At 67.1% G+C, this 57,254-nt stretch carries 51 protein-coding genes and 1 tRNA gene (1 of these 52 running past the window's edge); 25 read left to right on the top strand and 27 right to left on the bottom strand.

The window, feature by feature from the left end; all coding sequences use genetic code 11:
- Positions 1 to 156 carry the beginning of an aminotransferase family protein gene (locus tag FO470_RS18475; RefSeq protein WP_144344467.1) on the bottom strand. 1,224 nt of this gene lie to the left of the window's left edge, so 156 of the gene's 1,380 nt are visible here — the first part of the coding sequence; it begins with the start codon at positions 154 to 156; its stop codon lies beyond the left edge, outside the window.
- Positions 157 to 484: 328 nt separating this feature from the next.
- Here FO470_RS18475 and FO470_RS18470 point away from each other — a divergent pair, with 328 nt between their 5' ends.
- Positions 485 to 1,201, top strand: a complete 717-nt coding sequence (locus tag FO470_RS18470; protein WP_186292025.1) for a GntR family transcriptional regulator — start codon at positions 485 to 487, stop codon at positions 1,199 to 1,201.
- 532 nt (positions 1,202 to 1,733) lie between these two features.
- On the opposite strand, the gene FO470_RS18465 is transcribed toward FO470_RS18470, so the two are convergent.
- Genes FO470_RS18465 through FO470_RS18445 form a run of 5 tightly spaced genes read right to left on the bottom strand, consistent with a single transcriptional unit; the run spans position 1,734 to position 6,574 of the window.
- Positions 1,734 to 3,134, bottom strand: a complete 1,401-nt coding sequence (locus FO470_RS18465; RefSeq protein WP_144344465.1) for an MmgE/PrpD family protein — start codon at positions 3,132 to 3,134, stop codon at positions 1,734 to 1,736.
- 6 nt (positions 3,135 to 3,140) lie between these two features.
- A complete protein-coding gene (locus FO470_RS18460; RefSeq protein WP_144344464.1) occupies positions 3,141 to 3,896 on the bottom strand; it encodes an ABC transporter ATP-binding protein in 756 nt (251 codons plus the stop codon).
- A gap of 1 nt (position 3,897) precedes the next feature.
- Entirely contained in the window at positions 3,898 to 4,971 is a 1,074-nt protein-coding gene (locus FO470_RS18455; RefSeq protein WP_144344463.1) for an ABC transporter substrate-binding protein, read from the bottom strand.
- A gap of 35 nt (positions 4,972 to 5,006) precedes the next feature.
- Entirely contained in the window at positions 5,007 to 5,765 is a 759-nt protein-coding gene (locus FO470_RS18450; RefSeq protein WP_144344462.1) for an ABC transporter permease, read from the bottom strand.
- A complete protein-coding gene (locus FO470_RS18445; protein WP_144344461.1) occupies positions 5,762 to 6,574 on the bottom strand; it encodes an ABC transporter permease in 813 nt (270 codons plus the stop codon). Before FO470_RS18445 ends, FO470_RS18450 begins: the two co-directional genes overlap by 4 nt.
- A gap of 117 nt (positions 6,575 to 6,691) precedes the next feature.
- Between FO470_RS18445 and FO470_RS18440 the strand changes: the two genes are divergently transcribed.
- Positions 6,692 to 7,429, top strand: coding sequence for a GntR family transcriptional regulator (locus tag FO470_RS18440; RefSeq protein ID WP_246659644.1), 738 nt, complete (start codon positions 6,692 to 6,694; stop codon positions 7,427 to 7,429).
- 61 nt (positions 7,430 to 7,490) lie between these two features.
- A complete protein-coding gene (locus FO470_RS18435; protein WP_159599397.1) occupies positions 7,491 to 8,222 on the top strand; it encodes a GntR family transcriptional regulator in 732 nt (243 codons plus the stop codon).
- A gap of 214 nt (positions 8,223 to 8,436) precedes the next feature.
- Here FO470_RS18435 and FO470_RS18430 read toward each other — a convergent pair whose 3' ends face one another.
- From FO470_RS18430 to FO470_RS18405, 6 genes are all read right to left on the bottom strand, one after another.
- Complete coding sequence (locus FO470_RS18430) at positions 8,437 to 9,612, bottom strand: alanine racemase (protein WP_144344458.1); 1,176 nt, start codon at positions 9,610 to 9,612, stop codon at positions 8,437 to 8,439.
- A complete protein-coding gene (locus FO470_RS18425) occupies positions 9,609 to 11,312 on the bottom strand; it encodes a hydantoinase B/oxoprolinase family protein (RefSeq protein ID WP_144344457.1) in 1,704 nt (567 codons plus the stop codon). Before FO470_RS18425 ends, FO470_RS18430 begins: the two co-directional genes overlap by 4 nt.
- A gap of 11 nt (positions 11,313 to 11,323) precedes the next feature.
- Complete coding sequence (locus FO470_RS18420) at positions 11,324 to 13,465, bottom strand: hydantoinase/oxoprolinase family protein (protein WP_144344456.1); 2,142 nt, start codon at positions 13,463 to 13,465, stop codon at positions 11,324 to 11,326.
- A gap of 521 nt (positions 13,466 to 13,986) precedes the next feature.
- Complete coding sequence (locus tag FO470_RS18415) at positions 13,987 to 15,261, bottom strand: TRAP transporter large permease (RefSeq protein WP_144344455.1); 1,275 nt, start codon at positions 15,259 to 15,261, stop codon at positions 13,987 to 13,989.
- 8 nt (positions 15,262 to 15,269) lie between these two features.
- A complete protein-coding gene (locus FO470_RS18410; protein ID WP_144344454.1) occupies positions 15,270 to 15,797 on the bottom strand; it encodes a TRAP transporter small permease in 528 nt (175 codons plus the stop codon).
- A gap of 69 nt (positions 15,798 to 15,866) precedes the next feature.
- Complete coding sequence (locus FO470_RS18405; protein WP_144344453.1) at positions 15,867 to 16,859, bottom strand: TRAP transporter substrate-binding protein; 993 nt, start codon at positions 16,857 to 16,859, stop codon at positions 15,867 to 15,869.
- A 378-nt stretch (positions 16,860 to 17,237) separates the two neighbouring features.
- On the opposite strand from FO470_RS18405, the gene FO470_RS18400 reads away from it, so the two are divergent.
- Together FO470_RS18400 and FO470_RS18395 are read left to right on the top strand one after the other, a co-directional pair.
- Positions 17,238 to 17,528: a putative quinol monooxygenase gene (locus tag FO470_RS18400; protein WP_244616913.1), complete on the top strand. Its 291-nt coding sequence runs from the start codon at positions 17,238 to 17,240 to the stop codon at positions 17,526 to 17,528.
- A 10-nt stretch (positions 17,529 to 17,538) separates the two neighbouring features.
- Complete coding sequence (locus FO470_RS18395; RefSeq protein ID WP_200837798.1) at positions 17,539 to 18,354, top strand: HpcH/HpaI aldolase family protein; 816 nt, start codon at positions 17,539 to 17,541, stop codon at positions 18,352 to 18,354.
- 115 nt (positions 18,355 to 18,469) lie between these two features.
- Here the strand turns inward: FO470_RS18395 and FO470_RS18390 are convergent, their stop codons facing one another.
- Positions 18,470 to 19,627, bottom strand: a complete 1,158-nt coding sequence (locus FO470_RS18390; protein WP_144344451.1) for an alpha-hydroxy acid oxidase — start codon at positions 19,625 to 19,627, stop codon at positions 18,470 to 18,472.
- A 216-nt stretch (positions 19,628 to 19,843) separates the two neighbouring features.
- On the opposite strand from FO470_RS18390, the gene FO470_RS18385 reads away from it, so the two are divergent.
- Positions 19,844 to 20,560, top strand: a complete 717-nt coding sequence (locus FO470_RS18385) for an FCD domain-containing protein (RefSeq protein ID WP_246659638.1) — start codon at positions 19,844 to 19,846, stop codon at positions 20,558 to 20,560.
- Positions 20,561 to 20,566: 6 nt separating this feature from the next.
- Here the strand turns inward: FO470_RS18385 and FO470_RS18380 are convergent, their stop codons facing one another.
- Positions 20,567 to 21,418: an amidohydrolase family protein gene (locus FO470_RS18380; protein ID WP_186292024.1), complete on the bottom strand. Its 852-nt coding sequence runs from the start codon at positions 21,416 to 21,418 to the stop codon at positions 20,567 to 20,569.
- Positions 21,419 to 21,681: 263 nt separating this feature from the next.
- Here FO470_RS18380 and FO470_RS18375 point away from each other — a divergent pair, with 263 nt between their 5' ends.
- The 13 genes from FO470_RS18375 to FO470_RS18315 all read left to right on the top strand — a co-directional run bounded on the left by FO470_RS18375 (position 21,682) and on the right by FO470_RS18315 (position 36,164).
- The gene (locus FO470_RS18375; RefSeq protein WP_144344448.1) at positions 21,682 to 22,785 is read left to right on the top strand and encodes a substrate-binding domain-containing protein; all 1,104 of its coding nucleotides are present in this window, start codon (positions 21,682 to 21,684) and stop codon (positions 22,783 to 22,785) included.
- The gene (locus FO470_RS18370) at positions 22,782 to 24,335 is read left to right on the top strand and encodes a sugar ABC transporter ATP-binding protein (protein WP_335881018.1); all 1,554 of its coding nucleotides are present in this window, start codon (positions 22,782 to 22,784) and stop codon (positions 24,333 to 24,335) included. Before FO470_RS18375 ends, FO470_RS18370 begins: the two co-directional genes overlap by 4 nt.
- 9 nt (positions 24,336 to 24,344) lie before the next feature.
- Entirely contained in the window at positions 24,345 to 25,334 is a 990-nt protein-coding gene (locus tag FO470_RS18365; protein WP_144344447.1) for an ABC transporter permease, read from the top strand.
- Between the two features lie 39 nt (positions 25,335 to 25,373).
- The gene (gene otnK / locus FO470_RS18360; RefSeq protein ID WP_144344446.1) at positions 25,374 to 26,660 is read left to right on the top strand and encodes a 3-oxo-tetronate kinase; all 1,287 of its coding nucleotides are present in this window, start codon (positions 25,374 to 25,376) and stop codon (positions 26,658 to 26,660) included.
- A complete protein-coding gene (gene otnC / locus FO470_RS18355; RefSeq protein ID WP_144344445.1) occupies positions 26,657 to 27,322 on the top strand; it encodes a 3-oxo-tetronate 4-phosphate decarboxylase in 666 nt (221 codons plus the stop codon). The genes otnK and otnC overlap by 4 nt, the downstream gene beginning before the upstream one ends.
- A 229-nt stretch (positions 27,323 to 27,551) precedes the next feature.
- A complete protein-coding gene (locus FO470_RS18350) occupies positions 27,552 to 29,000 on the top strand; it encodes an aldehyde dehydrogenase family protein (protein WP_210244934.1) in 1,449 nt (482 codons plus the stop codon).
- Positions 29,001 to 29,060: 60 nt separating this feature from the next.
- Positions 29,061 to 30,065 carry a TRAP transporter substrate-binding protein gene (locus FO470_RS18345; RefSeq protein WP_144344444.1) on the top strand — a complete coding sequence of 335 codons (1,005 nt, stop codon included), beginning with the start codon at positions 29,061 to 29,063 and terminating at the stop codon, positions 30,063 to 30,065.
- A 7-nt stretch (positions 30,066 to 30,072) separates the two neighbouring features.
- A complete protein-coding gene (locus tag FO470_RS18340) occupies positions 30,073 to 30,651 on the top strand; it encodes a TRAP transporter small permease (RefSeq protein WP_144344443.1) in 579 nt (192 codons plus the stop codon).
- Positions 30,642 to 31,925 carry a TRAP transporter large permease gene (locus tag FO470_RS18335; RefSeq protein WP_144344442.1) on the top strand — a complete coding sequence of 428 codons (1,284 nt, stop codon included), beginning with the start codon at positions 30,642 to 30,644 and terminating at the stop codon, positions 31,923 to 31,925. The genes FO470_RS18340 and FO470_RS18335 overlap by 10 nt, the downstream gene beginning before the upstream one ends.
- A 20-nt stretch (positions 31,926 to 31,945) precedes the next feature.
- The gene (locus FO470_RS18330) at positions 31,946 to 33,067 is read left to right on the top strand and encodes a zinc-binding dehydrogenase (RefSeq protein ID WP_244616763.1); all 1,122 of its coding nucleotides are present in this window, start codon (positions 31,946 to 31,948) and stop codon (positions 33,065 to 33,067) included.
- A gap of 14 nt (positions 33,068 to 33,081) precedes the next feature.
- A complete protein-coding gene (locus FO470_RS18325; protein ID WP_144344440.1) occupies positions 33,082 to 34,284 on the top strand; it encodes a CaiB/BaiF CoA transferase family protein in 1,203 nt (400 codons plus the stop codon).
- Positions 34,284 to 35,189, top strand: coding sequence for an HpcH/HpaI aldolase/citrate lyase family protein (locus tag FO470_RS18320; protein WP_144344439.1), 906 nt, complete (start codon positions 34,284 to 34,286; stop codon positions 35,187 to 35,189). The genes FO470_RS18325 and FO470_RS18320 overlap by 1 nt, the downstream gene beginning before the upstream one ends.
- A gap of 15 nt (positions 35,190 to 35,204) precedes the next feature.
- Entirely contained in the window at positions 35,205 to 36,164 is a 960-nt protein-coding gene (locus FO470_RS18315; RefSeq protein WP_144344438.1) for a LysR family transcriptional regulator, read from the top strand.
- Positions 36,165 to 36,276: 112 nt separating this feature from the next.
- Here FO470_RS18315 and FO470_RS18310 read toward each other — a convergent pair whose 3' ends face one another.
- The 10 genes from FO470_RS18310 to FO470_RS18265 form a co-directional block, all read right to left on the bottom strand.
- Positions 36,277 to 37,395, bottom strand: coding sequence for a PLP-dependent cysteine synthase family protein (locus tag FO470_RS18310; protein WP_186292023.1), 1,119 nt, complete (start codon positions 37,393 to 37,395; stop codon positions 36,277 to 36,279).
- Between the two features lie 220 nt (positions 37,396 to 37,615).
- Complete coding sequence (locus tag FO470_RS18305) at positions 37,616 to 39,316, bottom strand: amidohydrolase (protein ID WP_144344437.1); 1,701 nt, start codon at positions 39,314 to 39,316, stop codon at positions 37,616 to 37,618.
- A 104-nt stretch (positions 39,317 to 39,420) separates the two neighbouring features.
- Positions 39,421 to 40,248 (bottom strand): ABC transporter permease, encoded by an 828-nt coding sequence (locus FO470_RS18300; protein WP_144344436.1) that lies wholly within the window; start codon positions 40,246 to 40,248, stop codon positions 39,421 to 39,423.
- Positions 40,245 to 41,108, bottom strand: coding sequence for an ABC transporter permease (locus FO470_RS18295; protein ID WP_144344435.1), 864 nt, complete (start codon positions 41,106 to 41,108; stop codon positions 40,245 to 40,247). The genes FO470_RS18300 and FO470_RS18295 overlap by 4 nt, the downstream gene beginning before the upstream one ends.
- Positions 41,105 to 42,181, bottom strand: coding sequence for an ABC transporter ATP-binding protein (locus tag FO470_RS18290; RefSeq protein ID WP_144344434.1), 1,077 nt, complete (start codon positions 42,179 to 42,181; stop codon positions 41,105 to 41,107). The genes FO470_RS18295 and FO470_RS18290 overlap by 4 nt, the downstream gene beginning before the upstream one ends.
- A 133-nt stretch (positions 42,182 to 42,314) precedes the next feature.
- Positions 42,315 to 43,445, bottom strand: coding sequence for an ABC transporter substrate-binding protein (locus tag FO470_RS18285; RefSeq protein WP_144344433.1), 1,131 nt, complete (start codon positions 43,443 to 43,445; stop codon positions 42,315 to 42,317).
- A 42-nt stretch (positions 43,446 to 43,487) separates the two neighbouring features.
- A complete protein-coding gene (locus tag FO470_RS18280; protein ID WP_144344432.1) occupies positions 43,488 to 43,865 on the bottom strand; it encodes a cupin domain-containing protein in 378 nt (125 codons plus the stop codon).
- A 53-nt stretch (positions 43,866 to 43,918) separates the two neighbouring features.
- Positions 43,919 to 45,571 carry a phytoene desaturase family protein gene (locus FO470_RS18275; protein WP_246659637.1) on the bottom strand — a complete coding sequence of 551 codons (1,653 nt, stop codon included), beginning with the start codon at positions 45,569 to 45,571 and terminating at the stop codon, positions 43,919 to 43,921.
- 12 nt (positions 45,572 to 45,583) lie between these two features.
- Complete coding sequence (locus tag FO470_RS18270; RefSeq protein WP_144344431.1) at positions 45,584 to 45,961, bottom strand: nuclear transport factor 2 family protein; 378 nt, start codon at positions 45,959 to 45,961, stop codon at positions 45,584 to 45,586.
- Between the two features lie 13 nt (positions 45,962 to 45,974).
- On the bottom strand, positions 45,975 to 46,763 hold the full coding sequence (locus FO470_RS18265) for an IclR family transcriptional regulator (RefSeq protein WP_186292022.1): 789 nt from the start codon (positions 46,761 to 46,763) through the stop codon (positions 45,975 to 45,977).
- Positions 46,764 to 46,886: 123 nt separating this feature from the next.
- Here FO470_RS18265 and FO470_RS18260 point away from each other — a divergent pair, with 123 nt between their 5' ends.
- Positions 46,887 to 48,326, top strand: a complete 1,440-nt coding sequence (locus FO470_RS18260; RefSeq protein ID WP_144344429.1) for an NAD-dependent succinate-semialdehyde dehydrogenase — start codon at positions 46,887 to 46,889, stop codon at positions 48,324 to 48,326.
- 78 nt (positions 48,327 to 48,404) lie between these two features.
- On the opposite strand, the gene FO470_RS18255 is transcribed toward FO470_RS18260, so the two are convergent.
- On the bottom strand, positions 48,405 to 48,830 hold the full coding sequence (locus tag FO470_RS18255; RefSeq protein ID WP_144344428.1) for a GFA family protein: 426 nt from the start codon (positions 48,828 to 48,830) through the stop codon (positions 48,405 to 48,407).
- A 58-nt stretch (positions 48,831 to 48,888) separates the two neighbouring features.
- Positions 48,889 to 50,076 carry an MFS transporter gene (locus FO470_RS18250; RefSeq protein WP_144344614.1) on the bottom strand — a complete coding sequence of 396 codons (1,188 nt, stop codon included), beginning with the start codon at positions 50,074 to 50,076 and terminating at the stop codon, positions 48,889 to 48,891.
- Positions 50,077 to 50,167: 91 nt separating this feature from the next.
- Here FO470_RS18250 and FO470_RS18245 point away from each other — a divergent pair, with 91 nt between their 5' ends.
- Positions 50,168 to 51,097, top strand: coding sequence for a LysR substrate-binding domain-containing protein (locus FO470_RS18245; protein WP_144344427.1), 930 nt, complete (start codon positions 50,168 to 50,170; stop codon positions 51,095 to 51,097).
- A gap of 416 nt (positions 51,098 to 51,513) precedes the next feature.
- On the opposite strand, the gene FO470_RS18240 is transcribed toward FO470_RS18245, so the two are convergent.
- Positions 51,514 to 51,590 (bottom strand) — tRNA-Met (locus FO470_RS18240).
- A 157-nt stretch (positions 51,591 to 51,747) separates the two neighbouring features.
- On the opposite strand from FO470_RS18240, the gene FO470_RS18235 reads away from it, so the two are divergent.
- The 4 genes from FO470_RS18235 to FO470_RS18220 all read left to right on the top strand — a co-directional run bounded on the left by FO470_RS18235 (position 51,748) and on the right by FO470_RS18220 (position 57,130).
- A complete protein-coding gene (locus tag FO470_RS18235) occupies positions 51,748 to 52,683 on the top strand; it encodes a CHAD domain-containing protein (RefSeq protein WP_144344426.1) in 936 nt (311 codons plus the stop codon).
- Positions 52,684 to 52,766: 83 nt separating this feature from the next.
- A complete protein-coding gene (locus FO470_RS18230; RefSeq protein WP_144344425.1) occupies positions 52,767 to 53,678 on the top strand; it encodes a LysR family transcriptional regulator in 912 nt (303 codons plus the stop codon).
- A gap of 277 nt (positions 53,679 to 53,955) precedes the next feature.
- Positions 53,956 to 55,161 (top strand): NAD-dependent formate dehydrogenase, encoded by a 1,206-nt coding sequence (locus FO470_RS18225; RefSeq protein ID WP_144344424.1) that lies wholly within the window; start codon positions 53,956 to 53,958, stop codon positions 55,159 to 55,161.
- Positions 55,162 to 55,354: 193 nt separating this feature from the next.
- Positions 55,355 to 57,130, top strand: coding sequence for a bifunctional protein-serine/threonine kinase/phosphatase (locus FO470_RS18220; RefSeq protein WP_186292021.1), 1,776 nt, complete (start codon positions 55,355 to 55,357; stop codon positions 57,128 to 57,130).
- The last annotated feature ends 124 nt before the right edge of the window (positions 57,131 to 57,254 follow it).

Genomic DNA, 57,254 nt, shown 5'->3' with positions numbered 1-57,254 from the left:
CGCCTCGATGTAGTCCCGGCCATGCTCGTCGAAGGTGTAGATGCCCTTGCCCTTCACGAACATCAGCGGGCGCTCCTCGCGCAGCCGCCGAAGGTTGGAGAAGGGCAGCATGACCATGTTGCCGGGGTGGTTGGCACCCCGCGCCTGGACGTTCATCGACGCGCTCCCAATATGTGATCACAGTTGATGGAAAAAGCTACATTCACTTCCTCGGCAGCGTCAAGGCTTTACGCATTTGCGCGCATTCCGACCTAAGTCTGAGCCTTTCGACCCCCAAACCATGGTAGCAATATCCGTAGCACCGCCGATTGTGATCACACTACGCATGCTACTCGGCCGGCGGAAGGCCGGCTCACCGGCCACCGGCTATGGACGCCGTGGCGGGACTGGGCCAAAGGAAGGAAGGGGACCGCCCGCGCGGGGCCGGGCCGCCGCGTCCGGCCGGCAGCCTCCGGACGCCGGCGTCGTGGAAAACGAGGGACGCGTGACACAGCAGAACGGCAATGGCGGCAGCACGCTGTCGGACCAGGTCTACTCCGCCATCCGGCAGGACATGCTCGACGGGAAGATGCTACCGGGCGCCAAGGTATCGCTGCGCTCGCTGGCGACCACCTACGGCACCAGCATGCAGCCCGTGCGCGAGGCGGTGGCGCGCCTCGTCGCCGACGACGCGCTGGAGGTAACGCCCGCGCGCACCATTCAGGTACCGCTGCTGGAGCGGGCGCAATGCGACGAGGTGTGGTCGCTGCGCGCGCTGCTGGAAGGCGAGGCCGCCGCGCTGTTCACGCTCCGCGCGACCGAGCCGGATTTCGACCGGCTGCAGGAACTGACGCGGGCCTCCCACCACGCGCAGTTCCACGGCACCCCGGCGGAGCACATGCGCAGCATCCACAACTGGGCCTTCTTCGTTTCCGAGCATTGCGGCTCGCCGCTTCTCGCCTCGCTGATCCGCACGATGCGGCTGCGCGGCGCGCCGATGATGGCGCGGGCGCTGCACGCGCCGATGGTGCAGGATCCCGCCTTCCTCGAATTCACCAACCAGATCATGCAGGAAATCGTACTGGCGCTGCGTACCCGCGACGGCGCGCGCGTGCGCGACCTGCGCCGGGTCGATATCCTCAGCTACCAGCGCTACCTCTACAGCCGGCTGGGCTGGACGCTGGACAAGACACCCCAGACCGGCGCCTCCTCCTCCTCATAGGCGTCCGGCGGCAAGGGAGGACAGTGTCGCCGTCCCCGCCCTCTCCACGGCGGCGCCCTGCCCCACCGGCGTCCTCCGCCCCTCGCGATAGACCCGGACTCCGGCGCGGGCGGCTCCACAAGCGTCCCCGCGCCGCCCCTCCCCGCCTGAGCAAGGAGCCCGCCGGCGACACCGTCCGGAATCCATCCGGATGGGACGAAATCCGGCTTACCCTGAAGCCGGAGCCGTACGGAGACAGGAACGCCGGAGCTGCGCGCCATGCGGAACGCGGCCGCATGGTGCAGAGGGCCGGGCATGGCGAAGCGGAGGCCCGAAAACGTCCATCCCCGACGGCGCCCATGGGCAGCCGCGGTCACGATCGACGACAAGATCGCGGGCGCGAGGCTTCCGGCTCATGCAATCACTGGCCGTCTTCCGCGCGCGTTTGGAAATCCCGACGCGCTCCGTGCGGCGTGAGCGTCGCGACCAGCCGAAGAGCGGACAGCCGAAGAGTGGAATTGCGATTCCGGCCTGAATGCCGGGACGCGCCAGATCAGCGCCGGCAGGCGAGGAAGTCCGTCACCAGCTCACGCGCATCTTCCAGCGTATCGAGCGCCATGACCTTCTTTTGCAAGCGCAGGACAGCATCCGCCGGCGCATCGAATCCCCATCCGAGGCACGCGCGGAACTTGGCGAACACTTCCTCTTCGCTCATCGGCTCGTCCGGCGCGCCCTTCATCGTCCAGCGCTCCGCGATCAGTGTCCGGCCATCCTTGAGCCGCAGCGACACGCGGGCCGGCGCGATGGCGGTCGGCTCGATGTCGGAGGCGGCGATGGTGGTGAAGCGGCCGGCAAAGGCGACGTCGTCGGCGCGGATGCGGTCCGGCGCGTAGCTGGCGATCTCCACCTTGCCGTCGGTCAGAGCGGCGGCGAAGCCATAGGCGGCATTGAACTGGGCATGCACCACCGGATTGGCATGAGCGCGGTCGAACGGCGCCCCCACGATCTTGCGATTGACTTCGCCGAGCTCGATGGTGCCGCTGTCGATCTCCTCGCCGCGCAGGCCCTGCGCGCGCAGTTCGAGCGCCAGCTGGATCGTGGTGTGGACGCAGCGGCAGCACGGATAGGGCTTCATGCTGAGATCGCGCACATGCCAGGTCTCGCCGAGCCCCCCGGTGAGGATTTCGGGCTTCACCTCGCCACGCTCATAGAGTTTGAAGAGGCCAGCCTCGCCTTCGAGGAACCGCCACGGGCCGGTAAGGCCATACGCGGCGAGATGCGCCGCGAGCACGCCGGAACGCGCGGCGAAGCCGGGGCCGATCCGCTTGGCGAGCGCGCCGTCGGCGATGAACTGCGTGGTGCCGCTGAGCTGGACGAAAGCCAGCGCCAGAGCGTGCAGCGTGCGTTCCGCGTCGAGGCCGAAGATCTTCGCCGCCGCCGCCGCGGCGGAAATCGAGCCGAGCGCCGTGGTCGGATGCCATCCCTTGCCGAGGGAATTGTAGCAGGCGAGGCCAAGCCGGCAGAACAGCTCCACGCCCGTGGCCACCGCGGTGATGAAGTCCCGGCCGCTGGTCGGCCCATCCTTCGCCTCCACCGCCGCCAGGACGGCCGGCAGCACGACGCAGAACACGTGCACCCGCGCGGGATCGTGCTGATCGTCGAAATCGAGGCTGTGCGCGGCGGCGCCGTTGGCGAGCGCCGCGCTTGCCGGGTTCACCCGCCGGCCGTCGAGCAGCAGCGTCGCCTTGCCGTCCCCCTCCCACGCGGTCAGCGCCGCGAGGAGATCGGCCATGCCCGGCGCCTTCGCGGCGCCGCCGATGACGCCCAGCGTGTCGAGCGTGAACAGCTTGACGATCCGCGCCACATCCGGCGGCAAGTCGTCATAGGTGAGCCGGGAGAGGGTGGCGGCGATGGAGCGGCCGATTCCGGCGCCGGTGGCGGTCAGGTCGTTCATGAGGGCCTATGCGTGTATGTCGTGGCGCAGCAGATCGGAGATCTCGCGCCGTAGTTCCAGGAAGGTGCTGTCGAGCTTCATCTCCTCGCGGCGCGGCCGCTCGAAGGGCACGACGATTTCGCGCAGCACATGGGCGGGGCGCTTCGAGAAGACGAGGATGCGGTCCGCGAGATACAGCGCTTCCTCGATACCGTGCGTGACGAACAGCACCATCTTGCGCTCGGCCTCCCAGATGCGCACCAGCTCGTCCTGCAAGATGTCGCGCGTCTGCACGTCGAGGGCGCCGAAGGGCTCGTCCATCAGCAGGAGGCTCGGACGGATGCAGAAGGCGCGGGCGATGCCGACACGCTGCTGCATGCCGCCGGACAGCTGGTGCGGCCAGGCTTCCTCGAAGCCGCGCAGCCCGACGAGATGCAGATAATGCCGCGCCTGCTCGAGCCGCTCGGCCTTGCCGACACCCATCACTTCGAGGCCGAAGGCGACGTTCTCCAGCGCGGTACGCCAGGGGAAGAGGTCGGCGCCCTGGAACACCATGCCCCGGCCGGCACCGGTCCGGCCGGTGATGTCCTTGCCGTCGAGCAGGATGGTGCCGCGATCGGCCGGCACGAGGCCGTTGATGATCTGCAGCAGGGTGGACTTGCCGCAGCCGGACGGGCCGAGGAGAGCGACGAACTCGCCCTCCTCCACGTCCAGCGACTGGTCGACCAGCACCGGCACGCTGCCGAACGACTTGCAGACATTCGATACGGACAGATGCGTCATGTCAGCCGAGCTCTTTCACGGCCTGGTCGACATAGGTCCGGTCGATGATGCCGTCGAGCTTCAGCGTGCCCTTGAGCGCGCCCGCCTCCTTGTAGACCGGCAATACCTTGGCGAACTCGTCCGGCGTCATCGTCTGCATGTCGGCCGGGAACGCCTTGATGTCGGTGGTGAGCGTCTGCCAGACCGGCTTGAGGAAGGCGTCGTCCGCCTCCTTCAGCGATTTCGAGGAGGCGTAGAGGCCCACCTGCTCCTTGTACCAGCCATAGTCGCCATTGGCCTTGCGGAAGGAGGTGAGCACCGCCTTCAGCACGGCGACCGCCGCCGTCTTGTTGGCGTCCGGCTCCAGCCATTTGCCGGTGGTCATGACGACGGCGCTGAGCCAGTTGCCGAACTCCTCCCACGGGCGCACCAGGATCTGGTAGTTGCCCTTGGTGGCGAGCTCGGCCGCCTGCTCGATATGCATCGGCACGGCGTCGACGCGGCCGGCCATCAGCGCGCGGGCGCGGTCGCCGGAAGACCCCATCTCGATGAAGTTGACCTTCTTGGGATCGATCTGGCGCTTGATCAGCGCGCCGATCAGCATGACGTACATGAAGTCGCCGATGCTGTTGACGGCGATGGTGCCGCCCTCCTGGGCGATCCCCTCGAGGCTCTTCGTCTTGTCGGCGTTGACGACCACGACCTGCGACGTGTTGTTGTAGGACAGGCCGATGATCTTGATGTCGGCGCCCGCCTCCGCCGCCGCGAGGCTGGAGGCGACATCCGCGTCGCCGAGATCGGCCGCCCCGGCGATCACCTCCGAGGCGATCTGCGGGATCTTGGCGGTCGGGCGCACCTCCGGCGCAGCAAAGCCGGCGATCCTGGCGAGCTCCGCCTTCAGCGCCGCCTGCATCGGCACGTTGATGGCGGCGGTCGCGGCAAGCGTGTTCACCTTGAGCACCCGGCCGGTCTCGGCCACCGCCTCGGCGACCGGGCCGAGCGTGATCAGCCCCGTGGCGCCCATGCCGATCATCAGGCCGGTTCCGGCGCCGGCACGCAGCAGGTCGCGCCGGCTCAAAGGCTCGAACGTGGTCATCTCATCTGTCCCCTTCTGGTTTCTTGGATGAACGTTCACCGATCCCGCGTCCGGCTCGCATACCAGGGAGCCGCGCGGTCGGCGGCCCAGCGCAGGAGCGTGGTCGCCGAAAGGCTGATCACCATCAGCATGACGATCAGCGCGAAGAGAGGAGCGGTCGACAGGTCGAGGCCGGCATTGTTCAGCAGCCCGCCATAGCCGGCGCTGATGAACATCTCGGCGGTGACCATGGCGCGCAGCGCATGGACGAAGCCGACGCGGGCGGCGATCATCACATAGGGATGGAGCGCCGGCAGGATGACATGGCGGAAGCGCTGGGCATCGCTGGCGGCGAAGGAGCGCGCCACGTCGATCAGCTTCGGCGATACGGCGCGCGCCGCCTCGGTGACGGAGACCACCACGTACCAGACCGTCACCACGAACACGATGGCGGTCGAGAACAGGAGGCCCCGCCCCATCAGGATGATGAAGAGCGGGACCACCGCCGCCGCCGACACGACGATGAACATCGACGCCCACGGCTTGACGATGGCGTCGACCACCGGCACGCGGCCCATGGCGATGCCGAGCGGGACGCCGATGCCGAGGGCCAGCAGATAGCCGATCGTCATCTGCCACATCATCTGCCACAGGGCGGCCCAGAAGCCCGGCTCCCGCAGCGTGGCCACGAGGGCGCGCGCGGCCTCGACCGGCGTCGCCAGCAGGGCGTCGCCGAGATTCTGTCCCGCGAGCTGCCACAGCAGCAGCATGAGGGCGATGCCGAGAAGATTGGTGAGGCGGGAACGCAGTTTCATGCCTTGGTCCTCGGACGCCAGACGCAGATGCGGCGCTCGATCACCAGCAGGGCTTCCTGCAAGGCGAGGCCGAGGAGGCACAGGACGGCGAGGACGCCGAGCACCGCCGCGCTGTCGAGCCGGACGGCGGCCTGTTTCATGATCGCGCCGAGATTGACGGCGGCGAGGAACAGCTCGGCGGTGATCATCGCGTTGACCGCCCGCACCACGCCGATCCGCAGGGCCGTGAACAGGAAGGGAAGGCTTTCCGGCAGCAGTACCAGGCGGGTGCGCTGCCAGGCGCCGGCGCCGAAGGAGCGGCCGACGTCGAGCAGCCGGCGATCGGCGTTGCGCGCGCCGGTGGAGACGACGATGATCATGTCGAACACGCACATGATGACGACGAGCGCGACACGGGCCTCGAAATAGAGCCCGCACCAGATCATGATGAACGGCACCCAGGCGACGCTCGGCACCGCATAGACGAGGTTGACGATGGGATCGACGAGATCGTTGATGAAACGGTTGCGGCCCATCAGCATGCCGAGCGGGATGGCAATGGCGCAGGCGATGAGATAGCCGAGCATCATGTGCTGGAGCGCTCCGGCGAGCGCCAGCGGCAGCTCGCCCGAAGCGGTCAGGCTCCACAGGCGCTTCAGCACGTCGAGCGGTGACGCCAGCACGAAGCTCGAATAGCCCTGCGCCACGAGTTGCCAGATGAGCAGGCCGCCAGCGATCGACGCGGTGTAGAGCAGCGCGAAGGAGCGTTGGCCGGGCGAGAGGCGGGCGCTGCGGGCGGGACGCGCCGGCACGTCCATGGAAGTCGTCATGGCCTGTCTGTCCTGGAAGTTCGGGGCTTACGCCCTCTCGTGCCATGGATTACACTAGCCACATAGCTGACTAGCTGTCTAGTCAACTTCTGGGATGTGGGGAACATAAACGTGTCCATGGCCGATTTCACGCCGATCTATGCCCGCATCCAGACCTTCATCCGCGACGAGATCGCTTCCGGCCGACTGAAGGAAGGCGCGCGGACGCCGTCCGAACCGGAACTGGCGCGGCTCTTCGGCACCACGCGCGCGACCGTCGCCCGCGCGCTGCAGCAGTTGGTCTTCGAAGGGGTGGTCATTCGCCGTTCGGGGAGCGGCACCTTCGTGGCGCCGGCCTCGCTCAGCGCGCCGATCGACCTCACCCGCGTGCGCTCCTTCGAGGAGCAGGTCGCCGCCAAGGGGGCGGAGATCGCCTATGAGACTCTGCACTTCCTGCGCCGCCCCGTGAGCGCCGGCGAAAGCACGACCTTGCATCTTGCTCCCGACGGCCATGTGTACGAGCTCGATCGCCTGCGCCTCGTCAACGGCAAGCGGATGAGCATCGAGCACCGCGTCATCCCCGACGAGCTGGGCCGGCACATCACCCCGGCAATGCTGGAGGCGAAGTCGCTGCACCGGATCCTCGACGAGGAATTCGACCTCCAGGTCCAGCGCGTCGAGGGACGCATCCGCGCCGGCCTCGCCCGCGGCCAGACCGCCGACCGGCTGGGCGTGCGGCGCGGCTCGCCGGTGCTCATCCGCGACTATGTGCTGTTCAGCGCCGACCGCCGCCCGCTTGTCGGCGGCGAATCCTGCTACCGCGACGAGTTCCACATCGACTATGTCGTCCAGCAGCCGCGCGGCGCCTCGGTTTGACGGGGTCGCCGGTGCGTCGCTATGGTCCGGCGACCCTTGTATAGTCAGCCAGGCGTTATTGATGATCATCGAGCGGCAGGAGCCTGCCTATCTGCAGATCCGGCGCTATCTCCTGGCCGAGATCGAGGCGGGCACCTTCGGGCCGGGCGACCGCCTGCCGTCCGAGACCGAGCTGGCGGAACGCTTCCGCGTCACCCGCAACACGGTCGTCCACGGCCTCTCCTCCCTCGTCTCGTCGGGACAGATCACCCGCATCGCCGGTAAGGGCACCTTCGTCGCCCGGCGCGAGGTGCGCGTCACCCAGCACACCACCCTCGTGCGCTCCTTCGACGAAGAGGTGCTCGAACGCGGTTCGAAGATCGAGTTCCGGCTGCTTGGCTTCACCCGCATGGCTCCGACCGAGGAGACGGCGCGGCGGCTGCGGCTGGAGCCCGGCGAGGATGTTTTTCGCCTGGAACGAATCCGCATCCTCGACAGCACGCCGACGGTGCAGGAAATCCGCTTCATGCGCATCGAGCTCGGGCAAAAGCTCAGCATCGACGCCCTCTCGCGGCTGCCCATGTTCACCATCCTCGCCGAGATGGGGCGGCCCGTCGCGCATATTGAGGGGGTGATCCGCGCCGACGCGGCCTCCGCCGATACCGCTTCCAAGCTGGCGATCGCGCCGGCGACGCCGGTGCTGGTGCGGGACTATGTGCTCAGCGACGCCGAGCCGGTGCCGCTGGTCGCCGGCACCGCGATCTTCACCCGAGAGGTGCAGATCGCCTATTCGGTCGACGGCCCCGCCCCTTGAGCCGGATCACCATCCGGGCGGGGATTTCGGCCCGCCGCCGTGCTGACGGGCGACAGTTCCGGTGTCGCCTCGATTGCCGGGCGGCCCCGGCACGATGCCCGGCATTCCCGATGCTGCATGTGAGCAAGTGCCGGCGCGGCGAACCGGCAAGGCCCAGTATAGTCAATTATGCATTTGAGCCGAAGGCCAGTCGCTCCCCGCAGTTCCGGCGGGACTACGCCCCGCGGGCGTCCACCGACCAGATCGCGACCAGCTTGTCGCCCTGCATGACATGGATGAAATCGTAAAGGTTCACCGTCGGGTCGCAGTGCGGCACTTCGAGCTCGATCAGGTCGCCCGGCGACAGGCGCGCCCCTTCCGGCAGCGTCACCGTGCCGTGCTCATCGCTCGAGGGCCGGTAGGAGGCGCCGGCCGGCGCGCCGCGCATGATGCGTGGCGCGGTGCCGTGCTTGGCGGCAAAACGCTTCTCGCCGCCATCGGTGGTGGCGAGGCCCGGCGCATTGGCGCTGGTCACCCGCACGGCGACGGACAGGCTGGCGGGGAAGGCCGGCCGCCCCGAGCCGTCGGGATCGACGAGGTCGTATTCGACATCCATCAGCGCGTAGCTGCCGCACTGGAACTCGGTATAGACGCCGGTCGCCAGCTCCTGCACGAAGGCGCCGGTGCTGCCGCCCGTCACCGCCGGCCTGATGTCGCCCATGAACGGGCTCAGCGCCTCGCGGGCGGCATGGATACGCGCGGCGGCTTCCTGCGCGCCGAGGCTGCGCTGCCGGGCGTCCGCCTGATGCGACAGGTGCCCCGCATAGGCCTGAAGGCCGCCAAGGACGAGGCTCTCCTCCTCCGCGATCACTCCCGCCAGCGCCGCGACCGCCTGCCGCCCCTCCGCCCCGGCGCGGTGGCGGCCCATGTCGAGATCGACGAGCACGGGAATGCGGATGCCACGAGCGCGGGCCGCCGCCGCCAGCGCCCGCGCGGTCTGCGGCGCGTCGAGCACCAGCGTCAGCCGGCACAGCGTCGCCGCGTCGGCCAGCTGCTCCAGCGCCGGCCCCGGCGCGAAGGTGGAGGTGAGCAGCAGATCCGGCAGCCCGGCACGGGCGAAGACCTCCGCCTCGCCGGGCGTCGCCACGCACAGCCCGGCCGCGCCTGCCGACAACTGGCGGCGGGCGATCTCCACGCATTTATGCGCCTTGGCATGGGGGCGCAGCGCCACGCCGGCGCGGTCGCAGCGCGCCTGCATCGCGGCGATGTTGGCGTCGAGCACGTCCTGCTCGACCAGCAGCGCCGGGGTGAGCAGGCGCGCGCGCGCATCGGCGGCGCCGACCAGCCGGGCATTGGCGGCGTGCGCCACGCGCGTCACCGGCGCGCCGGGGAACTCCCCCCGGCCGGTCATGCCGCCTGTTCCGGATCGGACGCCTCGGCCCGGTAGCCATAGACGCGCGCGGCATGGGCCGGCGTCATCTTGCCCTGGCGGATGTCCGCCTCGATCGCCGCCCGGTCGCGCTGCTCGGCCGGGCCATAGCCGCCGGCCGCCGCCATGGTGACGCTCAGCACGTCGCCGGCGCCGAAGCCGCGGATGAACTTCGAGGACAGCGCCTCCTCCCGCGCGGTGCCCGGATTGGCGACGAGGCGCCCGCCGGCGCCGGGGCCACCGCCGAAGATGCCCCAGGGCCGCGAGGTGTAGCGGTCGGAGCGGACCTGCACGCGCACGCCGTCGGTGAGGAAACGGTAGTCGCGCCGCAACCCCAGAGCACCACGATACTGGCCGTCGCCGCCGGAATCCGGGATGAACGCGTAGCGCTCGACGCGGATCGGATTCTCGCTCTCGATGAGCTCGACCGGCACATTGGCGAGGTTGCCAATGCAGTAGGGGCCGGCATCCTGCCCGTCGGCGTCGGGGCCGCCGCCGAGGCCGGTATTGTTGTGGAACTCGAGATGCAGGAAGCGCCGGCTGGCGCCCTCGGCCGTCTTCTGCACGCCGGAGGCGACGATGGCGAACTCCGAGCCGCCGGCGCAGGCCGGCATGCGCCCCGGCAGCAGCCTCGCCAACGCGCCGAGCACGATGGAGCGCAGCCGGAAGCCGATCTGACCGCGCGAGCCGACGGCGGCGGGATATTGCACGCTCACGAAGCTGCCGGGCCGGCCGATCACCTTGATCGGGCGATAGAGGCCGGCATTGTTCGGCACCTCTTCGGGCAGCACGGTGCGCAGGGCCGCATAGGTGCAGGAGACGGCGAATTCCCAGTTGCAGTGCACGGCGCCGCCGGTGTCGTCCTGGGTGCCGGAATAGTCGACCTCCACCTCGTCGCCGCGCTTGGTGAGGCGGCAATGCAGGCGGATCGGCCCGTGGCCGGCGCCGTCATCGTCGTTCCATTCCTCGAATTCGACGCTGCCGTCCGGCAGGGCGGCGATGGCGCCGCGCGTCAGCTCCTCCGCATGGCGGATGAGGTCGGCGAGATAGGCGTCGAAGGCGTCCGCCCCCATCCGGCGGGCGATGGCCTCCACCTCGCGGCCGGCCTCGTCGAGCGCGGCCAATTGGGCGCGCAGGTCGCCGATCACCCGGTCCGGCACGCGCGAATTGGAGGCGATGATGCCGAACACCGCCGCGTTCTCGCGGCCGGCGTCGCGCAGCTTCACCGGCGGGATGCGCAGCCCCTCCTCCCAGATCTCCTGGCTGTCGGCGGCGTTGCCGCCGGCGACGCGGCCGCCGAGATCGGTGTGGTGCAGCACCAGCGAGACGAAGGCGACCCGCCGGCCGTCCACATGGATCGGCTTGAAGGTGAAGATGTCGTTGAGGTGGGAGCAGCCGGAATAGGGATCGTTGGAGGCCAGCACGTCGCCTTCGGCGATGTCGGCGCCGAAATGATCCATGCAGCCCTTGAGCGCGGGCATCACCACGCCGAGATGCACTGGCACCGCCATGCCCTGCGCGGCCAGCGCCCCCGCCGCCGTGCAGATGGCGGAAGAGAAGTCCATCGAGTTCTTCACATTGGCGGTGCGCGCGGTGCGCGTCACCATCACCAGCGCGTTGTCGGCGATGGTGACGAGCGCGTTCTTCAGGAGCTCGCGGCGGATCGGGTTGATCTCGGTCATTCTCGCCTCCCTCAGCCCACGCGCCGGGCGTGGATGTTGTTCCAGCCGTCACGGCGCGCTTCCCAGCCGGGCGGGATCACGCAGGTCGTGTCGTATTCCTCGACGATGATCGGGCCGGGGCGCCAGTCCCCCGCCGCATCCGGCAGCGCGGCGCGGCCCAGCACCTGGGCGCGGTGCCAGCCATGGCCGGCGAAATGCGCCTCGCGGTCGATCGCCGGCGGCACCTTCTCGTTGCCGCGCAGGCACTGGCCGGGCATGCGCGGCGCCTCCGGCACGCCGCGGCAGATCGCGCGCAGGGCGACGAACTGCAGCGGCTCCTGCGGCGAGGCATAGCCGAAGGTCTGGTCGTGCAGCGCGTGGAACTTCTCCGCGATCTCGGCGAAGACCGGATCGGCGGCGACCGCGGGCGTGGCGCCTTCGAAGGCGGCCGGGCCGGCGTCGAGCTCGACGGTGAGCGGCGCGGTCTGGCCGGCATATTTCACGTCGACCAGCACCCTTATGTCCTGTGCCGCGCCGGCGAAGCCCTGGGTGGCCAGCAGGTCGCGGCCGCGCGCCACCAGCCCTGCCGTCGCCTCGGCGAGGTCGCTGCCGCGCGTTTCGTCGAAGCGGCGATAGAAGGAGGCGACGAGCTGGTGCTCGACATCGGCGAACAGCATGCCGAGCGCCGAGAACAGGCCGGCCACCGGAGGAATGACCACCTTGTCCATGCCGGCGTCCTCGGCGAGCGAGCAGGCGTGCACCGGCCCGTTGCCGCCGATCGCCAGCAGGGTGAACTGCGAGGGGTCCCGCCCCTTTTCCGAGCTGACGCTGCGGATGGCGCGCAGCATGGTGGCATTCGCAATGCGATGCACGCCTTCCGCCGTCTCGGTCGCCTCCAGCCGCAGGCTCGCGGCGAGGTCGCCGAAGGCCCGTCGTGCCGCGTCGGTGTCGAGGGTGAGCTCGCCGCCGACCAGAACGCCGGGATTGAGATAGCCGAGCACCAGATTGGCGTCGGTCACGGTCGGCTGGGTGCCGCCGCGCCGGTAGGCGATCGGGCCGGGCGTCGAGCCGGCGCTGCGCGGGCCGACGAGCAGGCCGCCGGCGCCGTCATTGGCGGCGAGGCTGCCGCCGCCGGCGCCGACCTCGGCGATGTCGATGGTGGGCACCTGAACCGGATAGCCGGCGCCGCGCACCATGCGCGCGCCCAGCATCGGGCCGCCGCCCACTTCGGTCTCCGGCGAGACGGTGTAGTCGCCGGCCTCCGTCAGCGTCGCCTTGGCCGTGGTGCCGCCCATGTCGAACACCAGCACGTCGCCGAGATCGAGATGCCGGGACAGCCGCGCGCTGCCCAGCACGCCCGCCGCCGGGCCGCTCTCGATGATGGTGATCGGCTGGTCCGCCACCAGCGCCGCCGGGGCGATGCCGCCGGAAGACTGCATGATCATCAGCGGCGCGGTGATGCCCATATGGTCCAGCCGGCGCTGCAGCGAGCGGACATAGGCGGTCACGATCGGCCGCAGATAGGCGTTCACCACCGTGGTGGAGGTGCGCTCATACTCGCCCTGTTGCGGCACCAGCTCGCTGGAGGCGGTGATCATCAGGCCGGGCAGGCGCTCGCGCAGCAGGGCAGCCGCGCGCGCCTCGTGCCGGGGATCGACATGGGCGTTGATGAAGGTCACGGCGACCGACTCGACGCCGGAGGTCCGGATGGCCTCGGCGATGCCGTCCAGCGCGGCCTCGTCGAGCGGCGACACCTCCTCGCCGTCGGCGCCGAGCCGTCCGGCCACTTCGAAGCGCAGCTCGCGCGAAACCAGCGGATCGTGCTTGCGGTACCGGATGTCGTAGAGGCGCGGCGTGCGGAACCGGGCGATCTCCAGCACGTCGCGGAAGCCCTCGGTGGTCACCAGGGCCACCCGGGCGCCCTTGCGCTCGATGATGGTGTTGGTCGCCACGGTGGTCGCGTGGACGAACTCCACGATGTCGCCGGCCGGAACCCCGAGCTCCGCGAGCAGGTCGCGCACGCCGGCCTCGATGCCCTCGGAATAGTCGTGAGGGGTCGAGAGCAGCTTTTTCGAGAAGACCGTGCCGTGGGCGTCGATCACCACGATGTCGGTGAAGGTACCGCCGATATCCACGCCGAGCCTGTAGCCGCCGGTCCTTGCCTGCGCCGTCATTGCACCCTCGCCGGTTGTCCAACCTGCCAAAGGTCCTAACGCCACCAACCTGACTAGTCAACCAATCAGGATGAATGAGCGGGCGGGCATGGCATGCGGGTTCCGCCGTCCGTGAAGGCTGAAATCGGCTTTCCGCAGGAACAAGGCCGTTGCCGCCTGACCGGGCTCTTCGGCCAGGTCCGGGCCGGCTTTGCGCCATGCCGCCTTCGGCCATCCCGGCGGCTTGCCTCTGCCACGAAGCCGAGAACCCTCGACCCGCCCAAGCCGGACTCTTGTAGCCGGCTATATATTATATGCAGGCCACCACGGGAGGGGCTGGACTTTCATGGGACATAGGCCCGCGGCGAGGTTCGGCGGACCAGCCGGCGCGTGGCGGATCGGGAGATTGAACGGACAGCCCGCCTTTATCTTTCCGCCCGGCGGCATGGGAAAGCCGCATGCCTCTCGGATGTTACCGGAGACATGCGGCATCCACAGAAGCCCTCACTCCTCGATGAGGAGAAGGCCGGATTGCGTCCTGATCAGAGGCCCTGTCCCAACCACACGGTGAGCGGCGGGAAGAAGATTATCAGGACCAGCACCATGATCGACCAGGCGAGGAAGGGAAGCACCTCGCGCGCCACCGCCATGAAGGGCAGCCGGTCGATGCTGCACACGACGAACAGGAGCAGGCCGATCGGGGGATGCAGCAGCCCGATCATCAGATTGACGACGACGACCGCGCCGAAATGAATCGGGTCGATGCCGAGTTCCGCGGCGAGCGGCAGGAGGGCGGGCAGGAAGATCACCATGGCCGGCAGCGGCTCCAGGACCAGCCCGACCAGAAGCAGCAGGACGTTGATGATCAGCAGGATGAGGTGCGGGTTGTCGGTGATCTGACGGATCATCTCGACGAGATGTTCGCTGATCTGGCTTTCCGCCACGAGCCAGGAGAAGGGCGCCGCGGCGGCCAGGAGGAAGAGGATCACCGCGCTCGAACGACCGGCCGACATCAGGATGGCCGGCAGATCGCGCAGTTTCATCGTGCGATAGACGAAGAACCCCACGAGCAGCGCGTAGATCACCGCGATGGCCGCGATCTCCGTATCGGTCATCAGGCCCATGCGGATGCCGACCAGAATGATGATCGGCATGAGCAGCGCCCAGACCGCCCGCACCGTCACCTTGCCTTTCGCCCGCCAGTTCATCGCCGGCTCGCGCGGCAGGCCGCGACGCTTGCCGATGAGGCTGCAGATGACGAGGAACCCCGACGCCAGAAGAAGGCCCGGCAGAACGCCGGCCAGGAACATCTTGGCGACCGAGACATTGGCGATCTGCGCGTAGACGACCATCGGGATCGACGGCGGGATGATCGGGCCAAGCAATGCACCGGAGGCGATGACGGCGCCCGAATAGCCGGCGCCATATCCCTTGGCGCGCATCTCGGGAATCAGTGCCTTGCCGGTTGCGACGGCATCCGCCACGGCGGAGCCCGAAATGCCCGAGAGCATGAGGTTCGACAGGATGCCGACGTGCCCGAGGCTCCCCCGGCGCTGGCCGATCCACGCCGAGGAGACCTCGACGAGGCGGCGGGTGATGCCACCCCTGTTCATGACCTCGCCGGCGAGGATGAACAGGGGAATCTGCACCAGCGCATAAAGGCTGATGCCGCCCAGCATCGACGTCGGGAGCATGATGGCGTCGACCGCCGGACCGGCCTTGAATTCCAGGCCGAGCCACGCCGCGACGATCATCGCGAAGCCGACCTCCATGCCGAGAAGGAGCAGGCCGACAAAGGAAAGGAAGAGGAGATTCATGATGCCGCTCAGTCCTCGATCACCGGATGGGCGTCAGGCATGTGCGGCCGCCCGGCCAGCGCGCGAACCAGACGCCAGAAGACGAGAGGGACGAGGAGGCCAAAGCCCGCGAGCATTCCGAAGACCGGAACGTCCAGAGTAAGGTCGGTTCCCAGAATGATCTGCATACGGGCCGTCTGGATCATGATCCAGCTCTTCCAGGCCAGGAAAGCCACGACCACAAGGAGCAGGACATCCAGGAGAATGGCGATAATTCGCTGTATCCCCGGCGACAGCATGTCCTGAGCGAAAGTGATACGGATCGTCTCACCTGTCGCCGATGCGCGCACGAAGCCGAGGAAACACAGCCAGACGAGGCCTATCTTCACATATTCTTCGGGTGAGTCGTACCAGAGGGTCACATAATTGCGGTCGATGAACTGGGACGTGACGAGAACGAGCAACGCCCCCACGACCACGGCAATCAACAGATCGACGATTCGGGCGACATAGCCCGAGACCTTCAGCACGATGCGTTCGACATCGTCGAAAGACATGGACACAACCTCGTAGCCGGAAAAAAGCGGGTGCCGGCGATCCGGCACCCGAAGTCTCAGGAGGAGGACTTACTGGGGAATGGCGCGGATGCGCTCGACGAGACCCTCGGGCCAGACGCGGCCTTCGAGGCGCTTGTAGACGTCGGTGAGAGCCGCCTCGAACGCAGCCTTGTCGGGCTGGGAGACCTGGACGCCATTCTCGGCGAATATCTTCGCGCCCTCCGCGTCGACCTTCTCGCCCGCCTTTGTCATGGCGGCGCCGCCTTCCTTGGCGGCCTTGATGAAGATCTCCTGCTCTTCCTTCGTCAGGGACTGCCAGAGCTTCTCGTTGATGTAGAAGGCGCCGGTCTCATAGATGTGGTCGGTCGGCGTGAAGAACTTGGCGACTTCGTACCATTTGTAGCCCACGGCGGCGTCGATGCCGTTCTCGTGCCCGTCGACCTGGCCGCGCTCGATCGCGTTGTACGTATCTCCCAGCCCCAGCACGACCGGCTTCGCGCCCATCTTCTCGAAGGCGATCCGAATGCCCTCGATCGGAGGGATGCGGATCTTCAGGCCCTTCAGGTCCTCCGGCTTGGTGACCGGCCGGACGCGGTTCTGCACCGCACGAGGCGAGCGCGCCCCGTAAACGGCAAAGATCCGGACGCCCGATTCCTTTGCCAGATTGTCGTACAGTTCCTGGAATACCGGGCTGTTGACGACCTTCTCCGCTCCCTCCTTGCTTTTGAACAGGTAGGGTACGTAAGCCACGTTGAGCGGGGCACCGCCCTTGAGCACGCCGGCATTGCCGATGGCCAGGTAGGTCATGTCGACCGTCCCGAGCTGGACGCCGTTGATGAGCGACTGGATGTCCCCGAGCTGGCTGTCGGGATAGACGCGCACCTTGATCGCCCCCTTGCTCTCGCGCTCCACCGCCTCGGCAAACACCGGCAGTGCGGCGTGAACGGTGCTGGCGGACGGCCAGGGCGAACCCAGGCGCAGCTCGCGCACCTGCTGAGCGGCCGCCGGGGTGACAAGGCTGGCGACCAGGCAGCCGGCCAAGGCGAGATGGCGTAAGGACATTGGTTTCCTCCCAATTGGATGCGCGTGATTGAATGGCGCTCCTTATTGGTATGAAAGGCTAATTGTTTATCTTACGTGTCGTCAAGACGTGATTGGTCGCGGAAGGCAAAGACATCCACCGCCCTATTCCTGGATTGGAATAATTTTCAATGAAAACAACTCACTAATACGAAAGGGCGCCCTCCCGGGCCGCCCGTCTCCGCCCCCGCGACGCTCCGTGGTCGACGGCATGGATCATTTGACAGTCTTCAAAATCATGTTCATCCTTTCATACCAACAGAGGGCACCCGCCATCCGGTTGGCCGCTTCCCGGCACTCTGGCCGGAGAGCGCGGCGGCCTGTCGACGGGTTTGCGTGGGGAGTGTCGCCTTGTCTTATGTGATCTGGGTCGAATTCGATGTGGCGGCTGAGAATCTCGGCCGGTTCATGATGCTGGTGAAGGAAAACGCGGCCGAATCCGTGCGCAGCGAAACCGGCTGCCAGCGCTTCGACGTGCTCGTCCCGGTCGAGGGAGAGGGTGCGGTCGCGCTCTACGAGATTTACGATAGCGAGGCGGCGTTTCGCGACCACCTGGCGAGCCCGCATTTCATCGAATTCGACGCGCTTACGGCGCCTCTCGTGAGGCACAAGACGGTCCGCAGCTATGCCTGCCACCAGAACAGCAAGTGAAGAGGGAGACATGTCCAAGACATCGTCGCGTGACATCGCGTCCGGCCTGAGGAAGAAGCTCGCAGATGAGGGCGGGCTGTTCGGCCCCATGGTGATCGAGTTCTTCTCGCCGGGCCTGCCCGCCATCGTGGCCGCGACCGGCTCGGATTTCATCCTCTACGACATGGAGCATTCGGGAGCCGGCTTCGAGACGATGAAGGTCCAGTTCGCGGGGTGTCGCGGGCTGGGCGTGGCGCCTCTCGTGCGGGTGCCGGCGGGGGAATACCATTTCGTCGCGCGCGCCTTCGACATGGGCGCCCATGGCGTGATGGTCCCCATGGTCGAGACGCGCGAGCAGGCCGAGCGGATCGTGTCGAGCGCCAATTATCCGCCGCACGGTCGCCGCGGCGCCGCTTTCGGCATCGCCCATGACGATTATCGCGGCGGCCATCCCGCGGAGAAGATGAAGGCCAGCCGCGAGCGCAACCTCGTCATCTGCCAGATCGAAACGGCGGCCGGCCTCGACAATGTCGACGAGATCGCGGCGGTCGAGGGGGTCGACGTTCTCTGGGTCGGGCATTTCGACCTGACCAACTCGATGGGGATCCCGGCCGAGTTCGATCACCCCGCCTATCTCAGGGGAATCGAGAAGGTGGTGGCCGCCGCTCATCGCAATGGCAAGCCCGCCGGCTTCATGGCGCTCGATTCCGTATGGGCGGAAGCCTATTGGAAGCATGGCTTCGACATCATCGCCTACGGCCTCGATCACCTGCTGTTCCAGAAGGCGCTGTCCGACGGCGTGGAGATGCTCAAGGGGCTTCGCAAGCAGGGGCGGCCGAAGGGGTGAGAGCGCCGCCGGGGCCGCACTATCTCGGATAGGTTGCGACGGCCGCCCGCAAGGGCGGCCGTTCCTGCATGGGCAATGCCGCCTTGGGAAAGGCCGCCTTGGGAAAGGCCGCGCCTCAGCGCGCGGTCTCGTTGCGCCACAGATGTCCGGCGGAAAAGGCGTCCATGGACGTGACGCCCAGCAGGGCCATCGCGATGTCCAGCTCGTCGCGCAATATATCGAGCGCTCGCGTGACGCCCGCCTCGCCGGCGGCGGCGAGGCCCCACAGGAAGGGGCGGCCGATCATGCAGGCATCGGCACCGAGGCAGCGGGCAATGGCGATGTCGGTGCCGCGTCGCACGCCGCCATCGAGGATGATCTGCGTCCGTCCCGCCACGGCTGCGGCAATGGCGGGCAGTGCGGCGATGGCGGAAGGCACGCGGTCGAGCTGGCGTCCGCCGTGGTTCGAGACGATGATCGCGTCGACGCCCAGCGCGACGGCGCGCTCGGCGTCGCGCGGGTTGAGCAGGCCCTTCACCACGACCGGCCCATCCCAGAGCTCGATCAAGCGCGCAACGGTGTCCCAGTCCGCCGACGCATCGCAGAGTTTGGCAATGTGCTGGGCGATGCTGCTGAAGCCACCCTGCGGCGCGGCGGCCGCGAAATTGCCGAAGCGCATGGGCGCGCGCAGGAAGCCGGCAAGCCAGGCCGGTCGGGCCAGCACCTCCAGCACCGTGGTCAGGCGTGGCTTGAGCGGCACGGTGAAGGCATTGCGGATATCGCGATCGCGCCGCCCCTGCACCGCGAGGTCGAGCGTAATGCACAGGACGCGGTAGCCGCTGGCCCTTGCCCGCTCCACCATGGAGCGCATGAGGTCGGGATCCTTGAGGAAGTAGAGCTGGAACCAGCGATCCACCTCCGGCACGGCATCGGCGACCTCTTCCATCGACGCGACCGAATTGGTCGACAGGCAGAAGGAAATGCCCGCGCGAGCGGCGCTACGGGCCGCGGCGATCTCGCCCTTCGGCCAGTAAAGACCGGCAAGGCCGGTCGGCGCGAGGACCAGCGGCAGGCGGGAGGGCTTGCCGACCACGGTCGTCGCGCTTGACCGCAGGGCGACGTCCACTCCCACATCGGGCATCAATCGAAAGGCGCCGAAATCGTCGCTGTTCGCCTTCAGCGTGTACTCATCCGCGGCACCGCCGTCGATGAATTCGAAGACCGACCGTGGCAGACGGGCGCGAGCGAGAAGGCGCAGATCGGCGATCGACGCGGCGAAGTCGAGGCGGGGCATGGCGGGAATCCTGGCCTCCGCTCCCCCAAGGTCGCGAGGCCCTACAAAGCACCTAATGGTATGAAAGGTTAAACATAGGGGTGAAGCAACGTCAATCACCCCCACGCGCCCTACGGGCTCAGTGAAGGCAATCAGTTGATTTATGGGTCTTTTCCATGAGTCGGCTGCGGTTGACAGCGCTCACTGCTTCGGTGATCCTTTTATACCGAAAGAGGAGTGACCGTGCTCGATATCCAACCGATCCGCAGGCGCCGCATCTACGAGGACGTTGCCCAGAGGCTGCAGCAGATGATGCTCGACGGCACGCTGGCGGAAGGCGACATGCTGCCCTCCGAACGCGACCTCATGGAGCAGTTCCAGGTTGGCCGGCCGGCGATCCGCGAGGCTCTTCTATCGCTGCAGAAAGCCGGGCTGGTGTCGATCACCAATGGTGAGCGCGCTCGCGTTGCCCGCCCCGACGCCCATCATTTCATTCAGGAATTGTCGACCTCCGTGCGATCCTACATCGCCAATCCGGAAGGTGTGCGTCATTTCCAGAATGCGCGCATGCATCTTGAAATGGCACTCGCGCGCCATGCCGCCCGCGAGGCGACGGAGGCCGACATTGCCCGGATCGGCGGGGCGCTCGCGCGGAACAAGCGCGACCTGTCGGACATGGACGCCTTCGAGAAGTCCGATGTCGCCTTTCACTACGAGATTGTGCTCGTCGCCAACAATCCTCTGTTCAATGGTGTGCATCAGGCAGTGGTGCAGTGGCTGTCGGAACAGCGCAATGTCTCGCTGCGGGTCGCCCGCGCCAAGCAGAAGGCCTTCGCCTTCCATGAGCGCATCTATGAAGCGATCGCCGCGCATGATCCCGACGCGGCCGAATCGGCCATGCATGAGCATCTGGACTCGGTCGCGTCGCTGTACTGGCAGAGCGCCCGGCGCTGATTCCGCTCACAGACGGTAGAGGCGCAGGGCATTGTCCCGATAGAGCTTGCGCCGCTCCTCGGGCGAGCAGCCGGAGACGATCTCGTCGACAATATCGAGCCATTCGGCATGGCTGCTGGCAAGGTTCACCACCGGCCAGTCACTGCCGTAGAGCACCCGATCGAAGCCGAAGCTGGCAATGGTGTGGTCGAGATACGGCCGCAGCTGCTGCCGCGTCCAGGCACCATGGTCGGCTTCGGTAACGACGCCGGAAATCTTCACCGCCACGTTCGGCAGGCGCGCGAGCCGGGCCATGTCGTCCCGCCAGGGATCCAGCAACCCGGCGCGGATGCCGGGCTTGCCGATATGGTCGAGCACGAATGTCGTGCCGGGACACAGGCGCACCAGCTCGACGACGGCGGATAGCTGGAAGTGGAAGGCGCAGATGTCGCAGACCAGTCCGCGCTCGCCGAGCCGTCGTACCCCCTCGATGAAATCGGGCCGCAGACAATAGGCCGGGTCCGCCTCGAGCTCGGTAATCCGGCGGATGGCCCGGAGCGTGGGATGATGGGCGAGGACGTCGAGGTCCGCCTCGACGCCGGCGCCCCTTTCCAGCGGCGCGGCGGCGATCATCCCCTGGATCACGGGATAGCGCGCCGCCTGCTCGCTCACCCACTCCGCCTCCTGAAGGTTCAGATGCGCATCGATCCACACCTCGGCGAAGACGAGCTTCTCCACCCGCGTCTCGCCGCACTGCGCCAGATAGTCCGGCACGAAATGCGAGTGATTGATGGCGGGACGAGAGGCCAGCCAGCTGTAGCTCAGCCGGTCGACGTCATAGAGATGCACATGGCTGTCGATGATCGGAAAGTCAGGCAAGGGCGTCTTCCTCATGAGTTGGTCGGGACGCATGGCGGGGTGGCGGCATACCGCCATCGTTATCTCCGTGACCAGCTTCGAGACTATTGACCTATCATACCAGCTATCGCTAGCATAGCCATGCGCTGGCGCGGCGTCAGACGAGCCGCTTCCGACGTGGGCGAGGCCCGGCGAAAACGTTCCGCCGTGGCCGCCAGATCAAAAGAACAGAAGGCGCAATCCCGTTGCGGGAGGCGCGTCCGGAACGATCGCTTGGAGGAAACATGAAACGTTCATCGCCCGCTCTTCCCGCGCTGATGCTTGCTTCGGTGATCGCATGCGGCGCGGCGTCGGCGCATGCCGACGACATCGTCGCCGACGCGAAGGCCAATGTGGAACGCCTTGGCGCGACCAAAACCGCCTGGACCGGCCCGGCATCGGCGCCGAAGGTCGAGTCTGGCAAGCACATCGCGTATCTCTCGGCCAACGAGCAGAACGACGGCGAGCGCCAGTGGGGCCAGGCCTTGGCTGAGGCCGCCGGCAAAGCCGGCTGGAAGGTCACCATCATCGACGGTCGCGGCAGCCCGGTGAGCTGGCTCTCCGGGATGAACCAGGCGATTTCGCTCAAGGTCGACGGCATCGTGACGAGCGCGGATGCCCGGAGCCTCGCAGCCCCCATCAGGCAGGCCAACGAACTGGGCATCCCGGTGGTCGGCATCCATGCCGCCGGGACGGCGGGACCGCAGCCGGAACTGGGGCTTTTCACCAATATCCAGCAAGACCCGGCTTCCATTGGCAGGGCGCAGGCGGACTGGGTGATCGCCCATTCCGGCGGCAAGGCCAATGTCGTGGTGACGACCAGCGGTGAATACGCCATCGCCATGGTCAAGGCCACCGCGGTCAAGGACCGGCTGGAGCAATGCCCGGATTGCAAGGTGGTCGAATTCTCCAACACGCCGCTGGTCGAGGCGGCGCAGCGGCAGCCGCAGCTCGTCGCGTCCTGGGTGCAGAAATACGGCTTGCCGCTCTACATCACCGCCATCGCCGACTACACGCTGGACTTCCAGGTTCCCGCGCTGAAGGCGGGGGGCGTCGATCCCTCGAAAGTCTTCCTGGTCGGCTCGGACGGAACGAAGTCCGCCTATTCGCGCATTCGCGGCGGCAAGGAATACCAGACCGTCACCGTCGCCGAGCCGAACGCCTATCTCGGCTACCAGGCTGTCGACGAGCTCAACCGCGCCTTCCACAAGCAGGAGCCGAGCGGAACCGTTCCGCCGCCTTACCTCGTGACAGCGACCAACGTCGACGTCCAGGGCGGCAAGGACAACACCTATGTCCCGGACAACAACTTCGCCGAACGCTATCTCGAGCTCTGGGGCGTGAAGTGACGGCCTCCGCGGCTTCCATTGGCGCCCATGCCGGGGAGGCTCGTGGCGATGCCGGCGCCGCCGACGCACCGCTGGTCGCGATACGCGGCTGGAGCAAGCGCTTCCTCGGCACGCAGGCGCTGGATGACGTCGATCTCGATCTTCATCGGGGCGAAGTCCACGCGCTGCTCGGCGAGAACGGCGCCGGCAAGTCGACCCTGATCAAGATGCTGGCCGGTGTCTACGCACCGGATGGCGGCGAGATCCGGCTGGATGGGCAGGTCGTGCGCCCCGCCGCCGGCCGCCTGCCCATCGCCTTCATCCATCAGGATCTCGGCCTCGTCGACACGATGACCGTCGCGGAGAACGTGGCGCTCATCGCCGGGTACCATTGGCGGTTCGGATTGATCGACTGGAGCGCCACGTGGCGTGCGGCGGTCGAGGCCCTGCGGGTCCTCGGCTCCGACATCGATCCCGGGCAGGTGGTGGGCGACCTCACGGCGGCGGACAAGGCCATCGTGGCGATCGCCCGCGCACTCGCCCTGCATGTCGATGTCGTCGTGCTGGACGAGCCCACCGCGGCACTGCCCGAAAGCGACGTCGCCAGGCTGCTCGAATGCGTCCGGCGCTTGCGTGAGGAAGGCGTGGCGGTGCTCTACGTCACGCATCGCCTGGACGAGGTCTTCCGCATCGCCGATCGCGTTACCGTGCTGCGCAACGGCCGGCGGGTCTGTTCGGAGCCGATCGCGGCACTCGATGCGGCCGGGCTGGTGCACCGTATCGTCGGGCGTCCGCTCGAAGAAGTCTTCGTGACGCCGGTCGCCGAGAGCGGGGCGACGGTTCTCGAAGTCGAGAATCTGCGTGCCGGCTCGGCGGGACCCGTCTCCTTCCGGCTTCAAGCCGGGGAGGTGCTCGGCCTCGTCGGCCTGCGCGGGGCCGGGCAGGAGGCGATCGGGCGGGCCCTGTTCGGCGATCTCGCGATCAGCGGCGGGCGGGTTTGGCTCGACGGCGAGCCTCTCCGTCTCGAAACGCCCTGCGATGCGGCGCGGCGCGGCATCGGCTTCGTCTCCAGCAAGCGGCGCGAGGAAAGCCTCGCCAACGGACTGACGGTTCGCGAGAACCTCTTCCCCGACGTCCTGCTGACGGGCGGCCATCCCTGGGCACCGGTCATGCCGGCCCGGGAGCATGCGCGGACAAGGGACGTGATTGACCGCTTCTCGGTGCGTCCACGCGATAGCGAGGCCGTCATCGCCAATTTGAGCGGTGGCAACCAGCAGAAGATCATCGTCGCGCGCTGGCTCGTCGCCAACCGGCGCCTGATCGTGCTGGAGGAGCCGACGCTCGGCGTGGATGTCGGCGCCAAGGCCGAGATCTATGCCCTGTTCCAGAAGGCGCTCGACGCGGGCACCTCGGTGCTGCTCATCTCTTCGGACATGGAAGAAGTGGCGGGAATCTCCCACCGCGCGCTCGTGTTCAATCGAGGCCGGATCGCCCGCGAGGTCCCGCGCGCGGAACTCTCCGTTCCCGCGCTTACCGCACTAGCCGCCAGTCAGAGCTCGAATCCTCACTGAGAAACACGCATGTCCTCCATGGTCGCGCATTCTTCCGGCAGCCGCCTGCAACACGCCCTGTCCTCGTGGGGGCTGCTCATCCTTCTCGTGGCACTGTTTCTGCTCTTCTCCGTGCTGAAGGGCGATACGTTCCTCACCAGCTTCACCTTCAATTCGCTGCTGAACTCGCGCTCGATCTACGCGCTGCTTGCCTTTGCCGTGATGATCCCGCTGGCGGCCAATCACTTCGACCTGTCGGTGGCGTCGGTTCTCGGCTTCGCGCAGGTTCTGGCGAACGGGCTGCAGACCCAGCAGGGGCTGTCCTGGCAGGTGGCCGCGCTGATCATCCTGGCCGGCGGGGCCCTGGTCGGCTGCATCAATGGGCTGCTGGTCAGCCGTGCGGGCATCAGTTCCTTCATCGCCACACTCGGTTCGGGCACGGTGCTGCTGGGGCTGAACCAGTGGTACACCGGCGGCCAGCAGGTGATCGGCATCCTTCCCCCGGACTTCGTCGCTCTGTCGGGCATGCTCCCGGGCATCGGAATTCCGGTGGCGATCCTGTACGTGCTGGTCATTGCCCTCGTGCTCTGGATCGCCTTCGAATATTTGCCCGTGGGGCGGTATCTCTACATCATCGGCGACAATCCGCGCGCGGCGGTATTGATGGGCATCAATTCGCCCCTCTACGTGACCCTCGCCTTTACCGCGTCCGGCGTCATCGCCGCCTTCGCCGGCATTATTCTGCAGGCGCAGCTTCTCGTGGGACAGAGCACGGTGGGACAGGAGATGCTGTTGCCCGCCTTCACCGGCGCCCTCCTTGGCGTCACCTCGGTGCGGCCGGGGCGCGCGAATGTCGGAGGCACGCTTCTCGCCGTCGCCGTCCTCGCCGTCGCCGTCACCGGGCTCAGCCAGCTTGGCGCGCCTTTCTTCGTCGAGCCCCTGTTCAACGGGACGATGCTGATCGCGACGGTCGGTCTGGCCGAATATGCGCGCCGCCGCCGCGCGCGTCAGAATCGCTGATTCTAAGCCGGCCCCCCTTGTCTGTACCGGAGGGAACGAATGCTCCTGGGCGTTATTGCGGATGATTTCACCGGGGCGAGCGACATCGCCAACACCATCGCCAAGGGTATCGCCCCGGAAGGGGGCCTGCGCACGGTGCAGTATCTCGGGGTGCCGGCGGCGCCCGCGGCCGCGGATGTCGAAGCCGGCGTCATCTCGCTGAAGAGCCGTTCCATTCCGGCGGCGGAAGCGGTCGCGCAATCGCTCGCCGCGCTGGACTGGCTGCTGGCGCAAGGCTGCCGGCAGATCGTCTTCAAATACTGCTCGACATTCGATTCCACGCCGGAGGGCAATATCGGCCCCGTCGGCGTGGCCCTGGCGCGACGGCTGGATGTGAGGGGCGTGATCGCCTGCCCCGCCTTTCCGGATGCGGGGCGCAGCGTCTACATGGGCCATCTCTTCGTCGGGAACCGGCTGCTCAATGAATCGGGCATGGAGCATCACCCGCTCAATCCGATGACCGACCCCGACCTGCGGCGCTGGCTGGCCCGGCAGGGCACCGGGCCGGTCGGGCTGATAGACTGGCCCACGCTCCAGCGCGGAACCGTGGCGACGCGTGCGGCGCTCGACGCGGCGGCGGCGCGCGGCGAGCAGCTGGTCATCGCCGATGCCATCCGCAACGACGACCTTCTCGCCCTGGCCGAAGCCTGCGCGGACGCTCGGCTGCTGACGGGCGGTTCGGGCATCGCCCTTGGCCTGCCGCGCAACTTCATCCGCCGGGGAGCCGCGCATGGCGGCACCCCCGACGTCCGTGGAATCGGGGGCCCCGAGGCCATCCTCGTCGGCAGCTGTTCACGGGCGACCCGCGCGCAGATCGAGCGTCATCGCGCGAGCCACCCGGTATTTGCCATCGATGTCGATCAGGTGATGGAGGGACGCCTCACCGCGCAGGATATCGTGGCGTTCATCCGCGCCAATCGCGATACCGCGCCGCTGGCCTACTCCTCGTCGGACCCGGACCAGGTCGCCGCCCTGCAGAAAAAATACGGACGCGAAACGGTTGCCCATACGCTCGATGCGCTGTTTGCCTCGGCGGCGAAGGAGCTTTTCGAGAGCGGCACCCGGCGCATCGTCGTGGGAGGCGGAGAGACCTCGGGAGCCGTGGTTTCGGCGCTGGGCATCACATCCTTCCGCATCGGCCCGGAGATCGATCCCGGCGTCCCGGTGCTGGTGAGCGAGGCTGGAGCGGGGCTCGGCATGGCGCTCAAATCGGGCAATTTCGGTGCCGAGGACTTTTTCGCCAAGGCGCTCGACGCGATCTCCGGCACGGGAGCAGATGCACGATGAGCGAGAAAGCGGCGCGTCAATCCCTCGTTCGCCTGTCGCGCACTCTCTTCGAGCGCGGCTATTCCGTGGGTTCAGCCGGCAATATCAGCGTGGCGATCGAGGATGGGCTGCTGATCACGCCAACCAATGCATGCCTTGGCTTCCTTGAAGAAGAGCGCATCTGCAAGCTCGATCACCAGGGACGCCATCTGTCCGGCGATCTCCCCTCGAAAGAGATCTTCCTGCACCGGGCCTTCTACGCGACGCGGCCGTCCACCGGGGCGGTGGTGCACCTGCATTCCACTTACGCAACGGTCCTGTCCTGCCTTCCCGATATCGACCCGGAGAACTGCATCGCGCCGCTGACGCCCTATGTGGTGATGCGGGTCGGGAAGGTGCGGCTGCTTCCCTATGTACGCCCGGGCGATCCGGCCATGGGCGAGATGATCCGGGAACTGGAAGGAAGGCACGCCGCCGTCCTCCTGGCCAATCACGGTTCGGTTGTCGCCGGCAAGGATCTCGAAAGCGCGGTCTACGCAGCCGAGGAACTCGAGGAGACGGCAAAGCTGCTCTTCCTGCTGCAGGACCGGCAGCCTCGGCTGCTCACGCTGGAACAGGTCGACGAACTGGTTCGGCACAATCCGCTGAATGCCCGGTCACGGACCGATGAGCCTCGCGGATGATCGGGACATACTGATCTCCCGGCAGGCCAGCGACCTCGATGGCGCTGGAAGCGTTGTCAACCGGAGCGGCCGAGGGATCGCCGCCCGCCGCCCGGTTCGCTTCGGCCTCCTCTCCCGAGTCGGCGGCGAGCATTCGGAAAAGCCGAACGGAACTTATGATTTTTCGGCATTGTCGAAGGCCGGCCAATCGTAGGAGCATCCCCGCAAACGCAAAAAAGGAGTGCGGAGGATGCCGATGGGGCGCGACGAGATTTTCATTGATGGCCGCTGGGTGAAGCCGGCCTCGGGCGCCACGCTCGGCGTGATCGATCCGAGCACCGGCGAAACCATCGGGCGCATCGCGCGCGGCGGCGGCGCCGACATCGATCGCGCCGTTGCCGCCGCCCGCCTCGCTTTCGAGACGGCCTGGGGCTCCATGGCGGCCCTGGAGCGTGGACGGCTGCTCAGCCGGCTCGGCCTGCTGATCCTCGACCGGCTGGAGGAGCTCGCGGAGATCGAGGCCGCGGATACCGGCAAGCCGATGAAGCTCGCCCGCAACGACATCCGCGTCACCGCCCGCTACTTCGAATATTACGGCGGCGCCGCCGACAAGATCCATGGCGACACCATTCCCTTTCTGCCGGGCTACCAGGTGATGGTGCTGCGCGAACCGCGCGGCGTCACCGGGCACATCATCCCGTGGAACTATCCGGCCTCGATGTTCGGGCGCACGCTCGGCGCCTCGCTCGCCGCCGGCAACGCGGCCATCCTCAAGCCCGCCGAGGAAGCCTCGCTCTCCTGCCTGCGCTTCACGGAGCTCACCGAGGAGATCGGGTTCCCGGCCGGCGTCATCAATGTCGTCACCGGCCTCGGCGAGGAGGCGGGCGCCGCCCTCTCCAGCCATGCCGGGATCGATTTCCTCTCCTTCACCGGCTCGCCGGAGGTCGGCACGCTGGTGCAGACGGCGGCGGCGAGGAACCATGTTCCGTGCGTTCTGGAGCTTGGAGGCAAGTCGCCGCAGATCGTTTTCGCCGACGCCGATCAGGACCGGGCGTGCGAGGTCATCATCGGCGCCATCGTGCAGAATGCCGGGCAGACCTGCTCGGCCGGCTCGCGCGTGCTCATCGAGCGGTCGATCTACGAGCCTTTCATGCGCAAGCTCGCCGACCGCATGGGGTCGATGAAGGTCGGCTTCCCCGGCCAGGACCTCGATTGCGGACCGGTCATCAATGCGGTCCAGCGCGACCGCGTGATGAGCTTCCTCGACCGCGCCGCGCGCGACGGGATCGAGGTGGCCGCGCAGGGGCAGATCCACCCCGAGGCCAGCAAGGCCGGCTATTTCGTGCCGCCGACCCTGTTCGGCCTTGTGCCGCGCGCGCATGAGCTGGCGCGCGAGGAGGTGTTCGGCCCGGTGTTGGCGGCCCTGCCGTTCGACGACGAGGACGACGTGCTGCGCCTCGCCAACGGAACCGACTACGGCCTCATCGCGGGCGTGTGGACCCGCGACGGCGGCCGTCAGATGCGGATGGCCAAGGGCATCCGCGCCGGCCAGATCTACATCAACGGCTATGGGGCCGGCGGCGGCATCGAATTGCCGTTCGGCGGCTTCCGCAAGAGCGGCCACGGTCGCGAGAAGGGTTTCGAGGCCCTGAAGGAATACACCGTCGCCAAAACGGTGGTGATCGATCACAACACCTGAAAAATCCGACGTCTTCCCATCAAAAACAAAACGAAGACGTCCGTTTCCCGGGAGGAAACCATGAAGAAGCTTGTTCTCGCTGCCCTCGCGGCCGCATCCATCATCGCTGTCTCGTCGCCGGCACTGGCTCAGAAGGCCCGTCTCGGCCACGTCTTCGCGCAGGGCAACGCCGCCGACGAGGCGAGCCAGATCTTCGCGCGACTCGTCAAGGAACGCACCAATGGCGAGATCGACATCACCGTGTTCCCGAACAGCCAGATCGGCGGCGACGAGGCGCTGGGGCGCGATCTCAGCCGGGGTTCGGTGGAATTCGCCTTCCTGAACATCGGCTCGCTGACCGGCCTCGATCCGCTGCTCGACATCCACTACCTCCCCTACATCGCGACGAATACCCAGGAGGTCGACAAGATCTTCTACAACCCGAAGGGGATCCTCCAGCGCACGCTGGGCGAGACGCTCGCCAAGCACAACATGGTGGCGCTCGCCTATTTCGAGCTCGACTTCCGCGCCGTGACCAATTCCAAGCATCCGGTGCGTACGGTCGAGGACCTGAAGGACCTCAAGGTCCGCGTGCCGGGCTCGGCTTCCATCCGCAGCTTCTTCGAGGCGGCGGGCTCGCAGGCGGTCACCATGCCCATGCCCAACCTGTTCGTCGCCTTGCAGCAGGGCACCGTGGACGGCCAGGACAACGGCGCCAGCATCGTCTTCAATTCGCGCCTGTTCGAAGCCCAGAAATACATGACGCTGACCAACCACGTCTACGCGATGGGCGCCATCACCGTCAGCAAGCGCTTCTGGGACCGGCTGAGCGAGGAGCAGCGCAAGATCGTCAAGCAGGCCGCCGAGGAAGCGGCGCAGGAAGGCATCGCCCGCAACCGCGCCGCCAATGCCGCCTTCCTCGAGAAGATCAAGGCGGGCGGCGTCGAGGTTGTCACCCCGACACCGGAAGCCATGGCCGAGTTCGCTCGTATCGGCCAGGTCGGCTGGCAGAAGCTGGAGGCGGTCTACGGCGCGGAGCGCATCGCCGAGCTCAAGAAGGAAATCGCCGCGGCGCGCGGCGAGTGAGGCGGCGATGGCCTATGACGAGACGACGTCGATGAGCGGCGGGAAAGCCGGCGCGGCGACCTGGCGTGGCGGCAGCCCCGTGCTCGGCGCGCTCATGCGAGGCGAACTCGTGCTCGCCCGCATGGAAAACATGGTGGTGATCACGGCGATGGTCGTGGCCATCGCCGCGGTCGCGATGTCGGTCGCGATCCGCACCTTCAACCTGCCGATCGCCGACACCGGAGAATGGGCGATGGTCGCCATGTCGCCGCTGACCTTCATCGGCGGCGCGCTGTGCAGCCATCTGCACCGTCACCTGACGGCGGATATCGTCGAGATGCTGCCGCCCGGTCTCCTGCGGCGCAGCCTCGATGCGATCGCGGCCATACTGTGCCTCGTCTTCGGCCTGTTCTTCATCGTCCTCGCCTGGGACCTGTTCGACTACGCTTGGTCCTCGGGCGAGCGCCTCATCGACCGCGACACGCCGGTCGCCATTCCCGCCGGCTTCGTGCTGGCGGGGGCGGTCCTGATGACCTTCCATTCGATGCTCGACATCTGGCGCGCGCTCGAGGGGCGCGAACCCGGAGGATACGATCCATGGCGCTGACCTTCGGCCTCATGGCCCTTTTCCTGGTCCTCGGCGCGCCGCTCGCCGTCACCTTCGGTCTGGTCATCTTCCTGCAGATGGGTGCCTTCGGGCTGTCCATCTCCGGCTTGAGCAACATTCCCTATGAGGAGATTTCCAGCTATCCGCTGGTGGCCATTCCCCTCTTCATGCTGACCGGCGAGCTGATGAATCGCAGCGGCATGGCGGGGGAGCTGATCGCGCTGGCCGACCTGCTGCTGCGCCGCATCCGGGCCGCCTTCGGCTACATCACCGTGGCCGCCTCGGCGATGATGGGGGCCATCACCGGCTCCTCGGTCGCCACGGTGGCCGCCATCGGCGGCATCGTCAGCCCGGCCATGGCCGAGCGCGGCTATCCCAAGGGATACATCGCCTCGCTCACCTCTTCAGCCGGGCTGCTCGGGGTGCTGGTGCCGCCCTCGATCCCGTTGATCCTCTACGGCGCGACGGTCGGCGTGTCGATTTCGCAGCTGTTCCTCGCCACGCTGGCGCCGGCCCTGCTCATGAGCGTGCTGTTCCTCGTCGTGCACAACGCGCTGTCGCGCCGCCTGCTCAAGGGGGGCGTCGAGAGCCGCCCGGAAGGCGGCGACACGCTCACCGCCGGGAAATCCAAGCGGACCATCTGGCTGGAGGCCGCCTCGGCGCTGCTGCTGCCGGTCGTCATTCTCGGCGGCATCTACGGGGGGCTGATGACGCCCACCGAGGCGGCGGCGATCGGGTGCCTGTATGCGGTCGGGGTATCGCTGCTGCGCCGGCTGCTCGGCAGCGGGGACTTCGCGCGCTCCTTCCGTTCGGCGGCCATCACCGGCTCGGGCATCCTGATCGTCATCGCCATGACCGGCATCTTCAACCGCGCCATGGTGCTGAACCAGGTGCCGCAGGACATCGCCATGTGGGTGGCGACCTACATCGAGAGCCCGGTGGCCTTCCTCCTGATGGTCAACGTCGTCCTCCTGCTGGTCGGCACCTTCATGGAGACCAATGCCTCGATCCTGCTGATGGGGCCGCTGCTGGCCCCGGCGGCGGAGAAGTTCGGCATCGATCCCGTGCATTTCGGCATCATCACCGCGACCAATCTGGAAATCGGCCTGCTGACGCCGCCCATGGCGGCCAATCTCTACGTGGCGGCGCGGGCAGCCAACGCCCGGCTCGCCGACATGCTCCCCTATCTCGGATGGTTCTTCGGCGCGGCGCTGCTCGGTCAGGCGATCATCACCTTCGTGCCGTTCGTGACCCTCTGGTTCCGTTACCTCTAGACGTGTGTGACCCAATGCTGATGAAGGGTGAAACCAAGCTTCCCGACTTCTCGCGCGCGGCGGTGGTCCGCCAGTTCGGGCAGCCGGTGAAGATCGAATGCGTGCCGGTTCCCTCGGGCCCCGAGCCCGGCGCCCTGATCGTGAAGACCACGGCCTGCTCGATCTGCGGTACCGACGTGCATCTGTCGCGCGGCAACCTGTCTCTGGCGGTCGACCTGCCGGTGATCCTCGGCCACGAGATGGTCGGGCGCGTGGTCGCCATCGGCGAGGGTGCCGAGCGCGACAGCGTCGGGCAGGAACTCGCCATCGGCGACCGCATCCTGTGGACGCATACGGCCTGCGGGCATTGCTTCTACTGCACCATCGCCCGCCAGCCGACGCTGTGCGAGAACCGCCGCGCCTATATGTACGAGAACATCGAAAAGCCGCCCTATCTGCTCGGCGGGTTCTCCGAATACGGCTATGTGCTGCCGGAATCGGGCCGCGTGCGCGTGCCGGACAATCTCGACGACGGCGTCGCCAGCCTGTGCAGCTGCGCCTTCCGGTCGGTGATGAACGCCTTCGACAATCTCGGCGGCATCGAGCCGTCCGAGCATGTGGCGATCCAGGGCGCCGGGCCGCTCGGCGTGCTGGCGGCGGCCGTCGCCCGCGTCAACGGCGCGCGCACGGTCAGCGTCATCGGCGCGCCGGAGGCCCGGCTGGCGCTCGCCCGCGACTTCGGGGCCACGCACACCTTCACCATCGAGGGCACGACCCATGAAGAGCGCCTCGCGGCCGTGCGCGAGATCACGGACGGGCGCGGCCCGGATATCGTGATGGAGTTCACCGGTCATCCCGGCGCCTTCGCCGAAGGCCTCGACCTGGTGCGCAAGGGCGGGCGCTATCTCACCGTGGGGCAGCTCGGCAGCGGCACGGCGACCTTCAGCCCTTCCACGATCGTGAAGAAGAACATCCGTGTCATCGGTTCCTTTTCCGGCGACGTGAAATCCTACTGGAAGGCGCTACAGTTCGCCTCCGCCCATATCGACCGCATCCCCTTCGGCAAGATGATCACCGGCCGCTACAGCCTCGACGAGGTCAACACGGCGCTGGAGCGCATGCATGCGCTGCAGGAGATCAAGCCGCTCATCGTGATGGATTGAGGAGGAGGTTGCCCATGCCCCGGACCATTCCTTTCACGCCCGATGGGCGCGGCCCGCTCGACGGCGTGCGCGTGATCGACCTGTCCCGCCTCGTCGCCGGCAACATGACGACGCATGTGCTGGCCGACTACGGCGCCGATGTCATCAAGATCGAGCGCCCCGGCAAGGGGGACGACCTCAGGAGCTGGCGCGTCGAGGGCGTCGAGGTGTTCTGGAAGGTCTATGCCCGCAACAAGCGGAGCGTCGCGCTCGACATCCACGACCCCGATGGGCGCGAGATGCTGCTGCGCCTCGTCGATACGGCGCAGGTGCTCGTCGAGAACTTCGTGCCGGGCACGCTGGAGCGCTGGGGGCTCGGCCCGGAGGAACTGCTCGCCCGCAACCCCAAGCTGGTGATCCTGCGCGTCTCGGGCTGGGGGCAGACGGGCCCCTGGCGGCTGCGCCCGGGCTTCGGCACGCTGGTCGAGGCGATGTCGGGCTGGGCCTTCATGAACGGGCATGCCGACAAGCCGCCGACGCTGCCGCCGCTCGCCATGGCGGACATGGTGGCCGGCCTGTACGGCACGGCGGCGATCCTCGCGGCGCTGCGGGCGGTCGAGCAGGGCGACGCGCCCGGGCAGGTTCTCGACCTCTCGCTGTTCGAGCCGATCCACTCGCTGATCGGCGCCGAGGCGGCCCAGATCCGCCTCACGGGCGCGCCGACGCCGCGTGCCGGAAACCAGTCGTCGCACACCGCGCCGCGCAACGTGTACGAATGCGCGGACGGCGCCTATGTCGCGCTGTCGGGCTCGATGCAGTCCATGGCCGAGCGGATCTTCGACACGATCGGCCGACCCGAGCTCAAGACCGACCCGCGCTTCGTCGACAACGCGGCGCGTGTCGCCCATCGCGACGAGCTCGACACGATCATCGCCACGTTCATCGCCGGCCGCGGTCAGGCCGAGAATCTCGCCCTGTTCGAAGCCTCCGGCGTGACCGTCGGACCGGTGTGCTCGGTAATGGACCTCCTGGACCATCCCTTCGTCGAGGGCCGGGAGGCGATCGTCGAGATCCCGGACCGCGAGCTCGGCTCGGTGCCGATGCACAACATCATTCCCCGCTTTTCCGCCACGCCGGCCCCGTTCCGCCGGCCCGCCCCCGACATCGGCGAGCACACCGAGGAACTCCGCCGGGAGCTCGGCATGGCGACACCCAAGCAGCCGGCAGAGGTTTCCTGATGACCCGTTCCCCATCGGCATGGCGCTCCATGCTGTTCGTGCCCGTGCTCAACGAGCGCTTCCTCGCCCGTGCCGCCGAGCGGGATGCGGACTGCATCCAGCTCGATCTGGAGGATGCCATCCCGCCCGGCCAGAAGGAGGAGGCCCGCCGCGCCGTCATGCCGGCGGCCGCTCGTCTCGCCGGACAGGGGCTCGACGTCGTGGTGCGGATCAACCGCCCCTGGCGGCAGGCGACGGCCGATATCGAAGCCTCGATCTGCCCCCATGTCTGCTGTCTCACCCTGCCGAAGGTTCCCGACGCCTCGCATGTGCGGGCCATCGCCGAAATCATCGACGAGCTGGAGCGCGAGCGGGGGATGGCGCCGGGCCATACCCGGCTGGTGGTCATGATCGAGACCGCCGAGGGCCTGCTCAACATGGCGGCCATCGCCGCCGCCCATCCGCGCGTGGCCGGCATGATCGTCGGCGCCGAGGACCTCGCCGTGTCGCTCGGCGCCTCGCCGACCTACGATACGCTGTACATTCACAACGCCCAGGCGGTCGTCGCCGCCCGCAACGCCGGCATCCAGCCGATCGGCTTCGTCGGCACGGTCGCCGACTATGCCGACGAAGCGAAGTTCCGCCGGACCATCGAGCAGGCGCGGGAAATGGGCTTCACCGGCGGGTTCTGCATCCATCCCAGCCAGGTGCCGATCCTCAACGAGGTATTCGCGCCCTCCAAGGGCGAGATCGAATGGGCGCAGGGTGCGCTGGAGGCTTTCGAGCAGGCCCTGGCCGACGGCCGCGGCGCCGTTACCTTTCGCGGTGCGATGGTCGACCTGCCGGTGGCCGATCGCGCGCGGTCGATCCTTGCCCGCGCCGCCGGCCTGGCCGATATGAGGGCACAGAGAGCGCGAGTGGCGTAACGGGCGTGGAGCGGTATGGACCTTCGTGATCTGCGAGCCTTCGTAGCGATCGCCGAGACCGGCTCGCTCGCCGCCGCCGCGAAGGTGCTGCACAGCAGCCCGCCGTCGCTGAGCGTGCGGCTGAAGGATCTCGAGGACGAACTCGGCACGACGCTGTTCGAACGCCGGGCGCGGGGGCTCACGCTCACCGAGCAGGGACGGGAATTCCTCTCCCATGCCTACGCCATCCTCAAGCAGGCGGAGGACGCCAAGGCGAGCATGCTCAGCCGCGAGAAGCCCCCCGTCGGTGCCGTGCGCTTCGGCGTGCCCGGTTCGCTGGTCGGGCTGCTGACGGCGCAGCTCATCGAGACCTGCCTCGAGCGCTTCCCGCAGGTCCGTCTGCGCGTGGTCGAGAGCATGTCGGGCTACATTGCGAGCTGGCTGCGCGAGGGCACGCTCGACGCCGCCGTGGTGTTCGGCGGCGGCGCCGCGACCGACCGCAGCGCCTCGCTGCGTCCCATCGCCGAGGAAGAACTCTACATCGCGACATATGATCGGGCGGTCGTCGCTCCCTTCCTGAACGAGAGGGACGAGATCCGCATGCGCGACGTCCAGCATCTGAAGCTGGTGATGCCGGGCCCCGAACATGGCCTCAGGGTGCTTGTGGAAGCGACGGCGCGGCGTCACGCCATTCCGCTGAACATCGGCATGGAGGTCGACGCCTCGCCGCAGATATTCGAACTCGTCCGGCGCGGGCACGGGGCGACGATCTGCTCCCTGGCGGCCCGTCATCCCGGATCGATCTCGAGCCTGGCGGGTAAGGCGCCCATCCATACGTTCCGCATCGTCGATCCGGGCTTCCGCCGCACGGTCCATCTGGCGACGCCGCTCAACAGGCCCTCCTCGCGGGCCACGATGGCGGTCGCCGAGGTGGCGGTAGAGACGCTGCTTTCGCTCGCCGCCACGGACGAGTGGAAGGCCCGCCGCCTGCGGTAGTCTCCCCCCGGCGCGGGTCTGCCGGTGCCCTGCGTCGGAAGCACTCCCCGCCCGAACCGGCAGGCCATCGCCATGGCGGACGATGGCCCCGGAACGAAGCCGCGGCTCGAACTCAGAGGGGGAGGCTTCCCTTGCCCGTCAGGAAGCTCTCCAGCTGCGCCATGGGGGCCGCGATGCCGATGCCGCGCCCGGCGAGCCAGGCGTCATCGTAGAGGGTGGAGGCGTAACGGTCGCCGGAGTCGCACAGAATGGAGACGATCGACCCCTGCTCTCCCGCGGCCGCCATCTCCTCCGCCAGTCGCAGGGCGGCGTAGACGTTGGTTCCCGTCGAGCCGCCACAGCGGCGGCCGAGCATGTCGCTGATGACGCGCATCGACGCGACGGACAGCGTGTCCGGGACGGTGATCATCCGATCGACGACCTCGGGAATGAACGAGGGCTCGACGCGCGGGCGGCCGATGCCCTCGATGACGGAACGGCAGCGATCCACCTCCAAGACCGATCGATCCTGATAGTGCCGATGGAACACCGATTCCGTGGGGTCGGCGACGCACAGCCGGGTCGTGTGGCGCTGGTAGCGGATGTAGCGCCCGATCGTTGCCGAGGTGCCCCCGGTCCCGGCACCGGTTACGATCCAGCGGGGCACCGGATCGGGCTCCTGCGACATCTGGCTGAAGATCGATTCCGCGATGTTGTTGTTGCCGCGCCAGTCCGTCGCCCGCTCGGCGAAGGTGAACTGGTCGATGTACAGCCCCCCCGCCCCGCGGGCGAGTTCCGCAGCCTCGCCGTAGACCGTCTTGGGATCATCGACGAGATGGCAGCGACCGCCCTGGAACTCGATGGCGGCGATCTTCTCCGGTGAGGTGGTTCGCGGCATCACCGCCACGAAATCAAGGCCGATAAGCCGGGCGAAATAGGCTTCCGACACGGCGGTCGACCCGCTGGATGCCTCGACGACAAGGGTCTGCGGCCCGATCCAGCCATTGCACAGCGCGTAGAGAAAGAGCGAGCGCGCCAGCCGGTGCTTGAGACTTCCGGTCGGGTGGCTCGACTCGTCCTTGAGATAGAGCGTGATCCCCGGCAAGGCCGGAAGCGGCACGCGGATGAGATGCGTGTCGGCGGAACGGTTGATGTCCGCCTCGATCCGCTGGATGGCGGTGCACAGCCAGTCGCGCGGCTGCGTGTTGGAATGACATGCCGGGTGGGACGAGACTTGGGTGAGGTTCGTCATTTCAGACCCTCGGGCTGCAGGCCGGATGATGCTTGTGAAATTCATGGCTTGGCCACGTTTGCCTGCGCCACGGGCCGCTTTGTCGGCGCACGGCAGAAGGCGCCCAAGGGGCCGTCCCGGGGAGCGGGAAACGTGAGTCCCGCCCGCCATGGCCAGCTCAGAACGAACAGCCATGGCGGGTGCTTCCCCGGGCTCACACGAAAGGCCGTGTCGACAGGCTTCACGCGGGTATGTGGGCTTCCTTTGCGGCGACCTCGCGTGCGTCCCGTGCGAACACCTGTTCGCCGCCGATCCATGTCTGGTTCGGCATCATATCGCGCAGCGTGTCCGTCGGAACCGTCAGCGGATTTTCATCGAATACGACGAAGTCGGCGAACTTGCCCGGCTCAAGGGACCCGATCTCGTGCTCGCGTCCGATCGAGCGCGCGGCAAAGCGGGTGTACATCCGCAGCGAGGTCATGACGTCGAGGTTCTCACCGTCCGTGAGCGTCTCGCCATTGTTCATCTCGCGCGCCACCATGGCCCAGATGCCGAACATGGGAACGTGCTGCTTCGGGTGAATGCCGATCGCATCCGAGTTGCCGGGGATGGCGAATTTCTGGTCCATCACCATCCGGCGCATCGGGAAGAGATCGGCGCCGCGCACCGGACCCAGGTTCTTACGATAGCCCGCGGCCGTCGTGTAGATGAACGGAGGCTGCGGCACCGGCAGCACGCCCAGATCGGCGAAGCGCTTGGCGCGCTCGTCCGTCCAGAGGCAGTTGCCGGCGTGCTCGATACGGTGGAATGCGCCGTTCGCGGCCTTGCGCTCAGGCAACGCCGCGAAGGCGTCGAGCACGACGTCCTGCGCCAGATCGCCGATCGCATGGACACAGATCTGATAGCCTGCGCCATGCAGCTTCTTGACGATCTCCGAGAACTCCTCGGGCTCGAAGGACAGGTCGCCCTTCAGATTGCTGTCCCAATAGGGCTCGTACATCGCCGCGGCGCGGGAGGTCAGGCCGCCATCGATGAACATCTTCATCCCGCCGAGCTTCAGTCGGCTCGGATCGGCTTCGGCGAAGCGCTCGCCGAGGCGGCCGGAGACAGCGTCCTCCAGCGGGCAGACGGACGGAACCTTCGGATAGAGCGCGACGCGGATCTTCAGATCCTTGCGCCGCTCCATCTCCAGATAGGCGTCGATGCCGCCGCGGAACAGCGTGAACTCGGTGATCGCCGTGATGCCGTTCTCGAGAAAGCTTGCCTGGGCATTGGCGAGGGCGGGGCCGACTTCCTCATAGGGCCAGTCCGGCGCGTTCAGGGCGTGCCACATGTCGTTGGACACGCCGTTCGGAACACCGTCCGCAGTGCGCTCCAGATAGCCGCCGTCGGAGTCGGGCGTATTCTCGTCCACGCCCAGAACCTCAAGGGCCTTGGAGTTGAAGACATTGATGTGGAAGCTGAACCGGACCACGATCGGATGCTCGGTGCTGGCACGGTCGAGATCCCAGCGATTGGGATAGCGGCCTTCGGCGATGTGCTGGTTCTGATAGTGCATGCCCTGGCCGAGGATCCATTTCCCCGCCGGCAAGGTCGCGGCCTTCTCGGCAAGGCGCTCGACCATATCGTCGATGGACGTCACGAGCGGCGGCTTGACGTTGACGGCGATGTTCCAGCCATAGGCGATCATTTCCATATGGGTATGGGCATCGATCAGGCCGGGAACCACGGTCTTGCCGCCCATGTCCACGATCGCGGCACCCTTCGCCTGCTCCTCGGAAGGATCGACCGCGACGATCCGGCCGCCGTCGATCAGCAGGGAACCGGCCGTGGTCCCGGCATCGTCCATGGTCAGGATGGTCGCGTTGGTGACGAGGATCTTCCCGCTCGGCACGCCGCTCACCCCCGCAGCTTTCAGGTCGGCGATATCTGGGTTGCTCATGAGTCAGTTCTCCTTGGGCCATACCCTGCCGGGATGTCTCCGGTGCAGTGGCCTGATTGGATGGATGAGTGCGCGGGCGCCCGACGCGCCCGCGGGGAGCTGCGTCAGCCTTTGCTGAGAACGGTCCGGATGCCGATGAAGCGCTCGACCAGCAGCACGAGGACAAGCGCGGTGAGCGAGCCAAGGCTGGCCACGGCGTACAGGCCTGGTGTGTTGGAGACCTCGGCGCTGCCGAACAGATAGACGGGGAAGGTGGTCATCTTGGATCCGGCGAGGAACATCGTCACCGCGACATCCTCGAAGGACATGATGAAACTCATGAACATGCCGGCGATGATGCCGGGCCGCATCAGCGGAACGATCACCCGGAACAGCGTCGTCAGCGAGCCCGCCCCAAGCCCGGCCGCGGCCTCGTCATACTGGCCGCTGAGCGCCGAAAGACGGGCGATGGTCGGCACGAGCACGAAGGGGAAGGTGTAGATCGTGTGGGCGATCAGCAGCCCCACGAAGGTGCCGACCAGCGGAACGGAAAGCGCGCCCTGCCAGAAGTAGAAGTACTGAAGGATGGCGACGCCGAGAATGATCGCGGGAAACTGCAGCGGGCTGCGCAGCGCCGCCTCGATCAGCGCCCTGCCCGGCAGCGTGCTCTTCACCATCGCGATCGCCGCCGGCACGCAGAGCAACGCCGACAGCGTCGCGCAGCAGAGGCCGAGCACGAGGCTTCGCAGGAACGTGTCGACGGCCACCGGGGGGATCTGCATGTAGGAGACCAGCGACCAGTCCCGCGGCGGAAAGATCACCGTCGTCGAGTTGAACGAGACGATCACGACCACGAAGAGCGGCATCACCAGAAAGGCCACGGCCAGCACGGTCAGCGCGTGCATCGCGCAACAGAGCACCGTATCCACAACACGTGAGATCATGTTCTTCATGACGACGATCCCCTCGCCCGGACGTTGCGGCGCCAGTGGGTCAGCAGAAGGACGACGACCGCGACGGCGCTGATCATCGCCACCAGCATGACCGACAGCGTCGCGGCGTAGCCGAAATCGAAAAGCACCTGCGATGCCTGCTGGATCTGGATCGCGATCACATCGACGCGCCCGCCGCCGAGCAGGACCGGGGTGGTGAAATAGGCGGCGGTCGCCATGATCGCGATCAGCCCCACCGGAACGGCGTTCATCCAGGTCATCGGCAGGTGAACGGTCAGAAAGGTTTTCCAGCGCGGCGCGCCAAGCCCGATCGCCGCCCGCTCGAAATCACGCGGCAAGGCCTCGATCACCGGAATGAGCCCGACCATCACCACCGGAACCTGGATGTGGATCATCCCGATCGCGACCGCGGTGAAGTTGTTGATGAGCTGCAACGGTTGCGAAATCAGGCCGATGGCGACCAGCGCGTTGTTGATGGGGCCCTCGAACCCGAGCAGCACGCGCCAGCCCAGAGCCCGGGCGATGGTGCTGGTGAAGAGCGAGGCTATGGCGGCGACGAAGATGATCCTGCCGATGACGGCATTCCGCCGCACGACCTGGAAAGCCAGGAGATAGCCCAGGACGAGCGAGACGACGCCGGTCAGAACGCTCAGAAGAAGCGTGGCCGACAACGACCGGAGCACGGAGGGCGAATGCAGCGCGTCCGTGAAGTTGTGAAGCGACAGGCTGGACGCGCCGCCCGCACCAACGACGAGGCTGCCCCAAAGGAAGTGCAGCACCGGGTAGGCGAAGAACACGACGAAGAACAGGGCAAGCGGGACGATCCCCAGCCTGAACAGGGAGGATGTGCCGGGGATCATCGCCGGCCCTCCGGGAGATCCGCCGGGAGCAGGCGCGCATCCTGCGGCTGGAAGCTGACGAAGAGGTCGGCGCCTTCCTCGAACACGGCATGCCGGTGCTGGACCGCGAGCAGGGAGCCCAGACCCGAGGCCTCCAGCCGCAAATGGGTGTTCACGCCATAGAACATGCGCTTCACCACCTTGGCCGGCAGCGCGCCGGGCTCGGCACTTGGCGTGCAGGTGATGTCTTCCGGGCGCAGCGACACATAGCCGGCATTGGCGCCCGGCAGACTGCCCTCCACCTCGAACTCGTGGCCGGTATTCGTCATCCGGACCCGTGCCCTGTTGCCGTCGCGCGTCAGCACCTCGACGGGCAGCAGGTTGGTGGTCCCCAGGAATTCAGCGGTGAAGGCCGTCTTCGGCGCGTGGTAGAGCCGCCAGGGATCACCGGCGTCGACGATCGCGCCGCCGCGCATGACGATGATCCGGTCGGACATCGCCATGGCCTCGCGCTGATCATGGGTCACGAGAACCGTGGTGAGCTGCAGCTCCTGCTGCAGCGCCCGGATCTCCTCCTGCGCCCGCTCGCGCAGCTTGGTATCGAGCGCGCCCATCGGCTCGTCGAGCAGCAGCATGGTCGGGCGGATGACGATCGCGCGCGCCAGCGCCACGCGCTGCTGCTGACCACCGCTGAGCTCGAACGGGTAGCGATCGAGATAGGTGTCCATCTGCACCATCGCGAGGGCCTCGATGGCCCGCCGGCGGCGCTCCGCCTTGGGAACACCCCGGGTCCGCAGCCCGAACTCGACGTTCTCGACCGTGGTCAAATGGGGAAAGAGCACGAAATTCTGGAACACCATGCCGATGTCCCGGAACTGGGGAGGGATGGAGGTGATGTCCTTGCCGTCGATCCGCAGCGATCCGCCGGTCGGCTTCAGATAGCCGCCGATGGCGCGCAGCAAAGACGTCTTGCCGGACCCGGAAGGGCCGAGCAGGGACACCAGTTCCCCCTTCTCGATCGTCAGGTTGAGGTTGTCGATCGCAACCCAGCCGCCATAGGCGATCTTCAGGGAGTCGATCTCAAGTCTGCTCATTGCCACGCCTCGTCGGATGCGCTTGTTGCTAGGGTCGCCAAAACGTTCGGGTGGCGTGCGTTGCAAGTCTTCGAGCCGAAGCCGGCAACGGACGGCGGAGCCCAGGGGCCGGCCGTTGCCGCTCAGGAGGGCGTCAGCGAAGAATGCCCGCCCACTGCGTGGTCCATTCGCGCAAATTGGCGAGGAAGGCCGGGTAGTCGGGCTGGAACAGCTGGGAAGGATCCTTGATGATCCATTCAGCGGACGACGGATCGGCGGCCATCACGGCGTCGATCGCGTAGGACGTCGGCGGCGTACCGGCGATGAACATGAAGAGCGGAATCGAGTCCTTGGCGGCTTCGTCCGACAGGAATTCGTTCATCATCAGCTCGACCAGCTCCTTCTTGGGCGAGTTCGCCACAAGAACGAGGTTGTCCGGGTTGATCAGGTCGGAATAGGTCTTGCCGCCCGAGGTGATGGTCCAGCTGGCATAGGCGACCGGGATGCCCTGCTTTTTCAGCGCGAGGCAGCGGCCCTGGTTGTTGCCGACCGTCAGCCAGACGTCGCCCGCCGACATCGCGGCGTCCATGTCGCCCGACGAGTTGAAGAACCCGTAGGCCTTCACCTGCGAAGACAGCTTCTCGATGCTGGCGGACACGTCGCCGTAACTGCCGCCCGCCGATATCGCGATCGCCGGAGCGTTGATCAACCACTGCGCCGCCGTCGTCGAGGGGAACATCACGCGTCCAGCCAGACCTGGATTTGACCAGACACCGATGTCGTTGGGCGCACCGAGCTTCAGCTGCTCGAACTTGTCGGTCCGGTAGCAGTTGCCGTAACGATACGCCATGCTGGGGATGCCCGACTTGATCTGCAGGCTCTCCGGCACCTTCTTCATGTTGGGGATCTTCGCCGGATCGACCGTGCCGACGACCCCTTCCTGGACACCGCGGGCAAGATTCGCGGAATCCATGAGCATCACGTCGATGTCCGGCGAGCCGCCGGAAGCCCGGATGCGCGTGATGTTCTTCGACGGGCTGGAGGGAATCCAGTTGATGGTAACGCCCGTGCGCTCGGTAAAGTACTTGCCGAAGCTCGCGGCCCATTTGTCATTGAACGCACTTGAGTATCCCGCGAAGGAGATGCTCTGACCCGCGAAACGACGGATATCGCCCGCGTCCTGCGCCAGCGCGCCATGGGTGGCGCTGAGCATCAGCGCCACCGAAAGTCCGCACAGGCGAAGCCTCGCCATCGAAAGGTCAGAAGAATATTTCTTGTCGTTCATTGATCTATTCCGCTTCCCTGCTGGTGCTTTCGCACGGTTTTACTAAGTGCCGTACTCCTCGTCGGTCACGGCGCCCTGCCAGTCGACGTTGCCGAAATGCAGGGCGATCTGCGTGACAAGACCGGTTTCGCTGGCGCCGTGCCAATGCTCGACCCCCGGTTCGGTCCAGACGACATCGCCCGGATTGAGGATGACGCGCTCGCCGCCCCGCTCCTGGATCCAGCCCTCGCCGGAAATCGTGTAGATGAACTGCCCGCCTTCATGGGTGTGCCAGTGGGTGCGGGCACCCGGCGGGAACATGATGTTGATCGCCCGCGCATTGCCGGCGTTGAGCAGGATGTCGGACCACACATCGCCCGTATTGGTCGCCGACCGAAGACCGGACGGCTCACCGTTCCGAATGGCTTTTCCGTGATACATACTTGAATCCTCTACATTTTCCGTCGAGGCCATCAGACCCCCAGACGGCCGGGTCAGTGTGCCGGATGGAATTCGCCGAGCATCTTCCGGCTGGCGTTGTAGCCCGTCAGTCCGCTCATGAAGTTGCCGGGCCAGTTGCCGACGCCGCACATGAAGAGGCCCTCGATCGGGGTCGTGTAATTCGAGCATCCCGGCATGGGGCGCGCGTCGAAGATGCGTCCGGGCACGATGTCGCCATGGGCACCGTTGCCTTCGGCCATGCCGTAATTCCGCTCGAGGTCGACAGGCGTGTAGACGCTGATGCCCTCGATGATGTCCTTGATGTTGCCGATGTTCCGGCTGAGCGTCTCGACGACGGCATTGCCGAGCGCCTCGCGCTGGTCGTCCCAGCTTCCCTCGGCTAGGTGGTAGGGCGTGCCGCGCACGCTCAGGCTCATGAAGTGGCAGCCGGGCGGGGTCATGTCGGGATCCGCGGCAGACGACACGACACCCGAAATCGTCACATGCGGCGACCAGCGGCCCATGGTGGCTTCGTTGTAGCTCTCCTGAAGCACGTCGATGCTGGGAACCACGCGGAAGTTCGTGCCGAGAAACTGGGTGTTTTCCTCGTCGTTCCGCGCGCGGTTGAAACGCGGCGTGCCCTTGAGGGCGAGGTGCACCTTGGAGGACGAGCCATGCATGCTCAGCTTCCTGGCCCGCTCCTCGATCTCGCGCGGCAGCTGGTTCGCCGGCACCAGCTTGGTCAGCACCGTCTTCGGGTTGATGTTGGCCAGCACGCGCGCGGCCTCGATCTCCTCGCCGCTTTCCAGCACGACGCCCTTCACCTTGCCATTGTCGCAGAGAAGCTCGCGCACCGGGGATTCAAGTCGGATCTCGACGCCCAGGCTCTCATTGGCCCGGGCCATGGCCTGCGTGACGGCGCCCACGCCGCCGATCGGCGACGCGTTCTTCATCATCAGTTCGTTGCTTTCGAAGACCACGCCGCTGCGACGCATCGATTCTTCCTGCAGCGGCCGCTGCAGCAATATGTAGCCGCTGCCCGGCGTGCGGGGGCCGACGAGATTGGTCGCCATGGCGGTGCCGGCCAGAAACGCCTTCAGCCACGGCGATTTGAGGTGGCGGTCCAGCACGTCGCCGACGCTGCCGAACATGACGAGATTGAAGGCTTCCTTGTCGGCGGGTTCCTTGAACCGCGCCGCGACCTCTTCCAGCGAGGGCGCCGGGTCGTAGAACGACACGCCCATCTTCCTCGCCACGTTCTGATAGAACTGCATCACGTCGGCGAAGCCCTGCATGTCGCCGGGCTCGGCAAGACGCTCCATCTCGGCGCGCCGGCGCTCGCGCTCCGGCCACATGACCAGCGCATCGCCATTGGAAAACAGGGTCAGCGAGTTGAGCGCGGGATGCGTCAGCTTCAGCCCGTGCTTTTCCAGCTCCATATCGCCGGCGATGCGCGGATCGAGGCTGTGGCAGGAATTGGCGATGCTGCTGCCGCGGTAGCCCGGGAAGACTTCCTCGGTGATGCAGGTGCCGCCGACCTGGTAGCTCCGCTCCAGCATCAGCACCTTCAACCCCGCCCGCGCGAGATAGAAACCCGCGACAAGCCCACTATGGCCGGCGCCAACGATAATCACGTCATATTTCGACATTTCGTCCGTCTCGATCTCGGCCGGTGCCGCCGGCGCGGCGACAACGCGAAGGGTCAAAAACTCGATTGATCACAACGGCCTGATGGTGCGGGAGGCGATCCGCCAGCCCATCGGGGTCTTCTTCAGAACGTCGGTGTATTCAGCCGCGGCCATCGACTTGTCGGCCCGCTGGGACAAGGCCTTGCACAGCGCCTTGACGGTTCCGTCCTCATTGCCGGACAGCAGAAGATTGGTGATGTGGTGGCTGAGGGACGGGGCCGGAAAATTCTCGAACGCCGTCTTCAGCTCGTCCAGCCCGGTGGCGGTGAGGCGTCCCGGGTTGCTGAACTGGATGTCGTCGGCAAAAACCTCGCCCATCCGGCCGTATTCTTTGGAATCGAGGATATAGGCGACCTTGTTGAGGATGTCCGTGATATCGATCCGGTCGATATCGGCAATGCGAGCCATGTCGTTACTTCCGTCATTTTCTGGGAGTTTCGGAAAACTCGGCGGCGACGCGCTTGGTCGCCTCGATCGCGGCGGTCAGGGCCTCCTCGCCGAAACGGTGATCGGGGATGACGGCGGCAAGGGCGCCGACCAGATTGCCCCGGATGAAGACCGGAGCCGCGACCGACCAGGAGCCGCCGGTGGATTCATGGTGGCTGAAGCCGTAGCCCTGCGTCCGGGTCTGGGCCAATTCCGCCTTCAGCTCCTCGACCGTCCGGTCCCGCTGGCCGGGGATTTCGAAGCTCTGCATGTCTCCGAGAATGTCGTCGACGGCCTCATCCGTGCTGTAGGCGAGCAGCACCTTGCCCGCGGAGCCGCGGTAAATCTTGCCCTTCTCGCCGGTCAGCCGGACACGCCGGACCAATTGGCTGGACTCGGCCGAGTCGATGCAAAGGCGGTCATCGCCAAACCGCACGAAGAAGGCGGAGGTCTCGTCCAGCTCGGCACGGAGGGCGGTGGTCGATTCCGCCGCCAGCATCCGCAGCGGCGCCCACCGGTCCGTCTCATGCAGCAGCGTGGTCAGGGCCAGCCCCGCGACATAGCGGTTATTGCTCCCCTGAGCGACGAAGCCGTGGGCGACCAGCGTCCCGAGCAGGCGCGACGCCGTGCTCACGCTGATGTTCGCCGCGGCCGCCATCTCGGAAAGGTTTTTGCCCTTTCGATCCAGCGCCGAGAGCAAGGCGAGTGCGCGGGCCACCGAGCGTACGCCCGACTTGTCTTCACTGCCCAGCTTGTCTTCATTTTCCATTTGGCGAAAACCCATTTTCATTTTTTACGCTAAGTGCCGGGCCGCTGCCTTGTCAACCGATTTCCTCTCTGCGAAAAGTGGATTCCGTAGAATGGAAACTTTCGACCAGAACCTGCCTCTCAGCGGAGCAGAACCGGCATGCTCGATTATCCCGACACGAAACTCCTGATCGACGGATCCTGGTCGGACTCCTCCACAGGGAAAACCATCGAGGTCGTGAACCCCGCGACCGAAGCCGTCATCGGCCGGGTCGCCCATGCGGGCCGGGACGAGCTCGACCGGGCGCTGGCGGCCACCGCCCGCGGTTTTGCCGTCTGGTCGGCGACCTCGGCCTTCGAGCGCTCGAAACGGATGCGCAAGGCGGCGGACCTGGTGCGTGAACGCGCGGATAGGATCGCCGCGATCATGACCCTGGAACAGGGCAAGCCGCTCGCCCAGTCAAAGGCGGAGGCGCTGGGCGCCGCCGACACCATCGACTGGCTGGCCGAGGAGGCACGGCGCGCATATGGCCGGGTCATTCCCGCCCGGGGCGCCGGGATCACCCAGCTCGCGCTCAAGACCCCCGTCGGGCCGGTGGCGGCCTTCACGCCGTGGAATTTCCCGATCAGCCAGATCGTGCGCAAGCTCTCTGCGGCTCTGGCGGCCGGGTGCTCGATCATCGTCAAGGCGCCGGAAGAGACGCCGGCCTCGCCGGCCGAACTCATCCGCTGCTTCCTTGACGCCGGCCTGCCGGCCGGGGTGGTCGGCCTCGTCTATGGCAATCCCGCCGAGATTTCCGAGTACCTGATCGCCCATCCGACGATCCGCAAGATTTCCTTCACCGGCTCGACGCCGGTCGGGAAGCATCTGGCGGCACGCGCGGGCGCGCATATGAAGCGCGCGACGATGGAGCTCGGAGGCCATGCGCCCGCCATCGTCATGGAGGACGCCGATCTCGACCTCGCCATTCCGCAACTCGTGGCCCAGAAGCTGCGAAACGCCGGTCAGGTCTGCGTCTCGCCCACGCGCTTCCTCGTTCAGGAGAGCGTCGCCGACAGATTTGTCGACGGCTTCGTCGAGGCGGCCGGCAATGTGGTGGTCGGCGATGGATCCGAGCCGGGCGTCGAAATGGGCCCGCTCGCCAACGGGCGCCGCGTCCTCGCCCTCGAGGCGATGATCGCCGACGCCGTCGAGCGCGGTGCCAAGGTCGCCCTCGGCGGGCGGCGGATCGGCAACAAGGGCTACTTCTTCCAGCCTACCGTGCTGACCGATGTCCCGACCGACGCCGCGATCATGAATGACGAGCCCTTCGGCCCCGTCGCGATCATCAACCGCTACGGCTCGCGCGACGCGATCATCGCCGAGGCCAACCGCTTGCCGTTCGGGCTCGCCTCCTACGCCTACACGCGCTCCGCCGCACATCAGGAAGCGCTGAAATCGGTGCGGGCGGGAATGATGTCCGTGAACCATCTCGGCCTCGGCATACCCGAACTGCCCTTCGGCGGCGTCATGGATTCGGGTTACGGCTCCGAGGGAGGCTCCGAGGCGATCGAAGCCTATCTCGATACCCGCCTGTTCACGGCGGCCAATCCCGCGTGAGCTGAAAAACCGCCGCGAACGGAAAGGATGGTGCCGGCACCTTTACGCCGCCGAGCAGGACCTGGGGATCCACAACGGTCAGCCTGCCGGAATGAAACGCAGGGTGCCGGCCCGGCGCGTCGGCTTTCCGGTATCGCTGGTGTGATTGACGCCATCCATGACGGGCACCTCGAAGAAATCGAACGGGCTTGTTCCGTCAAGGCAGGCGACGTTGACAGCGTACAGGCTCTGATCGGATCGTCGTTGATGGTGGGTGTAAATCCCGCAGCGTGAACAGAAGAAGTGCCGCGCCGCGCCGCTATGGAAGCGGTAGGTCGTCAGCATCTCCTCGCCCTCGAGGATCCGGACCCCGCCCATTTCGGCCATCACGACGACCGCACCGCGCATGCGGCAATAGGAGCAGGTACAGCGTCGGATCGAGTTGAAGCCGTCGCTGAGCGCCACCTCGAAGCGCACGGCTCCACAATGGCACCGGCCAGACCGGACATTCGTTTTGCTTGCCATGTCGTTCCCTGCCGAATCCTCACGCGGCGCGGGCATGTCGAGGTGCGACGGTCGCCGCTCACCGCCTTGCCAGCCGCGGCCCGAGGGCAAGGGCGAGCGGCAGATTGACGAGCGCCGCGGCGGCGGTCCCCAGTGTTGCGACGACCGGCCCGGCCTGATCGCCCACCGCGCCGAACAGCAGCGGCGACAGCGCCCCGGAGCCGATCACGCCCGTATAGAAGATGGCGAAGGCGCGCTCGGTCCGGTCAGCCGGCGCCAGTTCCGGCACGGTGCCGTAGAGCACCGAGGAGGTGCCGTTCAAGGTGAGCCCCAGCAGCGGCAGGAGAATGAGCAGCGGCACGAGCGGCAGAAGGGCGGCAAGCGCGATCATGAGGGCCGTAAGCCCCTCGGTGCACAGGGTGACGGCGACGACGCCCCAGCGCTGGGCGAGCCAGCCGCAGGCGAGCTTACCCGCCGCGCCGCCCAGGAAGACGAAGGCGAGCGCCGCTCCGATGAGCGGCTGTGACGCGCCCTTCAGCTGCAGCAGAAACGGCAGGAAGGTCAGGAACCCCATGCGCACGCCAGTGTCGATCACCCCGATGGCCAGCAGCAGCGGGAAACCGGTACCGTCGCGCTGCAGCGTCGCGCGTCCCGAGGCGGCCGGCGGCGGCGCCGCTTCGATCCTGGGCATTAACAGCGTGAGCAGGGCGGCGACCGCGATCCCCGCCAGCGCGAGCAGCCACAGCGACGGCCGCCACGGCGCGACCGACAGGCCGAAGGATAGCGCGGCCGGAATGATGGCCTTCCCGAGGTCGCCGCTGAAATTATAGGTGCCGAGCGGCCCGCACGCGGCGGCCCCATAGGCGCGCGACACCGCGCTGGAGGCGATCGGATGCTGGACACTGGAACCGGCGCCGGAGACCAGCAGCGCGGCATAGAGCCCCATCGCGCCGCCGCTGAAGCCGGCGAGGGCATAGCCCGCCGCGGCAAGCACCGTCCCGAGGATCAGCACCGCCCGGCCGCCGACATGATCGGCGAGCCAGCTCGCGGGCACCTGCAGGATGGCCATGGCGCCGGCATAGAGGCCGCGCAGCAGCGCAAGCGCGACATAGTCGAGCCCGAACTCGGCCCGCCAGACCGGAAGGAGCACGTAGATCGCGTCCGTGTACCCATCGTGCAGGGCATGGGCGAGGCCGGAGAGGACCAAAGTGCGCCGTCGGGTCCGTGGCGCCCGCGACAGTGCCGACGGCGCGGCGGAAGATGTGATGCTGGATGAATTTGTCACACGAGCACTGTGCGCCTGCTAGAATGCCGGGCGCAAACGACTAATTCGACCCTCCGATGTCAGAAAAACTCACATGAAGGGCCCTTCGAAGAACCGGCCGCTGCCACCCCTGAACGCCATCCGCGCGTTTGAGGCAGCTGCGCGCCGGTCGAGTTTCAAGGACGCCGCGGCGGAGCTCGGGGTCACGCATGGCGCGATCAGCCGGCAAATCCGGCTGCTGGAAGAATGGCTCGGCCCGCCGGCGCTGTTCCGCCGCCTGAGCCACGGGGTCGCCCTGACTCCCGAGGGCCGGGCGCTGCTGGCCGAAATCCAGCCCGCGCTGGAGCGCATCGCCCGGGCCGCGGCAGTGCACGGCCGGGGCACCAGCGGCACCGTGGTGCTCAGGGTCAATGCCCTCGCCACCTTCAGCCTGCGCTGGCTGGTGCCGAAGCTCGGCCTGCTGCGGGAGGCGCATCCCGACATCGAGATCGAGCTGACGACCGGCGGCGAGCCGGTGGACGGGCTGGCCGGCGACTACGACCTGATCATTCGCGGCGGGCCGGATGCCTTCCACGGCTTCGAGGCGCGCCTGCTGCTGCCGGAAGAACGGCTCCCCGCCTGCAGCCCCGCGCTGCTGCGACGCCAGCCGCTGGAAGAGGTGGGTGACCTCGCGCGGCACACGCTTCTGCACGTCGCCAGCATGCCGCGGCTTTGGCGCGACTGGCTGGCGAAGGCCGGGCACGGCTCTCTCGAACCGGCGGCCGCGCTGATGCTCGACCACTTCTACCTCTCGATCCAGGCCGCCGCGGACGGGCTCGGCGTGGCGATGGCGCCGTCCACCCTGATCGAGGACGATTTGCGCGCGGGGCGGCTGGTGACGCCCTTCCCGGACATCTCGCTGCCGTCGCGCAGCTATTTTGCGTACACGCCTCTCGACTCGCCTCTGCGCGCCGCCAGCGGCAGAGTCTGCGGGTGGATCGAGGGGTTCGACAGCACACCCCTGACGCAGATCGGTGCCCCGTAGAGATCGACCACCGTCGTGGCGTTGTTTGAACGTCCACTTCCCGGCAGAGCGCTCACGACCGCTCCTGGCGCGGAGCGGAAACAGCTCCCTGCCAGCGGGCCGCGGGAAAGTCCCTCCTAGACGTCCCGGCACCAGCCTCCGATTAGTACTGCGGCTGCTCCGAAACGTCGTGGTTCCTTCCATCCGGTTGGTGTGACTGGAACGAGGCCATCGGTTTTCTGGCTAACGCCTCGTGCTTCCGGATAAGAACGGCCGGATTAGGCGGCTGTCGATTTCCTCACCGCATATTGGTTGCGGGGGGCACGCCACCTGATTTGAACCTGCGATGCCAAGTGATTGATTTTGCTGGATCGAAACAGGGCATAAAAACAAAACCCCAGCAACTCATTGAGTTTGCTGGGGTCTTTGGTTCGAACTGGTTGCGGGGGCAGGATTTGAACCTGCGGCCTTCAGGTTATGAGCCTGACGAGCTACCGGGCTGCTCCACCCCGCGTCAGAGACGGCTGTGCGGCCGCAATGGCCTGCCGACGGCGGGTATCTAGCAATCCGGATGGCCAAATGAAAGGGGGCTGGGTTAAATTTTGTCATCGGATCGTCGCGCCATGCGTGGAAAAGTCCGGCAAGAGCTTGGACGCACAAGGATTTTCTCGATGCCGGAAAACCTGGGCCCGTCCCGCCCCAACGCTGTGGATGCGGCGGCCGATGCCGCGCGCCGGCCCGCCGGCCCACTCGATGCCTCGCTCGCGCAGGCCAGCGGCGAAGCGCTGGCGGCGCTCGCGACCGCCAATCCCGAGCGCGCCGTTCACGATCTGCGCAAGGCATTCAAGAGGTTGCGGGCATTGCTGCGCCTCGCCCAGGCCAGCGAGGACAAGGCGGTCGCCGCCGAGGCCCGCCGGCTGCGGCGCGCCCTGGCCGGGGACGCCCGGCAGCTCGCCGGTGCGCGCGACGTCGCCGCGCGGCGGGCGGCGCTGGACGATCTCCAGGCCAAGGGGTACCTCTCGGCTCCCCAGCGCCGCGCGGCCGGTCGCTCCCTCACGCCACCCGCGCGGCAGGATCGCGAAGGTGCCGATGCCGGCCTGTCGCCGCACCGTGCCGGTCTCGCCGCACGACTCGCCGAACTCTCAGCCGCAGCTCCGCAGCTCGGCGCCGCACTTCACGGCAAGAGCCTCGTCGCCGCCCTCACGGCGGAATACGGCAAGGCACGCCGTCTCGGCCGCAAGGCCGACCCGGAGGACGAGACCGGGCTGCACGAACTGCGCAAGGCCGTCGTCGCGCAGCGCTACCAGATGGAACTGCTCGTCCCCGCCTGGCCGGCACTCGGCGCCGCCTGGGTGGCGGAGCTGCAGCGCCTGCGCGACAAGCTCGGCAAGCATCACGACCTCTGCGTGCTGCGCGCACGGCTCGATGAACGCATCTCGTCCCGCCCCCCCGCCTGGCGCGCGCCGCTGATCGAAGCGATCGGCGCACGGCAGCTCAAGCTGGCCCACTCGGCGCTGCGTCTGCACGGCCGGCTTTTCACGGAGACGCCGAAGGCCTTTCGCCGGCGCATCGCGAACTATATGTCTGCTGTATCCGACGGGAAATAGCGACCCGTCCCCATGCCTGCCCTGCCCTCTGCGCCGCCGGCGTAAAGGCATGGGCCCCGGAAAGGGAAAGGCCCGAAGCGCCGATGTTCGTCCGGCAGATGCACTATCTGGTCGCCCTCGCGCGCGAGAAGCATTTCGGCCGGGCCGCGGAGGCCTGCCACGTCACCCAGCCGACCCTGTCCGCCGGCATCCGCAAGCTGGAGCAGGAACTGGGCATGCCCATCGTGGTGCGCGGCCATCGCTTTCTCGGCTTCACGGTGGAAGGCGAGCGGGTGCTCGGCTGGGCCCGGCAGATCGCGGCCGATTACGAGAGCCTGAAGCAGGAGCGTGTGGAAACCGGGGGGCGGCTCTCCGGCACGCTGCGCGTCGGCGCCATTCCCGCCGCGACCGCCGCCGCTCCCGCGATCCTCGGTCCCTTTCGCGACCGGCATCCGGAGGTGAAGGTGCAGATGCTGACGCTCAGCTCGGCGGCGATCCAGCGTGGCCTCGACGAGATGGAGCTCGACGCCGGCATCACCTATCTGGAGAACGAGCCGCTCAACCGCGTACGTCGGCTCGACCTCTATCTGGAGCACTACGTCTTCGTCACCCGGCCGGACGAGCCGCTGGCCCGCCGGCGCAGCCTGCGCTGGGCGGAGGCCGCGGCTCAGCCGCTCTGCCTGCTCACGCCGGACATGCAGAACCGCCGTATCATCGATCATGTGCTCGCGGAGGCCGGCATCGTCGTGCAGCCGGCCATCGAGACCAACTCCTTCATGGGCGTGTGGTCCTTCGTACGGCGCGGCCCATGGACCTGCATCGTGCCGGAGGCAAGCTTCCGGGGGCTGGGCGACACGGCCGACCTCGTGGCGATCCCGCTCATCGAGCCCGCGCACGTCCAGCCCGTCGGCCTGGTGCTCTCGGACCGCGACCCGCTGAGCCCGGTGGCCGGCGCGCTGCTGAAGCTGGCGCGGGATCTGGGTCGCGACAAGTTGATTGAGAAAAATTTCAAGTAACGCCCGTTTCATTGTCCGCATCTATCAATTGTTCGCCGCTTTCAATTTGAAACCCGGCGTCCGTCCGCCCAGACTTCAGGGGTCGGCAGCGAAGCGGCGAAAAGCCAGTCCGCGCGCGGAGCCGATGTGGAGAACGCCCGTCGCGCCCGTGCATCGCCCGGAAAGCGGCATCCCGAACAGAGAGACCGCGCCGTGGCGAACGCCCCGGATGCGCGTGCGATCTGCCGCCACGTGCGGCGGGGACGTTCCCGCTCAACCTTGGAGAGGAGATGCCCGCATGGCAAAGGTCCTGTGCGTTCTTTACGATGATCCGGTCGACGGCTACCCGAAGACCTATGCCCGCGACGATCTTCCGAAGATCGACCACTATCCGGGCGGCCAGACCTTGCCGACGCCGAAGGCCATCGACTTCACGCCCGGGCAGCTGCTCGGCTCCGTCTCCGGCGAGCTCGGCCTGCGCAAATATCTCGAATCCAACGGCCACACCCTGGTCGTGACCTCCGACAAGGACGGCCCCGACTCGGTGTTCGAGCGCGAGCTGGTCGATGCGGATGTCGTCATCTCCCAGCCCTTCTGGCCGGCCTATCTGACGCCCGAGCGCATCGCCAAGGCCAAGAACCTGAAGCTCGCGCTCACCGCCGGCATCGGTTCCGACCACGTCGATCTTCAGTCGGCTATCGACCGTAACGTCACCGTGGCGGAAGTCACCTACTGCAACTCGATCAGCGTCGCCGAGCATGTGGTGATGATGATCCTGTCGCTGGTGCGCAACTATCTGCCCTCGCACGAATGGGCGCGGAAGGGCGGCTGGAACATCGCCGACTGCGTCTCCCACGCCTACGACCTCGAGGCGATGCATGTCGGCACCGTGGCCGCCGGTCGCATCGGTCTCGCGGTGCTGCGCCGGCTGGCGCCGTTCGACGTGCACCTGCACTACACCGACCGTCACCGCCTGCCGGAATCGGTCGAGAAGGAGCTCAACCTCACCTGGCACGCGACCCGCGAGGACATGTATCCGGTTTGCGACGTGGTGACGCTGAACTGCCCGCTGCACCCAGAAACCGAGCACATGATCAATGACGAGACGCTGAAGCTGTTCAAGCGCGGCGCCTACATCGTCAACACCGCCCGCGGCAAGCTGTGCGACCGCGATGCCGTGGCACGTGCGCTCGAATCCGGCCGGCTGGCCGGCTATGCCGGCGACGTGTGGTTCCCGCAGCCGGCGCCGAAGGACCACCCCTGGCGGACGATGCCCTATAACGGCATGACCCCGCACATCTCCGGCACCACGCTGACCGCGCAGGCGCGTTATGCGGCGGGCACCCGCGAGATCCTGGAGTGCTTCTTCGAGGGCCGTCGGATCCGCGACGAATACCTCATCGTGCAGGGCGGCGCTCTTGCCGGCACCGGCGCGCATTCCTACTCGAAGGGCAATGCCACTGGCGGTTCGGAAGAGGCCGCCAAGTTCAAGAAGGCGGTCTGAGCCTTCTCCGCTTCCCAAGGCGTATCGGCCGGTGCCGCGAACGCCGGCCCCTCTCGACGCCAGAACTGGCGCCCCGCGACGAGCGGGGCGCCTTTTGTTTGAGCCCGCCGCCAAGCCGCGGGCATTTGGAACGGGTTCGCCGATGCCGTCCTCTCGCCTACTGCTCGACATCCCATCGCGTTGGAACCGGCGGATGGCCCTGCCCTATCTGGTGGAGCCGCCGCCGGCGGCCGGCCGGGTGCTGCCCAACGGCATGACTGTCGCCACCGACGAGACCCGCCCGACCCTGTTTTTCAAGCTCACACCCTGGAAGAGTGCCGCGCTGGCCTTCAACGAGCTCGACATCTATGCGCGGATGCCGCCGCTCGACGAGGCTTCCGGCGTGGTACGACTTCTCGGCGTCGGCGGGACGAGCGGCCATCTGGTCCGCGCCATGGAACGCTCCCGTCCCGGCGCGCTCGATCGGCTGTTGTTCGACAAGGCCCGAGGCGACAGCGGCGCGATGGATGTCGAACTCGTGCGCACCTTGCTCGCCCCCATCGCCGAAGCGATGGCCGGGCTGCACGCCATGAATCTGGTTCACCGCGACCTCAAGGCCGAAAACATCCTGATGTTTGGCGAAGCCGGCGGTTCCGACATCCGCTCGCTGCGGCCGAAGATCTCCGATTTCGACCGGGCCGTGGAACTGGGGCCGGGATGCTCGCTCGAGAAGCCGGTCGGCTCGCCGTTCCACATGGCGCCGGAACTGCTGGCGTGGAAGCCCTATGACCGGAAGGTCGATATCTACGCCTTTGGAATTCTAATGTTCGAAGTCGCGCATGGCGGCGCGCGCCCGCACCTCAATGTCGGCACCGCCATGCCGGGCTCCCTGTCCCGGGCCGAATTCGCCAGCAAGGTCGTCGACGAGGAGTTGCGTCCCCAGTGGCGGCACATGGACGACGCCCTCCGGCGGCTCGCCTTCCGCTGCTGGGCAAGCGACCCGGACGAGCGACCCGACTTCGAGGAGATTGCCCGTCTTCTCGCGCCACCCCGGCCGCGGGCCACCTCCTCCGGCCGTCCCGGCGGCGAGCCCTGTCGGGATGTGCCCCGTACTTTCGCGGATGTCGGCCTGGCAAGCCACATCGGCAAGGCTCGCTCCGCCATGGAGGACGCCGTTGCCGTCATCGAGACGCCGGACGTGCTCGTCGCCGGCCTATTCGACGGCTTTCGCGGCGGTCATGTCAGCGAGTTCTGCGCGCGGCAGCTTCCCATGACGCTGATCGCGGAGATGGCCGCAACCGGCGGAGACGCCTGGTCGGCGATGCATGCCGCCTTCGCCGCCGTGGAGGCTAGGCTGGACGCGACCGATTTCGCCGCCGCGTGCGGCAGTACCGCCGTCGCCGCGCTGCTGCGGGAGAACGACCTCACGATCGCCTGGCTGGGGGACACTCCGGCCTATCTGCTGAGGAAACGCCCGGAGGGAACGGATGCCGTCGTAATCCCTCTCGTCGATGGGCATCGCCCCGACCGCGCGGACGAAGCAATGCGGGTGATGAATGCCGGAGGCGTCGTAGAGAGGGAAAGGCGCTGGCTGGACAATGGCGAGGCGGTTCCCTGGGGGCCGCTCCGTGTCTTCGCCGGGAGCCGAGCCGCCCACGGCGCCGGCCTCGCCATCTCGCGGGCCTTCGGGGCGACGGCGTTCAAGCCGGCGATCGGCAGCGAGCCGGAAGTGCTCCGGCTCGAGAGGCGGGAGGACGACCTGTTCCTGATGCTGGCCAGCGACGGTGTGCCCGATGTCCTCGACGCCGAGGCGGCGTCCAGGCTCATTCTTTCGGCCAGCTCGGCCCAAGAGGCGGCCGACGCAGTCATCAGTGCCGTGCTGCAGAACGGCGCGCCGGACAATGCCAGCGTGGTTGTGGTGGACCTGAGGAGATCGGCCCCTCGCGGCCGACGCCTCCCAGACTGCCGCACCACCCCTTCCGCTGGTTAGGCTCTGGGCGACGGCGCGCCTGGGTTGTGTTTTCCGGGGGTGTTGATGCGGCAACATCTCTTTGAACGCAAAAACGCCGCCCTGGCGGTTAGTCCGGGGCGGCGTTTTTGTTGGATTTCGTATT

Origin of the sequence: Ancylobacter moscoviensis (assembly GCF_007559435.1) — a bacterium.
GTDB lineage: Bacteria > Pseudomonadota > Alphaproteobacteria > Rhizobiales > Xanthobacteraceae > Ancylobacter > Ancylobacter moscoviensis.
This window is presented reverse-complemented; position numbering and strand designations above follow the sequence as displayed.

Bases quoted from the DNA above. Each gene is read 5' to 3' on its own strand.
- FO470_RS18465 (WP_144344465.1), bottom strand. From the start codon at position 3,134: ATGAACGACCTGACCGCCACCGGCGCCGGAATCGGCCGCTCCATCGCC.
- FO470_RS18460 (WP_144344464.1), bottom strand. From the start codon at position 3,896: ATGACGCATCTGTCCGTATCGAATGTCTGCAAGTCGTTCGGCAGCGTG.
- FO470_RS18455 (WP_144344463.1), bottom strand. From the start codon at position 4,971: ATGACCACGTTCGAGCCTTTGAGCCGGCGCGACCTGCTGCGTGCCGGC.
- FO470_RS18450 (WP_144344462.1), bottom strand. From the start codon at position 5,765: ATGAAACTGCGTTCCCGCCTCACCAATCTTCTCGGCATCGCCCTCATG.
- FO470_RS18445 (WP_144344461.1), bottom strand. From the start codon at position 6,574: ATGACGACTTCCATGGACGTGCCGGCGCGTCCCGCCCGCAGCGCCCGC.
- FO470_RS18440 (WP_246659644.1), top strand. From the start codon at position 6,692: ATGGCCGATTTCACGCCGATCTATGCCCGCATCCAGACCTTCATCCGC.
- FO470_RS18435 (WP_159599397.1), top strand. From the start codon at position 7,491: ATGATCATCGAGCGGCAGGAGCCTGCCTATCTGCAGATCCGGCGCTAT.
- FO470_RS18430 (WP_144344458.1), bottom strand. From the start codon at position 9,612: ATGACCGGCCGGGGGGAGTTCCCCGGCGCGCCGGTGACGCGCGTGGCG.
- FO470_RS18425 (WP_144344457.1), bottom strand. From the start codon at position 11,312: ATGACCGAGATCAACCCGATCCGCCGCGAGCTCCTGAAGAACGCGCTC.
- FO470_RS18420 (WP_144344456.1), bottom strand. From the start codon at position 13,465: ATGACGGCGCAGGCAAGGACCGGCGGCTACAGGCTCGGCGTGGATATC.
- FO470_RS18415 (WP_144344455.1), bottom strand. From the start codon at position 15,261: ATGAATCTCCTCTTCCTTTCCTTTGTCGGCCTGCTCCTTCTCGGCATG.
- FO470_RS18410 (WP_144344454.1), bottom strand. From the start codon at position 15,797: ATGTCTTTCGACGATGTCGAACGCATCGTGCTGAAGGTCTCGGGCTAT.
- FO470_RS18405 (WP_144344453.1), bottom strand. From the start codon at position 16,859: ATGTCCTTACGCCATCTCGCCTTGGCCGGCTGCCTGGTCGCCAGCCTT.
- FO470_RS18395 (WP_200837798.1), top strand. From the start codon at position 17,539: ATGTCCAAGACATCGTCGCGTGACATCGCGTCCGGCCTGAGGAAGAAG.
- FO470_RS18390 (WP_144344451.1), bottom strand. From the start codon at position 19,627: ATGCCCCGCCTCGACTTCGCCGCGTCGATCGCCGATCTGCGCCTTCTC.
- FO470_RS18375 (WP_144344448.1), top strand. From the start codon at position 21,682: ATGAAACGTTCATCGCCCGCTCTTCCCGCGCTGATGCTTGCTTCGGTG.
- FO470_RS18365 (WP_144344447.1), top strand. From the start codon at position 24,345: ATGTCCTCCATGGTCGCGCATTCTTCCGGCAGCCGCCTGCAACACGCC.
- otnK (WP_144344446.1), top strand. From the start codon at position 25,374: ATGCTCCTGGGCGTTATTGCGGATGATTTCACCGGGGCGAGCGACATC.
- otnC (WP_144344445.1), top strand. From the start codon at position 26,657: ATGAGCGAGAAAGCGGCGCGTCAATCCCTCGTTCGCCTGTCGCGCACT.
- FO470_RS18350 (WP_210244934.1), top strand. From the start codon at position 27,552: ATGCCGATGGGGCGCGACGAGATTTTCATTGATGGCCGCTGGGTGAAG.
- FO470_RS18345 (WP_144344444.1), top strand. From the start codon at position 29,061: ATGAAGAAGCTTGTTCTCGCTGCCCTCGCGGCCGCATCCATCATCGCT.
- FO470_RS18340 (WP_144344443.1), top strand. From the start codon at position 30,073: ATGGCCTATGACGAGACGACGTCGATGAGCGGCGGGAAAGCCGGCGCG.
- FO470_RS18335 (WP_144344442.1), top strand. From the start codon at position 30,642: ATGGCGCTGACCTTCGGCCTCATGGCCCTTTTCCTGGTCCTCGGCGCG.
- FO470_RS18330 (WP_244616763.1), top strand. From the start codon at position 31,946: ATGAAGGGTGAAACCAAGCTTCCCGACTTCTCGCGCGCGGCGGTGGTC.
- FO470_RS18325 (WP_144344440.1), top strand. From the start codon at position 33,082: ATGCCCCGGACCATTCCTTTCACGCCCGATGGGCGCGGCCCGCTCGAC.
- FO470_RS18320 (WP_144344439.1), top strand. From the start codon at position 34,284: ATGACCCGTTCCCCATCGGCATGGCGCTCCATGCTGTTCGTGCCCGTG.
- FO470_RS18315 (WP_144344438.1), top strand. From the start codon at position 35,205: ATGGACCTTCGTGATCTGCGAGCCTTCGTAGCGATCGCCGAGACCGGC.
- FO470_RS18310 (WP_186292023.1), bottom strand. From the start codon at position 37,395: ATGACGAACCTCACCCAAGTCTCGTCCCACCCGGCATGTCATTCCAAC.
- FO470_RS18305 (WP_144344437.1), bottom strand. From the start codon at position 39,316: ATGAGCAACCCAGATATCGCCGACCTGAAAGCTGCGGGGGTGAGCGGC.
- FO470_RS18300 (WP_144344436.1), bottom strand. From the start codon at position 40,248: ATGAAGAACATGATCTCACGTGTTGTGGATACGGTGCTCTGTTGCGCG.
- FO470_RS18295 (WP_144344435.1), bottom strand. From the start codon at position 41,108: ATGATCCCCGGCACATCCTCCCTGTTCAGGCTGGGGATCGTCCCGCTT.
- FO470_RS18290 (WP_144344434.1), bottom strand. From the start codon at position 42,181: ATGAGCAGACTTGAGATCGACTCCCTGAAGATCGCCTATGGCGGCTGG.
- FO470_RS18285 (WP_144344433.1), bottom strand. From the start codon at position 43,445: ATGAACGACAAGAAATATTCTTCTGACCTTTCGATGGCGAGGCTTCGC.
- FO470_RS18280 (WP_144344432.1), bottom strand. From the start codon at position 43,865: ATGTATCACGGAAAAGCCATTCGGAACGGTGAGCCGTCCGGTCTTCGG.
- FO470_RS18270 (WP_144344431.1), bottom strand. From the start codon at position 45,961: ATGGCTCGCATTGCCGATATCGACCGGATCGATATCACGGACATCCTC.
- FO470_RS18265 (WP_186292022.1), bottom strand. From the start codon at position 46,763: ATGGGTTTTCGCCAAATGGAAAATGAAGACAAGCTGGGCAGTGAAGAC.
- FO470_RS18260 (WP_144344429.1), top strand. From the start codon at position 46,887: ATGCTCGATTATCCCGACACGAAACTCCTGATCGACGGATCCTGGTCG.
- FO470_RS18255 (WP_144344428.1), bottom strand. From the start codon at position 48,830: ATGGCAAGCAAAACGAATGTCCGGTCTGGCCGGTGCCATTGTGGAGCC.
- FO470_RS18245 (WP_144344427.1), top strand. From the start codon at position 50,168: ATGAAGGGCCCTTCGAAGAACCGGCCGCTGCCACCCCTGAACGCCATC.
- FO470_RS18235 (WP_144344426.1), top strand. From the start codon at position 51,748: ATGCCGGAAAACCTGGGCCCGTCCCGCCCCAACGCTGTGGATGCGGCG.
- FO470_RS18230 (WP_144344425.1), top strand. From the start codon at position 52,767: ATGTTCGTCCGGCAGATGCACTATCTGGTCGCCCTCGCGCGCGAGAAG.
- FO470_RS18225 (WP_144344424.1), top strand. From the start codon at position 53,956: ATGGCAAAGGTCCTGTGCGTTCTTTACGATGATCCGGTCGACGGCTAC.
- FO470_RS18220 (WP_186292021.1), top strand. From the start codon at position 55,355: ATGGCCCTGCCCTATCTGGTGGAGCCGCCGCCGGCGGCCGGCCGGGTG.